At 67.0% G+C, this 43,745-nt stretch carries 39 protein-coding genes (1 of these 39 only partly in view); 14 read left to right on the forward strand and 25 right to left on the reverse strand.

All coding sequences use genetic code 11. From position 1 onward, the window contains the following. The 11 genes from J2X70_RS17875 to J2X70_RS17925 form a co-directional block, all read right to left on the reverse strand. On the reverse strand, positions 1–799 hold the 5' portion of the coding sequence (locus J2X70_RS17875) for a GNAT family N-acetyltransferase (RefSeq protein ID WP_032976022.1). It extends 266 nt beyond the left edge of the window; only the first 799 of its 1,065 coding nucleotides appear in the window; the start codon lies at positions 797–799; its stop codon lies off the left edge, out of view. A gap of 32 nt (positions 800–831) precedes the next feature. Next, entirely contained in the window at positions 832–2,232 is a 1,401-nt protein-coding gene (locus J2X70_RS17880) for an aminotransferase class III-fold pyridoxal phosphate-dependent enzyme (protein WP_032976023.1), read from the reverse strand. A 48-nt stretch (positions 2,233–2,280) separates the two neighbouring features. Then, a complete protein-coding gene (locus tag J2X70_RS17885) occupies positions 2,281–2,967 on the reverse strand; it encodes an MtnX-like HAD-IB family phosphatase (RefSeq protein ID WP_025873783.1) in 687 nt (228 codons plus the stop codon). A 162-nt stretch (positions 2,968–3,129) separates the two neighbouring features. Further along, entirely contained in the window at positions 3,130–4,332 is a 1,203-nt protein-coding gene (locus J2X70_RS17890) for a DegT/DnrJ/EryC1/StrS family aminotransferase (RefSeq protein ID WP_309911489.1), read from the reverse strand. Then, positions 4,329–4,727 (reverse strand): DMT family transporter, encoded by a 399-nt coding sequence (locus J2X70_RS17895; RefSeq protein ID WP_025873781.1) that lies wholly within the window; start codon positions 4,725–4,727, stop codon positions 4,329–4,331. Before J2X70_RS17895 ends, J2X70_RS17890 begins: the two co-directional genes overlap by 4 nt. Further along, on the reverse strand, positions 4,724–5,083 hold the full coding sequence (locus J2X70_RS17900; protein ID WP_025873780.1) for an EamA family transporter: 360 nt from the start codon (positions 5,081–5,083) through the stop codon (positions 4,724–4,726). Before J2X70_RS17900 ends, J2X70_RS17895 begins: the two co-directional genes overlap by 4 nt. 1 nt (position 5,084) lies before the next feature. Next, a complete protein-coding gene (locus J2X70_RS17905) occupies positions 5,085–5,921 on the reverse strand; it encodes an alpha/beta fold hydrolase (protein WP_309911492.1) in 837 nt (278 codons plus the stop codon). Positions 5,922–6,000: 79 nt separating this feature from the next. Then, positions 6,001–7,380: a sensor histidine kinase gene (locus J2X70_RS17910; RefSeq protein WP_025873778.1), complete on the reverse strand. Its 1,380-nt coding sequence runs from the start codon at positions 7,378–7,380 to the stop codon at positions 6,001–6,003. Beyond that, positions 7,377–8,048 carry a response regulator gene (locus J2X70_RS17915; RefSeq protein WP_025873777.1) on the reverse strand — a complete coding sequence of 224 codons (672 nt, stop codon included), beginning with the start codon at positions 8,046–8,048 and terminating at the stop codon, positions 7,377–7,379. Before J2X70_RS17915 ends, J2X70_RS17910 begins: the two co-directional genes overlap by 4 nt. A 131-nt stretch (positions 8,049–8,179) precedes the next feature. Next, positions 8,180–9,304, reverse strand: coding sequence for a metallophosphoesterase (locus tag J2X70_RS17920; RefSeq protein ID WP_309911495.1), 1,125 nt, complete (start codon positions 9,302–9,304; stop codon positions 8,180–8,182). Between the two features lie 74 nt (positions 9,305–9,378). After that, complete coding sequence (locus J2X70_RS17925; protein WP_025873775.1) at positions 9,379–9,828, reverse strand: helix-turn-helix domain-containing protein; 450 nt, start codon at positions 9,826–9,828, stop codon at positions 9,379–9,381. 79 nt (positions 9,829–9,907) lie between these two features. Here J2X70_RS17925 and J2X70_RS17930 point away from each other — a divergent pair, with 79 nt between their 5' ends. After that, on the forward strand, positions 9,908–11,089 hold the full coding sequence (locus tag J2X70_RS17930) for an MFS transporter (RefSeq protein ID WP_309911497.1): 1,182 nt from the start codon (positions 9,908–9,910) through the stop codon (positions 11,087–11,089). A gap of 40 nt (positions 11,090–11,129) precedes the next feature. Here the strand turns inward: J2X70_RS17930 and J2X70_RS17935 are convergent, their stop codons facing one another. Beyond that, the gene (locus J2X70_RS17935) at positions 11,130–12,545 is read right to left on the reverse strand and encodes a GGDEF domain-containing protein (protein ID WP_025873773.1); all 1,416 of its coding nucleotides are present in this window, start codon (positions 12,543–12,545) and stop codon (positions 11,130–11,132) included. A 287-nt stretch (positions 12,546–12,832) separates the two neighbouring features. Here J2X70_RS17935 and J2X70_RS17940 point away from each other — a divergent pair, with 287 nt between their 5' ends. Together J2X70_RS17940 and J2X70_RS17945 are read left to right on the forward strand one after the other, a co-directional pair. Beyond that, positions 12,833–15,079 (forward strand): TonB-dependent siderophore receptor, encoded by a 2,247-nt coding sequence (locus J2X70_RS17940; RefSeq protein WP_309911499.1) that lies wholly within the window; start codon positions 12,833–12,835, stop codon positions 15,077–15,079. 141 nt (positions 15,080–15,220) lie between these two features. Continuing rightward, the gene (locus J2X70_RS17945) at positions 15,221–16,195 is read left to right on the forward strand and encodes a cation diffusion facilitator family transporter (RefSeq protein ID WP_025873771.1); all 975 of its coding nucleotides are present in this window, start codon (positions 15,221–15,223) and stop codon (positions 16,193–16,195) included. Between the two features lie 27 nt (positions 16,196–16,222). Here J2X70_RS17945 and nfi read toward each other — a convergent pair whose 3' ends face one another. Then, positions 16,223–16,903 carry a deoxyribonuclease V gene (gene nfi, locus J2X70_RS17950; RefSeq protein ID WP_025873770.1) on the reverse strand — a complete coding sequence of 227 codons (681 nt, stop codon included), beginning with the start codon at positions 16,901–16,903 and terminating at the stop codon, positions 16,223–16,225. Positions 16,904–16,997: 94 nt separating this feature from the next. Here nfi and gpmA point away from each other — a divergent pair, with 94 nt between their 5' ends. Both gpmA and J2X70_RS17960 read left to right on the forward strand, forming a co-directional pair. Beyond that, entirely contained in the window at positions 16,998–17,747 is a 750-nt protein-coding gene (gene gpmA / locus J2X70_RS17955) for a 2,3-diphosphoglycerate-dependent phosphoglycerate mutase (protein ID WP_301866670.1), read from the forward strand. 157 nt (positions 17,748–17,904) lie between these two features. After that, positions 17,905–19,995 (forward strand): M13 family metallopeptidase, encoded by a 2,091-nt coding sequence (locus J2X70_RS17960; RefSeq protein WP_025873768.1) that lies wholly within the window; start codon positions 17,905–17,907, stop codon positions 19,993–19,995. A gap of 81 nt (positions 19,996–20,076) precedes the next feature. Here the strand turns inward: J2X70_RS17960 and J2X70_RS17965 are convergent, their stop codons facing one another. The 7 genes from J2X70_RS17965 to rlmJ form a co-directional block, all read right to left on the reverse strand. After that, complete coding sequence (locus J2X70_RS17965) at positions 20,077–20,637, reverse strand: hypothetical protein (RefSeq protein ID WP_025873767.1); 561 nt, start codon at positions 20,635–20,637, stop codon at positions 20,077–20,079. A gap of 99 nt (positions 20,638–20,736) precedes the next feature. Continuing rightward, positions 20,737–21,342, reverse strand: a complete 606-nt coding sequence (locus tag J2X70_RS17970) for an HD domain-containing phosphohydrolase (protein WP_025873766.1) — start codon at positions 21,340–21,342, stop codon at positions 20,737–20,739. Between the two features lie 182 nt (positions 21,343–21,524). Next, the gene (locus tag J2X70_RS17975) at positions 21,525–21,707 is read right to left on the reverse strand and encodes a hypothetical protein (protein WP_309911505.1); all 183 of its coding nucleotides are present in this window, start codon (positions 21,705–21,707) and stop codon (positions 21,525–21,527) included. Between the two features lie 14 nt (positions 21,708–21,721). Beyond that, on the reverse strand, positions 21,722–22,045 hold the full coding sequence (locus tag J2X70_RS17980) for a hypothetical protein (RefSeq protein WP_309911506.1): 324 nt from the start codon (positions 22,043–22,045) through the stop codon (positions 21,722–21,724). 82 nt (positions 22,046–22,127) lie between these two features. Then, on the reverse strand, positions 22,128–25,592 hold the full coding sequence (gene mfd, locus J2X70_RS17985) for a transcription-repair coupling factor (protein ID WP_248149793.1): 3,465 nt from the start codon (positions 25,590–25,592) through the stop codon (positions 22,128–22,130). Between the two features lie 126 nt (positions 25,593–25,718). Then, entirely contained in the window at positions 25,719–26,264 is a 546-nt protein-coding gene (locus tag J2X70_RS17990) for a GNAT family N-acetyltransferase (protein WP_025879325.1), read from the reverse strand. Between the two features lie 95 nt (positions 26,265–26,359). Beyond that, positions 26,360–27,217 carry a 23S rRNA (adenine(2030)-N(6))-methyltransferase RlmJ gene (gene rlmJ, locus J2X70_RS17995; protein WP_309911510.1) on the reverse strand — a complete coding sequence of 286 codons (858 nt, stop codon included), beginning with the start codon at positions 27,215–27,217 and terminating at the stop codon, positions 26,360–26,362. Between the two features lie 35 nt (positions 27,218–27,252). On the opposite strand from rlmJ, the gene creB reads away from it, so the two are divergent. From creB to J2X70_RS18030, 7 genes are all read left to right on the forward strand, one after another. Then, positions 27,253–27,978, forward strand: a complete 726-nt coding sequence (gene creB, locus J2X70_RS18000; RefSeq protein ID WP_154879723.1) for a two-component system response regulator CreB — start codon at positions 27,253–27,255, stop codon at positions 27,976–27,978. A gap of 3 nt (positions 27,979–27,981) precedes the next feature. Continuing rightward, entirely contained in the window at positions 27,982–29,442 is a 1,461-nt protein-coding gene (creC, locus tag J2X70_RS18005) for a two-component system sensor histidine kinase CreC (protein WP_025879328.1), read from the forward strand. An 81-nt stretch (positions 29,443–29,523) separates the two neighbouring features. Then, a complete protein-coding gene (gene creD, locus J2X70_RS18010; RefSeq protein ID WP_025879329.1) occupies positions 29,524–30,837 on the forward strand; it encodes a cell envelope integrity protein CreD in 1,314 nt (437 codons plus the stop codon). 10 nt (positions 30,838–30,847) lie between these two features. After that, entirely contained in the window at positions 30,848–31,258 is a 411-nt protein-coding gene (locus J2X70_RS18015; protein WP_080149363.1) for a hypothetical protein, read from the forward strand. Between the two features lie 257 nt (positions 31,259–31,515). Beyond that, a complete protein-coding gene (locus tag J2X70_RS18020; RefSeq protein WP_051562478.1) occupies positions 31,516–33,072 on the forward strand; it encodes a M20/M25/M40 family metallo-hydrolase in 1,557 nt (518 codons plus the stop codon). 154 nt (positions 33,073–33,226) lie between these two features. Further along, entirely contained in the window at positions 33,227–34,630 is a 1,404-nt protein-coding gene (gene gltX, locus J2X70_RS18025) for a glutamate--tRNA ligase (protein WP_033830686.1), read from the forward strand. A 34-nt stretch (positions 34,631–34,664) separates the two neighbouring features. Next, positions 34,665–35,150, forward strand: coding sequence for a Fur family transcriptional regulator (locus tag J2X70_RS18030; RefSeq protein ID WP_025879333.1), 486 nt, complete (start codon positions 34,665–34,667; stop codon positions 35,148–35,150). Positions 35,151–35,282: 132 nt separating this feature from the next. Here the strand turns inward: J2X70_RS18030 and J2X70_RS18035 are convergent, their stop codons facing one another. The 4 genes from J2X70_RS18035 to J2X70_RS18050 form a co-directional block, all read right to left on the reverse strand. Continuing rightward, on the reverse strand, positions 35,283–36,446 hold the full coding sequence (locus J2X70_RS18035) for an HlyD family secretion protein (RefSeq protein WP_032976052.1): 1,164 nt from the start codon (positions 36,444–36,446) through the stop codon (positions 35,283–35,285). Between the two features lie 10 nt (positions 36,447–36,456). After that, on the reverse strand, positions 36,457–38,130 hold the full coding sequence (locus J2X70_RS18040; protein WP_025879335.1) for an MFS transporter: 1,674 nt from the start codon (positions 38,128–38,130) through the stop codon (positions 36,457–36,459). Then, positions 38,130–38,696: a TetR/AcrR family transcriptional regulator gene (locus J2X70_RS18045; protein ID WP_025879336.1), complete on the reverse strand. Its 567-nt coding sequence runs from the start codon at positions 38,694–38,696 to the stop codon at positions 38,130–38,132. Before J2X70_RS18045 ends, J2X70_RS18040 begins: the two co-directional genes overlap by 1 nt. A 303-nt stretch (positions 38,697–38,999) precedes the next feature. Next, positions 39,000–41,198 (reverse strand): TonB-dependent receptor, encoded by a 2,199-nt coding sequence (locus J2X70_RS18050; protein WP_025879337.1) that lies wholly within the window; start codon positions 41,196–41,198, stop codon positions 39,000–39,002. A 132-nt stretch (positions 41,199–41,330) separates the two neighbouring features. Here J2X70_RS18050 and J2X70_RS18055 point away from each other — a divergent pair, with 132 nt between their 5' ends. Together J2X70_RS18055 and J2X70_RS18060 are read left to right on the forward strand one after the other, a co-directional pair. After that, positions 41,331–41,744 carry a MerC domain-containing protein gene (locus J2X70_RS18055; protein WP_025879338.1) on the forward strand — a complete coding sequence of 138 codons (414 nt, stop codon included), beginning with the start codon at positions 41,331–41,333 and terminating at the stop codon, positions 41,742–41,744. A 110-nt stretch (positions 41,745–41,854) separates the two neighbouring features. Beyond that, a complete protein-coding gene (locus J2X70_RS18060) occupies positions 41,855–42,037 on the forward strand; it encodes a 30S ribosomal protein THX (protein ID WP_025879339.1) in 183 nt (60 codons plus the stop codon). Between the two features lie 83 nt (positions 42,038–42,120). Here the strand turns inward: J2X70_RS18060 and J2X70_RS18065 are convergent, their stop codons facing one another. Continuing rightward, positions 42,121–43,386, reverse strand: a complete 1,266-nt coding sequence (locus J2X70_RS18065) for an ectonucleotide pyrophosphatase/phosphodiesterase (RefSeq protein ID WP_154879730.1) — start codon at positions 43,384–43,386, stop codon at positions 42,121–42,123. Positions 43,387–43,745: the final 359 nt, after the last annotated feature.

Raw genomic sequence — 43,745 nt, forward strand, 5'->3', positions numbered from 1 at the left:
GCTTGCCGGCATGCACGTAGCACAGGTTCCAGCCGATCAGCTCGCCGTTGTGGCGGTAAAGGAACAAGCGCCCCTGTCCCTGCGTGTCTGCCAGCAGGTGCTGGAAGAAGGGTAGCTCGAGCCGGTCGAAATGCACGGCGCTCTGTGCATACACCTGCAGGTACAGCGCATGCAGTTCGGCCTGCAGCCGCGGTTCGGCAAGGGCAGGGTCACCGGTGGCGATGCAGTCGATCTGCAGGTTGCTGCGTGAGCGCAGCTTGCGCCGGATGTTCTTGCGACGCGCTGCGGACAGGCGAGCCAGATAGGCGTCGATGCAATCGAAATCGATCGCCACCCATGCCAGCGGCATGCCCTCCAGCGGGATGAAACCGCGTGCTTCCAGCGCCTGCAGGAAGGCGTGGCTGTGTGCGTTGGCGGCATCGTCCAGCAAGGGCGAATCGATCGCCAGATCCTTGACCACCAGCAGCCGGCTGTCACCGACGCCATGGCGCAGCACGTCGTCGGCCAGTGCAGCCGCCGACACATGCGCCGGCAGCGGTGTGTACTCGGTGCTGGTGGCACCGATGAACCGCGTCTGCCAGGTCAGCCACGGCCGCCACAGGCGCGACAGCGGCAGCCCCAGCAGGCGCGAGCGCAGTGCATCGTCCAGGGTTGTGGTCAGATCCAATGGCGCACGGAAACTGGGCAGGCCGCTGGGCAGGCGGCTGGCATCGAACCCCAGGGGAGGGTGGGCCAGGAAGCCCTCCAGCAGCGCGGCCGGTTCCAGCGCGGTGCTGGATACACGCGGGATCATGTCCATGCGGGGCACGGGAACCGGCAGCGCATTCCCGCTCAGCCCTTGGCCTTGGTCAGCAGCTGGTCCAGCAGGGTAATCGCCAGGTCGATCTCTTCGTAGCTGATGTTCAACGAGGGCGCGAAGGTGATCACGTTCTTGTACCAGCCACCCACATCGAGCACGAGGCCCATGCGCTTGCCGTCGTGCAGCAGGTCGCCGGCCAGGCCGATGTCGACCATGCGGTCCAGCAGTTCACGGTTCGGGGTGAAGCCATCGGCGGCGCAGATTTCCGCACGCAGTGCCAGGCCGAGGCCATCGACATCGCCGATTTCCGGATGGCGCTTCTGCAGGCCGCGCAGGCCGTCGAGGAAGTAGGCCCCCTTCTCCGGCACGGTGCGCTCGTAGTCCATCTCCTTGCCCAGCTTCAGCACTTCCAGGCCCAGGCGCGTGCCCAGCGGATTGGAGTTGAAGGTGGAGTGGGTGGAGCCCGGCGGGAACACGGTCGGGTTGATCAGCTCTTCGCGCGCCCACAGGCCCGACAACGGGTTGAGGCCATTGGTCAGCGCCTTGCCGAACACCAGCACGTCCGGGGTGACATCGAAGTGTTCGATGGCCCACAGCTTGCCGGTGCGCCAGAAGCCCATCTGGATCTCGTCGACGACCATCAGGATGCCGTACTTGTCCAGCACGCGCTTGAGGCCCTTGAAGAAGTTGCGCGGCGGAATGACGTAGCCGCCGGTGCCCTGGATCGGCTCGACGTAGAACGCGGCGTACTCGGCCTGGCCGACCTTGGGGTCCCACACGCCGTTGTACTCGCTTTCGAACAGGCGCTCGAACTGGTGCACGCAGTGGTCGGAGTACTCGTCCGGGGTCATGCCCTTCGGGCGACGGAACGGATACGGGAACGGGATGAACATCGCGCGTTCGCCGAAATGGCCGTAGCGGCGGCGGTAGCGGTAGCTGGAGGTGATCGACGAGGCGCCGAGGGTGCGGCCGTGGTAGCCGCCTTCGAAGGCGAACATCAGGCTCTTGCCGTTGCGCGCGTTGCGGACGATCTTCAGCGAATCCTCCACCGCCTGCGCACCACCGACGTTGAAGTGCACGCGGCCATCGAGGCCGAACTTCTCGTGCATGTCCACCGCGATGGTCTTGGCCAGCTGCACGCGCGTGGGGTGCAGATACTGGCTGGCGACCTGCGGCAGGGTGTCGATCTGGTCCTTCAGCGCATTGTTCAGGCGCTGGTTGGCGTAACCGAAGTTGCAGGCCGAGTACCACATCTGCAGATCGAGATAGGGGGTTCCGGCGGCATCGAACATGTAGCTGCCTTCGCAGCGCTGGAAGATCTTCGGCGGATCAACGTAGTGCACGGTGTCGCCGAAGGAGCTGTAGCGGGCTTCGTCTGCCAGCAGCTGTGCATCGGTGATGGCGGCATCGGCGTTCTTGTCAAAAATATTCATCGGTTCGGTTCCGGAGAGGGCATTCAAAGGAAGCAACGGGCGGAGCGATCAGGCGGTGGCGAGCAGCCGCGGAAGCGAGGGCTGAAGCAGGCTGCCGTCGAGAAGGCGCGGCAGCAGCGCAGTAGCGTCGTGGAAGGTGTCGATGGCGGCGTGGGGAATGCCGGCGTCGGTGCAATGGGCAATCAGGCGACGCTTGGCGAACACGAAATCGGCGTGTTCGGACACGCAGAAATCCGAGGCGCCGTCACCGATCATCAGCACGCGGGGAGCTTCGTCAGCACGCGCCTGCGCCGCGCAGGTGCACTTGCAGGTGCCGCTGCGGCAGCCTTCGGCCTGGTACGGAGATTCAAGCTGCCAATGGCCGTCAGACCAGCGCAGGTGGTTGGCCACCACAGGCAGCGGCGGCAGGCCGTGGTTGGCGAGGATGCGATGGATTGCATAGTCCAGGCCGTCGCTGACGATGCGCAGTGGCAGGCCCAACGCCTGCGCGCGTTTGACGAAAGCGGCGAAGCCCGGATCGATCCGTACCTGGTCCAGGTGTGCATCGAGGGTGGCCGGATCAAGCTTCAGCAGGCGGACCTGGCCCTGCATGCATTCACGCGAACCGATCTCGCCCGAGCGCCACTGGTCTTCCAGCTGCTGCCAACCGGGCTGGCCGAAGTTCTCCAGCAGTGAATCGATGACGTCCTCGAGGCTGATGGTGCCATCGAAGTCACACAGGATGCTCCATTGCATGGGCAGCTCCGTCGATGAAGAGAGGCCTTGGCACGATGCCGGCGACGGGGCCAATGTAGGCAGGCCGTCTTTCTCGTTCCTTTCCACCTGAAAGCCCGAACGGAGGCACTCGGGAAGCGTTCAGCCAGTGAGCGCGAAGCAGGCTTTGCTCGCCTTCAGCCTCTACTGGCCAGCCAGTACCTTGACGATCTCGCAGCTGTCTTCGTGGGTCAGCCAGGGGCTGTTGCCCACGGTCAGGGAGCGGGCGGCGAAGTCGCGGGCATTGGGTACGTCCGCGTCTGCGACGACGCCTCGCAGATAGGCATAGCCCGGCAGGGCGTGGATGAACATGCGGCTGACACCCAGGCCGCGCTGCCACAGCGATGAAAGCGCTTTGTCACGCGCACGTTCGCTGGGCAGCAGCAGCATCAGCATCGGCCAGGTGCCAAGAGTGCCAGGCATCCCGTCCACCACTTCAACGGCAGGCAGCGATTCCAGCTGCACGCGCAGCTGCAGCGCGCGCAGGCGGGCGGCCTGCAGGAAGGCGGGCAGGCGCTGTGCAGCGTGTGCCCCGACGTTCTGCCGCCAGCGGCTGACGCGATGCTGCGGAATATCCAGTGGAAACACATCACCCACCGCAGCTTCCAGGTCGCCACGGCGCAGGGCACGCCGCAGCGGATTTCCATACACCAACGACAGCAGGGAAGGGCGGTAGCAGGCCGCCAGGCCCAGCAGCTGCAGGCTGCGCGTCAGCTCCCAGCGCGGGTTGAAGGGCGTGTGTCCTGCGGCCTGCTCGATCAATGCCGCACGCAGTTCTTCATCACGTGTCAGCAGCAGGCCGCCCTCATGCAGGCTCAGGCCCTTGCCGGCGGCCAGGCTGAAGAAGCCGATGTCGCCGCGCAGGCCGACGCTGTTGCCGGCCACGCGTGCACCCAGTGCCTGTGCAGCGTCCTCGATCACCCACGCACCGACGCGGTGCGCAATGGCACATGCGCGATCAACATCGGCGATGCGCCCGCCCAGATGCGTGGGCACGATCGCCAGCGTGCGTGCATCGGCTGCGGCGTGCAGCGCCACCGGGTCGAAATCGAAATGGTCGCGGCGGGCATCGCACAGGTGTATGCGCAGGCCGAGGCTGTGCACGGCAATCGGTACCAGCGGACAGGTATAGGCCGGCAGGATCACCGTATCGCGCTGCGGCGCGCGCCTGCGCAGGGTGCGCAGGGCAATCAGCAGGGCATGGGTGCCCGAGCAGGTCAGCTGCAGCGGCGGCGTGCCCAGCTGCTCGGCGAGAATCGTGCACAGGTCGCCGCCGCCGGGCAGGAAATCGCTGGCCTGCAGGGGCAGGCCAGCGGTGGGAGGCAACTCGCGCGACAGCAGGCTCACGGGGCTGCTTCGGTAACAGCATGCGGATCATCCGCCTCGGCGCGGCCCAGGCAGATGATGCCGGCCACGATCAGCACCGCACCGATCAGGTGATGCAGCGTCAACGGTTCGTGCAGCAGCCACGCCGACAGCAGCAGCACGCTGATCACTTCCAGGTGCGAGGCCGCGAACGCAGGGCCGATCGGCGCGTGCCGCAGCAGGCTCATCCAGGTGAAGAACGCGCCGACGTAACCGAGCATCGCGCCGTATACCCAAGGCTGTGACAGCACGCGCAGCAGCCATGCGCTGTTGGCCTCGACCGGCAGCGCGGCGTCGCCGGCATACTTGAAGCACAGCTGGGCCAGGGTGTCGAAGGCCATCAGCAGCGGGAAGCCGACCAGGTACAGCCGCCTCATGTTCCGGCTCCGACCACGGCAACGCCGGCGCTGACCAGCAGCATGCCGGTCACCCGCAACGGCGTCAGCCGCTCGCGGAACAGGATGCGGCCGGCCACCATCAGCGCGACGATGTTGATCGAGCCGAGCAGCACGCCCTGTGACAACGGCACCAGCGACAGGAAAGCGATCCAGGCGACGAATTCGAGCACATAGCAGGCGATGCCCAGCCACAGCCAGGGACGGCCGAACATGTGTTTCCAGCGCTGCAGGCCTTCGCCATCCTGCGGGTCGCTGGCGGCAGCCTTGAAGGCCAACTGGCCGCCGGTATCGAGCACCACGTTGACCAGCCACAGCAGGGTCGCAAGCGATCCCATCTCAGGCGACCGCCTGCAGCACGCCCGCACGTTCGCCGATGTCGCTGAAGAAGCGCGCGCTGCGGCGGATCACCTCGCGCCGTTCGCGATCGATGGTGATCATGTGGTAGCTGTCTTCCAGCACCACCAGTTCGGTCGGTCCGCTGACGCGCGAGATCACCAGTTCGGCATTGCCCATGCTGGCCACGTCGTCCTCGCGGGCATGCATCACCAGGCATGGTGCCGTGACCTGGTGCAGGTGACGGCGTGTCCAGGTGCTCAGTGCACGCATTTCGGCCAATGCATGCCACGGGTTGCCTGGCAGGCCGGCAGCGGCACTGTCACCAGAGAGCATGGCGGCGCTGACCTGCGCACGCAGGCGCTCGTCGCGCAGGCCGTACGGCGGCTCTTCCATGAACATGCGGTCGCGGCCGATGCCCAGGCGCTTGAACCACGGCAGCAGGAACGAGAAGCGTGCGACCGCCGGAATGTTCCAGCCGTCGTAGCGGAAGGTGGCGCCGTACACCCCCACGCCGGAGACCCAGTCCGGCCGCCGCGCGGCCAGCGCCAGCGCCAGTACCGCCCCCATCGACAGGCCGCCGACGAACAGCTGGTCGACCTTGACACGCAGGTCCGCCGCCGCATCTTCCACGCCCTGGTACCACTGTTCCCAGCGGGTCTGCAGCAGGTCTTCGACGCTGCCGCAGTGACCCGGCAACTGCACGCCATGCACACTGAAGCCCGCGTTGTTCAGCCCTTTGCCCAGCATGCGCATTTCGGCGGGCGTGCCGGTCAGGCCATGGATCAGCAGGACACCCTGCGGGCCACCGGGAAGAAAGAACTCATGGGATGCAGGCACCAGTCGGCTCCAGCGCGGCAGTCGGGAAGGTCAGCATCGCAAGCGCGATTTTCGGCAACCTTTCAACGGTTCGTCTGGATCAAGGGCCCTTCAGCAACGGTATGGTGATGGACACCTTCAGGCCACCGCCGGGGCGGTTGAGGTAGCCCAGGCGTCCGCCCAGGTGCTCGACGGCCTCGTGGGCGATGGCCAGGCCCAGGCCGGTGCCGCTGGCTGCAGTGCCGGGCGCACGGAAGAAGCGCTCCCCCAGCCGCGACATCACGTCCTCGGGCACGCCCGGGCCATTGTCTTCGACGTACAGCTCGACATCGTTGTCGTCCAGGGCCTGCACGCCGACGGTGACGGTCGCATCCGCGCCGGCGTAGCGCAGGGCGTTGTCGATAAGATTGTCCAGCGCCTCGTGCAGCAGTGCGCCGTTGCCCAGTATCCGCACCGGCTGCTGCGGACCCAGGTAGCCCAGGTCGATGCCATCGCGGATCGCTTCGGGCACGCGCATGCCCACCCATTGCGGCACCAGCTCGGACACATCCAGCGCCTCCACCGTCTCCGGCACGGTCTGTGCCCGGCTCAACGCCAGCAGCTGGGTGCTGACGCGAGCGGTGCGCTGGTTGAGCCGGCGGATGTTCTGCAGCGCTTCGCGCACGGTCTCTGGATCGCCGTGCGCCAGTGCCTGGTCCACGTGCAGTGCCATGCCCGCCAACGGCGAGCGCAACTGGTGGGCGGCGTCGGCAATGAAGCGGTTCTGCAGCGTGATCATTTCCGCCTGCCGCGCGAACAGGCCATCGATGGTGCTGATCAGGGGCTGGATTTCCTCGGGCACGTCGGCATCGGAAATCGGTGCCAGCTCGCCGCGGCGCTGGGCCAGGCGCGAGGTCAGCGGGGTCAGGATACGCAGGCCGTGGGTGACGCCGAACCAGACCAGCGCGGCCATTCCCAGCGCCAGCATGGCCATCAGCGGAATGACGATCATCAGGATTTCGCGCGCACGCTGGCGACGGTCGGCCATGCTTTCGGCCACGGTCACCGCCAGCTGGTCCTGCGGATCGTTCATCGCCTGGGTGCAGACCGTCGACATGCGCACCTGCTGGCCGTTCAACTCGCCTTCGTACAGCGCCGGGTGCGTGCCGCTGCAGTCCTGCGAGGGCGCATAGGCGCTGAAATCTGCGTTGCCGGCGATGGTGCCCAAGCGGCTGCTGTCGACGTTGAAGTAGCGATGACCGTCGGGGTCGTACTCGATCAGAAAACGTGCCTGCGGAGACAGGTCGCTGCTGACCGGCATCGTGCTGAGCATCTGTGCGAACGACACGGTGTCATCGGTCAGGTTGCGGTCGTGGATGCGGTTGGAGTAGTCCAGCGCCACGTAGTAGGCCAGCAGCGTGTTGAAGGTCAGCAGGCCCAGCATCGGCAACGCCAGGAAGGCGAGCAGGCGCCGGCGCAGGCTGGGCGGTCCGCTGATCACGCGCTGGCGTCTTCCAGCATGTAACCCAGCCCGCGCACCGTGCGGATGCCCATGCCACCCGGCTGCAGCTTGCGGCGCAGACGGTGCAGGGCGATGTCCAGGCCGTTGTCGGTCAGGTCCTGGCCCCAGTCGCACAAGGCCTCCACCAGCTGCGCACGCGAGACGATGCGCTCGGCACGCACCGCCAGGGCGGACAGCAGGCCGAATTCGCGCGCGGTCAGCTCCAGCGTCTGCTCGTCTATCCACACCCGGTGCCCGGTCAGGTCCAGGCGCAGCCGGCCGATGCGCAGGTCGGGGTTGCCGTTGCTGGTGACCCGGCGCAACTGCGCGCGCACGCGTGCTTCGAATTCGTCCAGGGCGAAGGGCTTGACCAGGTAGTCGTCGGCTCCCAGGTCGAGCACCCGCACGCGCTCGGCCAGGCCATCGCGTGCGGTGACCACCAGCACGGCCAGGCCATCGCCGCGCTGGCGCAACCGCTGCAGCACGTCGCGGCCATCCAGCTGGGGCAGGCCCAGATCCAGCACCAGCAGCGCGTACTGGGTGGAGTTCAGGGCTGCATCGGCATGCGCGCCGTTGTCCACGTGGTCGACCACGTGGCCCTGCCGGCGCATCGAGGCGCACAGGCCAGAGGCGATGTCCGGGTCGTCTTCTGCGATGAGTACGCGCATGCGCGGGGCTCCTGGGGGCGGATGGGCCGCCCGCTGGACAGGGCGGGCCTCTCGGCTGCCGAGGGTAGCGGCAAACGGGGTGGAGGTGGCAGGCGTGGGGGGGCCAGGCGCACCCGGCGCTGGCCCTTCGTTCAGTCCTGCAGGCCAGGCTGGCCCTCGGCCAGCGGCACCCGCGATCCGTCCAGCAGGCCGCGACTGAGCTTGCCGTCCTCGATGAACAGCAGTTCGCCGTTCTCGCCATTCTTGATGCTGCTGTCGATGGCAATCACGCGGCCGTCGTGGAAGCTGCTGACGTGTGGCATCGAGGTGTGGCCGACCACGATGCGCTTGAGCTGGAGACGGTCGAGCACCGCCTGTACGCCCTGGCTGTCCAGGCGCCCGTCGAAGTAGCCGCGGTACCAGATCGGGCTGGTCTTGCCGTCGTACAACGGTGCGGTGGCGGGGTCTGCCTTCACCTCGGCCTTGGGAATGCCCAGCGAGGCCTGGTAGGCGGCATTGGTGTGGGCCGGGTGCAATGCCATCTGCACCGCTTCGGGCGAGATGCCGCCATGCAGGAACAGGGTATCGCCGATCTGCAGCAGCACCGGCCGCGTGCGCAGCCACTGGCCGATCACCGAGTCGGCACCATACAGCTGCGGATAGCTGCGACCGAGCAGCTGCGCGCTGCGCAGGTATTTCGGATTGACGTAACGCAGGTCGTCGTACAGCACCATGGTCTCGTGGTTGCCGAGCACGAAATGCACCGCGCCACCGGCGGCCGCCGCCTGCTGCTGCAGGCCATACAGCAGCCAGAACGCTTCGGTCACCTGCGGGCCGCGATCGAACACGTCGCCGGCGATCACCAGCGTATCCGTGCCCAGTGCCCAGCGGTCCTGCGTGTCGATCACCCGGTTGGCGCGCAGCAGGCGGACCAGCAGCGCGTACTGGCCGTGGATGTCGGACACGGCGACGATGCGCGGCACGGCCGGCAGTACCGATGCCGACGGCGCGCTCGGCGGCAGCACATGCACCGCATGCGGGTAGCCGCAGCGCGCGGCAACCTCCGTGCCATCGGTGCCGGCCTGCACGCTGTGGGTTTCCGCCTGGTCCTGGCAGATCCACTGCGCTTTCAGCTGCGCGCCTTCACGGAACAGGTAAGGGCCGTCGCTGTCCACGTGCTCTGCAGGTGCTGCCACGTCGCGGGCAGAGGTCAGTGGTGCGGCCAGCAGCAGGACCAGTGGCAGCAGGATCGACAGGATTCGGGCGTGGTTCGGCATCGGCGGCATCCAGCGGCAGGAGACGAGCGATGCTAACCGCCCACGGACGCCACCGGTGTGCGCGAACGGGCGGATCAGGCCCGGCCGCCTTCCCCCTTGAGCTTGCGCACGCGGGTATCGGCGGCGCGCACGGGCTGGCCGTCACGGCCATGGGGTTGCATGTAGGGTAGTGGCCGGCGGCTGCTGGATTCGATCAGTTGCGAGTGCGCTTCGCCAGCAGCGAAGCAATGCCGTTCTCCCCATTGGCGCAGGGCCACCAGCAGCGGGAACAGGTCCTGGCCGGCTGCGGACAGCACATAGTCGTGGTAGGCGCTGCCATCGGCGGCGGGCTGCTGCACCAGCAGCCCCGCCTCGACCAGGCGCCGCAGGCGGTCGCTGAGGATGTTGCGCGCCGCGCCCAGGCTGCGCTGGAAATCGCCAAAGCGACTGACGCCATCGAAGGCATCGCGGATGACCAGCAATGCCCAGCGGTCGCCGAGCAGATCGGCGCTGCGGGCCACGGGGCAGGGGCTGTTGGCGTGCATGGCGGACTCCCTCGATTGTGGTTGCAGTTTAAAACCAGTGGCGCTACCGTGCACCTGGTTTCAAAATGCAACCACACTGATGATGCCTTCGCTTCCCCGCCCCGTGTTGGGCCTGCTCGCCATTGCTGCCGGTGCCAGCGTGGCCAATGTCTATTTCGCGCAGCCGCTGCTGGAGCGCCTGGCCCACGATTTCGCCCTGGATGCCGCCGTGGCCGGTGCAGTGCTGGCTGCCACCCAGGCCGGCAGCGTGCTGGCCCTGCTCGGGCTGCTGCCGTTGGCCGACCGTGGCGACCGCCGTCGACTGCTGCGGGTGCAACTGCTGGCGCTGGTGGTGGCGCTGCTATGGCTGGCCGCCGCCCGCAGTACCGCGTGGTTGCTGTCGGGCATGCTGCTGGCGGGTCTGCTGGGTACCGCGCTCACCCAGGGACTGATCGCCTACGCCGCCAACCTCGCTGCACCGGAGCAACGCGGGCGGGTGGTCGGCATGGTCCAGGGCGGCGTGTTCATCGGCCTCCTATCGGCGCGCGTGGTCTCAGGTGCGGTAGCCGCCGTAGCGGGATGGCGCGCGGTGTACCTGCTGTCGGCATTGCTGATGGCGGCGCTGGCACTGCTGCTGTGGCGGCGTCTGCCGCACGTGCCGGTGCCCGCAATGCCGCCGTCGTGGCGCAACCTGCTGCGTTCGATGGCCGATATGCTGCGGCAGGATCGCGCGCTGCGCGAACGCGGGCCGCTGGCATTGTTCCTGTTTGCCGGTCTCAACGTGTTCTGGGCCGCGGTGCCACTGCCGTTGTCGGCGCCGCCGTTGAACTGGTCGACCGCCGCCATCGGCGCGCTGGGCCTGGCCGGCATCATCGGCGCACTACTGGCAGCGCGGGTCGGGCACTGGATGGATCGTGGCCTTGCCCACCGGGTGAGCCTGGGGGCGCTGCTGCTGATGCTGGTCGCCTGGGTGCCGTTGCTGGGCCTGCCGTACTCGCTGGCCCTGTTGCTGCTGGGCGTAGTGGTGCTGGATCTGGGCGGGCAGGCGTTGCATGTGTCCAACCAGGCCCTGCTGCTGCGTGCACCGGCCGAACAGCACGGACGCCTGGTGGCGCTGTACATGCTGTTCTATGCCGTGGGCAGCGGTGTGGGGGCTGCAGCAGGCACCTGGACGCAGGCGCGCTATGGGTGGCCGGCGGTGTGCGCGCTGGGCGCGGGCATCGCGCTGCTCGCACTGACGTGGTGGGCGACGTGGCGCATACCGCGCAAGGCCGCTGCGTAGCGTCGAGACCGCCCGGCGCCACGTCACGCGCGCTGCAGGCTCAACGTTGCAGCGCGCGTCGTCCCGGAGCTTCCGGCAGTGCGTCGTCGGCCACCACCACCCGGTTGCGGCCCTGTCGCTTGGCGGCATACATCGCCGCGTCGGCGCGCGCCATCAGCCGCTCGTAATCGGGATGACCATCGTGTCCGGCCACGCCGATGCTCGCGGTCAGCGCCAGCGTCTGTCCATTGGGCAGGGTGATCGGCGACTGTGCGATCTGCCGGCGCAGGCTTTCGGCGATCACCTCCGCCTGCGACTCGCTTGCCGCCACCAGCACCACCACGAACTCCTCGCCGCCGTAGCGGAACAGGTAGTCGCTGCCTCGGGTCTGCTGGCCGAGCAGGGCTGCGACGTGCTGCAGCGCGCGGTCGCCGGCGTCATGACCGTGGCCATCGTTGATGGCCTTGAAATGGTCCAGGTCCAGCAGCAACAACGAGAACGGCGTGTGGTTGCGCGTGGACAACTCGATCTCACGGCGCAGCACGGTCGGCAGGAAGCGCCGGTTGAGCAGGTTGGTCAACGCATCGCTGCCCGCATCCAGTTCACCGATGCGTTCGAACAGCAGGGTCATCAGGTTGCGGATGGTGGCCAGGTCTTCGCGGATCATCGGCAGGGCGGTCAGCCGCCGTGCCGGATCTTCATCGGTGGCGCGCTGCAGGCGGCTGTCGATGCGTGCCATCAGCTGGCCCACCTGCTGCGTCTCGCTGCTTTCGCCGAAGCTGGGAATGCCCTTGTGGGTGAACCACAGGCCGAATTCCGAGCTCGCCAGGCTGGCGTTGTCGGCACCGGTCGCATGGCCGGCGAGGGTGTACAGCAGGCTGTTTTCCCAATCCAGCAGCAGGGCGCGCTGGCGCTCGCGCTCGGTGCTGACGTTCTGCACCAGCGAGAACAGCCGGTACGCCGCATCGGTGCGCGAAGAGCGCTCACGGGCGTGCGTATAGGCCAGCGTCATGCCTTCCATGGCGATGTCCATGATCGCGCTGAGGCAATCGATGGCGGCGAAGGCGGTGTCGTTGTCAGCGGCATCGGCGCGCAGGCGGATGAACAGCTCGTGCTTGAGTACGCGCGCACCGCGGGCCACCAGGTCCACCGGAATACCGACCCGTGCGTGCACATCGCCGATCACCCGTTGTGCGGCGACGGTAGCGGCAATGCCATCCGCATCGGTGGTCAGCAGCTGGGCCAGCCAACGCTGCATCGCCGGTTGCAGGCGCTGCTTGACCTGTTCGTGGGACAGGAAGCGGCGCGCACGCGTGTCCTGCAGCAGCACTTCGTAGAAGCGCTGCGCCAGCGTCGGCGGTGCATCGGCGGCCACGGCATGCAGCAGCGCGGCGGCGGCGGGGCCGGCCAGCAGCAGACACTGCTGCCAGGCCTGAGCCAGCGGTTGGCTGGCTTCGTCCAGTTGGGGTGTATCCACGTCGATCTCTAACGGCGCACAACAGACCACGGTATCGGCCGCAGCTGTCGACGGTTGATGGCAGGGAAGCCGGCCAGTTTAAGCGCCATGCAGGCCGAAAAACGCGGATGAAGCACATGCCGGCCGATGCCGCAATGCGTTGACGCATTTGAGAATCACTCGCATTTATGAAAAAATGACGGCAGGAACCGACCTGCAGGCATCCCGCAGTGATCGTTCCGCCTCCCCCGTCGCCGCCTCGTGCCCTATGCCAGAGGCTTCCGTTGCCCTGCCAGAAGGTTCAGAACATGCCTGCAAACACTCTTTCACCGCGCCCGCTGGCGCTTGCCGTCGCTGCACTGCTGGCCACCGCTGCCGTCACCGCCCATGCGGAAACCGATGCCACCGATATCGACACCGTGCATGTCACTGCCTCGCAGATCGCGCGGCAGGCGCTGGGCACCTCCACCATCACCGCCGAGGACATCGCCAAGCGGCCTCCGGTCAACGACATCGCCGAACTGCTGCGGACGATGCCCGGCGTCAATCTGACCGGCAACAGTGCATCGGGCCAGTACGGCAACAACCGGCAGATCGATCTGCGCGGCATGGGGCCGGAAAACACCCTGATCCTGATCGACGGCAAGCGCGTGGGTGCACGCGACGCGGTGCGCATGGGCCGCAGTGGCGAGCGCAACACGCGCGGCGATACCAACTGGGTGCCGGCGGAAATGATCGAACGCATCGAAGTGCTGCGCGGCCCAGCAGCGGCACGCTATGGCTCGGGTGCCTCCGGTGGCGTGGTCAACATCATCACCAAGCGCCCGACCGGCGACCTGACCGGTGCGGTTGACCTGTACGGCCAGGTGCCCGAACACAGTGCCGAGGGCGGCAGCGAACGCCTCGGCCTGCAGCTGAGCGGGCCGATGACCGACACGCTGTCGTTCCGGTTGTACGGCAACCTCAACAAGACCGATGCCGATTCGCTGGATCTCAACCGCGACTTCGCCACCGGTGCCAATGCGGTACCGCCGGCGGGCCGCGAAGGCGTCAAGAACCGCGACGTCAACGCGCTGCTGCGTTGGGACGTGACCGCCAACCAGGTGGTCGAGTTCGAGGCCGGCACCAGCCGCCAGGGCAACATCTATGCCGGCGATCGTGCGGTCAGTACCACTGGTACCTCCACCGGTGTCGACCTGGCCGCGCTGGCCGAGCAGCAGGCCGAGACCAACCGCATGTATCTCACCACCGGCGCGATCACCCATCGCGGACGCTGGGGCGATGTCAGCTCGCGGCTGACGGCAGCGGTGGAAGGGGTCAACAATTCGCGCATCAACGAAGGCCTGGCCGGCGGCCCGGAAGGCAGCTTCAATGGCGCCGACTGGTCGACCTCGCGCCTGCGCAACTACCAGCTTGACGGCGAGGTCAGCTTCCCGACCACTCTCGGCGGTGCCGAGAACGTGTGGACGCTGGGCTTCGAGTACCTCGACAGCCGACTGACCGATCCCTATTCGATGAGCCAGTCCAGCAGCAGCGGTGGCGGCATTCCGGGTCTTTCGGCCGATCGTGCGCGCGGCAAGTCCGATGCACAGACCACCGCCGTCTACGTGGAAGACAACATCTATCTCGGTGAACGCTGGATCGTGACCCCGGGCCTGCGTTTCGACCATCACAGCCAGTTCGGCAACAACACCAGTCCGAGCCTCAACGCGCAGTTCCGGCTCAACAGTGACTGGGTGGTCAAGGGCGGCATCGCACGCGCCTTCAAGGCGCCGAACCTGTACCAGTCCAACCCGGACTATCTGTATTACACCCGTGGCAACGGCTGCCCGAACGCGTTGCCGAGCCTGGGCGCCGGCTGCTACATGCAGGGCAATGCGGATCTCAAGGCAGAGACCAGCCTGAACAAGGAACTGGGCGTGGAGTGGGCACCGCAGAGCGGCTGGCAGGCCTCGTTGACCTATTTCCACAATGACTACAAGGACAAGATCCAGGCCGGTTACACCCAGATCGGCCTGACGGCCGACCGCAAGGGCCGCATCTTCCGCTGGGAGAACGCACCCAAGGCCATCGTGCAGGGGCTCGAGGGCAACCTGGTGATCCCGCTGCTGGGCGAGCAGGGTGACCGTCTGAAGTGGAGCAACAACTTCACCTACATGGTGGAGAACGAAAACAAGAGCACCGGCCAGCCGCTGTCGGTGATTCCCAAGTACACCGTCAACACCATGCTGGACTGGCAGGCCACCGAGCAGCTGTCGCTGCTGCTGACCGGCACCTTCTACGGCAAGCAGGAACCGGCCACGGCCAACATCAACAACGATCCGCGCTGCACCGCCAACTGCGATGCGTCCACCGTGCTGCAGACCCGCAGCGCGTACAACGTCTGGGGCGTGAGCGCGCGCTACAAGGTGACCGACACGGTCAGCGTGGGCTTCGGCGTCAACAACCTGGCCGACAAGCGCCTGTTCCGCGAGGCCAACAGCAGTGACGCCGGTGCGGCGACCTACAACGAGCCCGGCCGCGCGTACTGGGCCAGCCTGCGTTTCGGCTTCTGATCATCAGGCGGTGGTGCCGGCCGTTGGCCGGCACCCTCCCGCTTCGCGTCAGCCGTGCATGCCTGCAATGTTATAAACACCGTGATAGTTTCCCGACACCCGCCGGCGTAGCCTGACTCCCATCGCTAAGGAGCTGTTGCCATGGGTCACGACCACGATCACCTGCCATCCGAGATCCGCCACGAGAAACCTTTGTGGTGGGCGCTCGGCCTGACCTCCACCTTCCTTGTCGTGGAGGTGGTCGGTGCATTCTGGACCAACAGTCTGGCACTGCTGTCCGATGCCGCGCATATGGCTACCGACACCCTGGCGCTGATGATCGCGCTGGTGGCCGTGCGGCTGAGCCGGCGCCCGCCGGATGCGCGCCGCACCTACGGTTATGCACGTCTTGAAGCACTGGGCGCGATGATCAACGGCGCAATGCTGTTCGTGGTTGCCGGCTACATCCTGTGGGAAGCCATCGGTCGCTTCCGCCAACCGCAGGAGATCGCCTCCACCGGCATGCTGGTGATTGCCGCGGTCGGCCTGGTGATCAACATGATCTCCATGCGCCTGCTGCAGGCCGGCAGCGGCGAGAGCCTCAACGTGAAGGGCGCCTACCTGGAAGTGTGGGCCGACATGCTCGGCTCGGTGGCGGTGATCGCCGGCGCGCTGTTGATCCAATGGACCGGCTGGAAGCCGATCGACCCGATCCTGGCCGTTCTGATCGGTTTGTGGGTGCTGCCGCGCACGTATGTGCTGATGCGCGAGGCCATCAACGTGCTGCTGGAAGGCGTGCCCAAGGGCATGGACGTGGCCAGGGTCCGCGACCGCCTGTCCGACCACGACGCAGTGCTGGACGTGCATGACCTGCACGTATGGGCGCTGGCGTCCAGCACGCCGGCACTGACCGCGCACATCGTGATGCGCGAAGGCGACGACGCCGACCGCCTGCGGCGCGAACTCGGTGATCGCCTGCACGATGATTTCGGTATCGAACACGTGACCCTGCAGATCGAAGCCGACCACTGCGGCGAAGCCTGTGGCCAGCCATCGGCGGGCAAGGACGACGATCACGCCGGGCACGATCATGCAGCTGCCGATGCGCAGGGCCATCGCGGTCACGTGCATCGCTGAAGCGGGTGTGGCGGCCGGTGCCCGGCGCTACCTCTGTTCGTCGCGCCGCGAGGCCAGCCGGTCCGCCAGCCGGGTCGGCTCGGGCAGGCGATAGCCGCGCAGCGTGCGCTGCACCCAGGCCAGCGCGGTATCGGCACTGACCCGATGCCCGCCGGCGACGAACAGCGGCTTGCAGCGCAGCTTGCTGCGCAGTACCCAGCCGAGCTGCTCGCCGCCGTCCAGCAACGGCGTGTGCGCGCCGGCCTCAGGGTCGGGCTCGATGAAGCGGCCCACCAGCTTCGATTTGGCCACGCCGATGCTCGGCAGGTCGGTCACCACGCCAAGGTGTGCGGCAATGCCCAGCCGGCGCGGATGGCTGATGCCATGGCCATCGACGAACACCAGGTCCGGTGCGCGCGGCAGCAACGCCAACGCAGCCAGCAGCGCCGGCAGTTCGCGGAAGCTGAGCAGGCCCGGGATATAGGGCATCACGGTGGGGATGCGGGCGATTTCCTGCGCCACCGGCTGCAGGGTGTCCGCGTCGAGCAACACGGCCGCAGCGCGGGTGATCGCGCCGTCTTCCTCGAAGCCGACATCCAGCCCGGCCAGCCAGCGCACGGTAGCGGGCAGCCGGTCCTGCCGCTGCACGCGGGTCGCCAGCTGCTTCTGCTGTTCGCGGGCGGCGCTGACGCTGCCTTCCCAGCGCCCGGGGTCGATCAGTGTATTCATCGGTCACAGGATGACATCCACACCGCCACGGCGCGGTGAGCGGGCGCCGGGGCTACAATGGCCGCCTGCCTTTCCTCGCGTTGGAGACCCTGCAGTGACCCGTAAACTCGTACTGTTGCGCCATGGCCAGAGCCAGTGGAACCTGGACAACCGCTTCACCGGCTGGGTCGATGTCGACCTGACCGAGCAGGGGCGCCGGGAAGCGGCTGCCGCCGGCCGCCTGATGCGCGAGGAATGCCTGCAGTTCGACGTCGCCCACACCTCCGTGCTCAAGCGCGCCATCCATACCCTGCAGGGTGCGTTGGCCGAGCTGGAGCAGGACTGGCTGCCGGTGAACAAGTCCTGGCGCCTCAACGAGCGCCACTACGGTGGCCTGCAGGGCCTGGACAAGGCCGAGACCGCCGCCAAGCATGGCGAAGACCAGGTCAAGGTGTGGCGCCGTTCGTACGACATCCCGCCGCCGGCGATGGATCTGGAAGATCCGGGCCACCCGATCCACGACCGCCGCTATGCCGGGCTGGATCGCAACGCGCTGCCGGGCACCGAATCGCTGGCCACGACGCTCGACCGCGTGCTGCCGTACTGGCACGACGCCATCGCGCCGCAGTTGAAGGATGGCAAGACCGTGCTGGTCACCGCCCACGGCAACTCGCTGCGCGCGCTGTACAAGTACCTCAACAACGTCTCGCGCGAGGAAATCCTCGAGCTGAACATCCCCACCGGCATTCCGCTGCTGTTCGAGTTGAACGACGACCTCAGCGTGAAGTCGTTCCGTTACCTGGGTGATCCGGAAGCGGCACGCAAGGCCGCCGAAGCCGTGGCCAACCAGGGCAAGGCGCGGTAGATACCCACCGTTGGTGGGTATTCCCCTGCTGGGTGTGTGCGGACCAACGGTCCGCACCTACCCGGTTGCGACCACGGGCGTTCCCCCTGTGACCTTTGGCCGGTCCCCACCATCGCCGCAGCGGCTACGCTGGACGATTCGCCGTTGGAGACACGCCATGAATGTCCGCAATCTGGTCCCGCTGGGCCTGACCATCGCCATCGCCGCTTCGCTCGCCGCCTGTGGCAAGAACGAGACCGCGCCCGCTGCCGACGCCGCCAAGCCGGCGTTCGACCAGTCGCAGATCAAGACCGCGCTGATCAGCCTCAACAGCGCCGATCTGGATCCGTCCATCGCCGCGTGTACCGACCTCAACGGCTTCGTCAACAGCAAGTGGCTCAAAGCCAACCCGGTGCCGGGCGACCAGACCACCTGGGGCAGCTTCGAGATCCTGCGTGAGCGCTCGCTGGAAGTGCAGCACGCGCTGGTGCAGCAGGCCGCCGCCAGCCAGGCCAAGGCCGGCTCGGTGGAAGCCAAGATCGGTGACATCTGGAAGACCGGCAACGACGAAGCGAAGATCGAGGCCGCCGGCCTGGCGCCGCTGCAGCCGACGCTGGACAAGATCACTGCGCTGAACGATACCGCCGCCATCACCCAGTACCTGCGCGACAGCCAGGCGCAGGGCCAGGGCGTGCTGTTCTCGCTGTTCGCCAATGCCGATTACAAGGATTCGGCCAACGTCATTGCCTACGTCGGCCAAGGCGGCCTGGGCCTGCCGGAGAAGGGCTATTACTTCGACGACGCGCAGGCCAAGATCCGCGACGCCTACGTGGCCTACATCGCGCAGGTGCTGACGCTGTCCGGCGTGGACGCGGCGCAGGCTGCCGAACAGGCCAAGGCGGTGATGGCGTTCGAGACCCGCTTGGCCAAGGCCTCGATGTCGCGCATCGAAATGCGTGACCCGGCCAAGCGCTACAACCCGCTCAGCGCCGCCGACGCGGACAAGCTGACCCCGAACTTCAGCTGGACCGCGCTGTTTGACACCCTGAAGGTGCCGGCCGCGCAGAAGTTCTCGCTGGCCCAGCCGGGCTTCTTCAGCGAAATGGACAAGATGCTGGCCGACGTGCCGGCCGCCACCTGGCAGTCCTACCTGCGCTTCCACACCATCGACGACGCCTCGCCGTACCTGAGCAGCCAGTTCGAGAAGGCCAACTTCGAGTTCTACGGCAAGACCCTGCGCGGCCAGCAGGAAATGCAGCCGCGCTGGAAGCGCGTGCTGGAGTCGGTGAACGGCGGCATGGGCGAAGCCCTCGGCCAGCTGTACGTGGACGCGGTGTTCCCGGCCGAATCGAAGGAGGCCATGCAGCACCTGGTGCAGAACCTGTCGGTGGCGCTGAAGGCGCGCCTGGAGCAGCTGCCGTGGATGGGCGAGGAAACCAGGAAGAAGGCACTGGAAAAGTGGGCCAGCTTCACCCCGAAGATCGGTTACCCGGACAAGTGGCGTGAGTGGACGGGCCTGCAGACCAACGGTGACAGCTACCTGGGCAACATGCAGGCAGCGCGTGCGTTCAACTACCGCTACATGCTGGACAAGGTCGGCAAACCGGTGGACAAGACCGAGTGGGGCATGACCCCGCAGACCGTCAATGCCTACTACAACGCCACCAAGAACGAGATCGTGTTCCCGGCGGCGATCCTGCAGGCACCGTTCTTCGATGCCAAGGCCGATCCGGCGCTGAACTACGGTGGCATCGGTGCGGTCATCGGCCACGAGATGATGCACGGCTACGACGACTCGGGCAGCCAGTTCGCCGCCAACGGCAACTTCGACAACTGGTGGACCGACAGCGACCGCAAGGCCTTCACCGAACGCACCGACCAGCTGGTCGCGCAGTTCGACGGCTATGAATCGGTGCCGGGCGTGTTCGTGAAGGGCAAGCTGACCCTGGGCGAGAACATCGGTGATCTGGGTGGCCTGACCGTGGCCTACGATGCCCTGCAGATGGCGCTGAAGGAGAACCCGAAGGCGAACGTCGAGGTGGACGGTCACAGCCAGGACCAGCGCTTCTTCATGAACTGGGCCACCGTGTGGCGTCGCAACTTCACCGACGGTGAGCTGCGCGTGCGCCTGAACACCGATCCGCATGCACCGGCGAACTTCCGTGCCAACGGCGCGCCGTCGAACATGCCGTCCTATGCCGCCGCGTTCCAGTGCAAGGCCGGCGATGCGATGGTGCGTGCGGACGACAAGCGCGTGGTGATCTGGTAAGCGGTCGCCGGTAACGCGTGAAGCAGAAGGCCCGGCGAATGCCGGGCCTTCTCGTTGCAGTCGGCTAGAACAGGCGGCAGATCAGCCCGGGCATTTCAGGTACTGAGACAATGTGGCCTGCCATGCGCTGGCCGGGTCGAAGCCTGGCACCAGGCCACCGCCCTTGCCGGTGAAATTGGACATGCCATGGGCCAGCATGTAGGTCGGGGTGTACGAGGGCGGCCCCATGCGCTTGCTGAAGGTGCAGATGCCAGCGACGTAGGCTGGCGCCTTGTCGGGGCTCAGCTGCGCCTTCAATGCGCTGTCGAAGCGACCGAGATTCTCCTCGCCCATGGCCGAACCGGCCATCGCCTTCAGCGCGTTGTAGGCACCGTGTCCCGTCTCGTCTGCGACGCGCTGGCGATCGAAATGGGCAAACACGCCGGCGATGTTGTAGAGATCGATGGCGTCCTGCATGCGTCCATCCTGCACGCAGCGGGGTAGGGCATTCATCAGGGTGGCAGGTGAGGTACCAGCGGTGACCTGGTTGCGCGACAGGCATGCGGCGGCTGGCGCGGTGCCATCCTGCTGGGCCTGCGCGAATGGCGCCAGGGCCAACAGCAACAGGCCCAGCGGTGCGGCGATACGGGTGTTTCCTTTCATGGGTGATGCTCCTCGTAAGCAGGGCCGTCTGCGGCCGACCCTCAGCTTGCGGGGATCGCCGCGGCTGCGCAAGCGAGGCGCCGTCCAGCCGGTGAAGGCTCAGGCCAGCGCCGGCTCGTTCCTGAGCATGCCGTGGAAACGCTGCAGCACGTAGGGATCGATCAGGCCACCGGCCTGCTCATCGAGGATCCGCAGCACCGTCTCGTGCTCCATTGCCGCGCGGTAAGGGCGCACGCTGGTCATTGCATCGTAGGCATCGGCAATGGTGACGATGCGGGCGCCGAGCGGAATGGCCTCGCCGTGCAGGCCATCGGGATAGCCGCTGCCATCGAACGCTTCATGATGGGCACGGATCAGTCGCGCGACCGGCGCGGCATCACTGCGGCCGGTGGCCAGGAAAATGTGCTCGCCGCGCACCGGGTGCTCGCGCATGATCGCGCGCTCTTCGTCGCTGTGCCGGCGCGGGCTCAGCAGTACCTCGTCGGGGATGCCGATCTTGCCGATGTCGTGGAAGCGTGCGGCCAGGCCGACCTGCGCACAGGCGTCCTCATCCAGGTCGCAGTGCAGGGCAAGGTGCTGCGCAAGAAGGCCCACGCGGTCACAGTGGTGGCGGGTATAGGCATCACGCATCTGCAGCGACATCGACAGGGCGTCGATCAGGCAGGCCTGCGCGTGCAGGAGGTCGGGAGGTCTGGGCTGGGGCATCGGAACTGGCGGCGCGGCGAAGCTGCGCAGAAAACGGAAAGGCCCGCGAGAGCGGGCCGGGGCGGCGCATAGGGTACCCGCATCGGTGTCACGCGGGGGGCATCGACGGTCCCGCGTGGGGCTGTGCGTTCAGTCGCATGCAGCATTTGGCCCCGGCGGCATCGCAACCGGGGCTGCGCGGATCAGCCGGTGGTCTGCAGGTGGATGCGATGGGCTTTGGCGAAGGCGTCCTGCGCGTCGCTCAGGGTCTGCATGTCTTCGTCCATTCTGGTCACGGCCTCATCCAGCGTCTGCAGCAGCGGGGTGACCTGTTCTTCGCTGTAGCCATCGGGCAGGGCGGCCAGCTGTTCCATCACGGCGAACATGTGTTCGGTGCTCTTCAGGGAATCGAGCAGGTTCTGGTGCAGTGCAGTGCGTCGGCGTCCTTGCCATGGGTGAACTGCTGGACGAAGACCAGCCGGTCGGCGATTTCCTTGTGCGCGTTCTTCAGGCCGAAGCGATGCTGCTGCATGCTCTTGCCGTCCTGCAGCGAGGCATGGAAGGACTCGCCGTTCGGGCCGTTGGTCCATTGCTCGACCATGCTGACCGTGCCGTTCCAGCTGGCGACATTCTCATGCAGGTAATCGCGGTTGCTCATGCCGCTGTGGCAGGCCGCAAGCAGGCCCAGGCTGGTGGCGAGCAGAAGGGGGGCGAAACGATTCACGGCAACACTCCTTGTCGCGGGCGCAGGAAACGGAAAGGGTGCCGGTCTGCCGCCCGCGGCGGACCGGCACCCTGCAGATCGATCAGCGCAGGGCCAGGGTCAACAGCAGTGCCCGCGCGGCATTGAAGCGGTCTTCGGGCAGCGGCAGCGGATGCTTGACGCGCAGCTTGTCCGGACCGTCCATGGCATAGAGGTTTGGTTGTTTCTGGATCAGCTGGATCACCGCCATCGGATCGATGTTCGGCTTGGATTCGAACACGATGCGGCCACCGTTCTCGCCCAGGTCCAGCTTGCGGATGCCCAGAGAGCTGGCCTGCAGCTTCAGCTCGGCAATGGCGAACAGGTTCTTGGCCGCATCCGGCAGCAGGCCGAAGCGGTCGATCATCTCCACCTGCAGTTCGCGCAGCGCATCGCTGTCGCGCGCGCTGGAAATGCGCTTGTACAGCGTCAGGCGGGTGTGCACGTCCGGCAGGTAGTCGTCCGGAATCAGCGCCGGCACGTGCAGCTCGACCTCGGCGCCCCGCGCTTCTTCGCCGGCATCGACGTCGGGCAGATGGCCCTGCTTGATGCTGCGCACTGCGCGTTCAAGCAGCTCGGTGTACAGGCTGAAGCCCACTTCGGCCATCTGCCCGCTCTGGTCCTCGCCCAGCAGTTCGCCGGCGCCGCGGATTTCCAGATCGTGGGTGGCCAGGGTGAAGCCGGCACCCAGTTCGTCCATCGAGGCGATCGCTTCCAGGCGCTTTTCCGCATCCGGCGTGATCGAGCGACGGTCGGGCACGACCAGGTAGGCATAGGCGCGGTGGTGCGATCGACCGACGCGGCCACGCAGCTGGTGCAGCTGGGCCAGGCCGAAGCGGTCGGCACGGTTGATGATGATGGTGTTGGCGTTGGGGATGTCGATGCCCGATTCGATGATCGTGGTCGACAGCAGCACGTTGAAGCGCTGCTTCTGGAAGTCCAGCATCACCTTTTCCAGCTCGCGCTCGGGCATCTGCCCATGGGCGATGCCGATGCGCGCTTCGGGCACCAGCTCGGACAGCTCGCGCTGCATGCGGCCGATGCTCTCCACGTCGTTGTGCAGGAAATACAGCTGGCCACCGCGTGCCAGCTCGCGCTGGAAGGCTTCGCGCAGCAGCGCGTTGTCCCACTGGGTGATGAAGGTCTGCACCGCCAGCCGGTTCGGCGGCGGGGTGGCGATGATCGACAGGTCGCGCAGGCCGGCCATGGCCATGTTCAGCGTACGCGGAATCGGCGTGGCGGTCAGGGTCAGCAGGTGCACGTTGGCGCGCAGTGCCTTCAGCGCCTCCTTCTGGCGCACGCCGAAGCGCTGCTCCTCGTCGACGACGACCATGCCCAGGTCCTTGAACTTCACGTCCGGCTGCAGCAGGCGATGGGTACCGACGATGACGTCGATGGTGCCGGCGGCGACCTTTTCCAGCTCGGCCTTGATCTCCTTGGTGCTCTTGAAGCGCGACAGCACCTCGACCTTCATCGGATAGTCGGCGAAGCGGTCGCGGAAATTGCGGTAATGCTGTTCGGCCAGCAGCGTGGTCGGCACCAGCACCGCCACCTGCTTGCCAGCGCTGGCGGCAGCAAATGCGGCACGCACGGCAACTTCGGTCTTGCCGAAGCCCACGTCGCCGCAGACCACGCGGTCCATCGGCTGGCTGCTGGCCAGGTCACGCAGGGTGGCGTCGATGGCAGCCAGCTGGTCGGGGGTTTCCTCGAACGGGAAACCGGCGGCGAACGGCTCGTACATCGCGCGGTCCACCTGCAGTGCCAGTCCGGCACGCGCCTGGCGGCGGGCCTGGATCTCCAGCAGTTCGGCGGCCACATCGCGCACCTTCTCGGCGGCCTTGCGCTTGGCCTTGCTCCACTGCTCGCCACCCAGCGAATGCAGTGGCGCGGTTTCGGCGGACGCGCCGGAATAGCGGCTGATCAGGTGCAGCTGTGCGACCGGCACGTACAGGCGGTCGCCCTTGGCGTACTCGATTTCGAGGAACTCGCCGGGCATGCCGCCGACGTCCATCGCGATCAGTCCGCGGTAGCGGCCGACGCCATGGTCCTCGTGCACGATCGGCGCGCCTTCGGTCAGTTCGCCCAGATCGCGGATGATCGCTTCCGGCTCTCGTCCGGCGCGGCGCGTGCGACGGGTGCTGCCGGCGCGCTCGGGGAACAGCTGGCGTTCGGTCAGCACCGCGATGTGCGGCGCATCCAGGGCGAAGCCGTCTTCCAGCGGCGCCACGGCAATGGCGAAGCGTTCGTCGCTGGCCAGGAAGGACAGCAGATCGGCCACCACCGGTGGCTTCAGCTCGGCGGCCTGCAGCACTTCCAGCAGGGCCTCGCGACGGCCGGGCGAATCGGCGGCGATCAGCACCCGGCCAGGGTAATGGCCGAGGAAGGATTTCAGCGCGTCACCGGCCGGTGCCTCGCGCGCGGCCACCGGCAGCGGCGGCAACGGCTGGTCGCCCAGCGCATGCGCCTCGGCGATGCGGGCGTGATCGGCGGCCCAAACCTCGATGCGCGGTGCGTCGTTCAAACGCTCGCGCAGCAGGTCCGGCGACAGGTACAGCGCCGACGGTGGCAGCAGCGGCCGTTCAACGTCATGGCGGCGTTGCTCGTAGCGCTCGCCGGTCTGCGTCCAGAACGTCTCTGCCGCTTCAGCGGCGCCCACGCAGACGACCGGCAGGCTGCCGGCAGGCAGGTAGTCGAACAGGGTGGCGGTGCGCTCGAAGAACAGCGGCAGGTAGTACTCGATGCCGGCCGGGGCCAAGCCCGATTTCAGGTCCTGGTACAGCGAGCTGCGTCGGGTATCGACGTCGAAGCGCTCGCGCAGGGTCGCCAGCACCCGGGCGATGCTGGCGTCGTCCATCGGTACTTCGCGGCCGGGCAGCATGTGCACCGCCTCGACCTTGTCCAGCGAGCGCTGGCTTTCCGGATCGAACGCACGGATCGAATCGATGTCCTCGTCCAGCAGTTCCACCCGCAGCGGCTCGTCGGCGCCCATCGGGTAGACGTCAAGCAGGCCGCCACGCACGGCGAAATCACCCGGGTCCATCACCTGCGGCACGTTGCGGTAGCCGGCGCTTTCGAGGCGACGCTTCTCCGCTTCCAGGTCCAGGCGCTGGCCGACTTCAAGATTGAAGCTGCCGCCGATGACATAGCTGCGGGGAGCCAGCTGCTGCAGCAGGGTCTGCACCGGCACCACCACCAGGCCGCGCTTCAGCGTGGGCAGGCGGTGCAGCGCCGACAGGCGCTGCGAAATGATGTCCGGGTGCGGGCTGAAGCGATCGTAGGGCAGCGTCTCCCAGTCCGGGAACGCCACCACCGGCAGGCTCGGGTCGCCTCCCAGCAGGGTATGCAGATCCGCTTCGATCTGGTTGGCACCGTGGTTGTCACGGGCCACCACCAGCAGCGGTGCGTCATGCGTGCGCGCTGCCTGGGCCAGATACCAGGCCAGGGCAGTGGGCGAGGCGGGGGCGCGCCACCAGGCGCGAAGCTGGCCGGCACGTGGCAGCGGCGGGGCGGGGTATTGAGTACGCGACATGAACCGCGGATTTTAGCAGAAGCCCCCGCCTGGCCCATGATCGTTACGTGACCGGGGTAGCGCCGGGCCGTGCCCGGCGAGCGCAGCGGCCGGATCAACATCGCCGGGCAGGGCCCGGCGCTGCCGTCAGTTGTCCAGTTCCAGCACCATCCGCACCAGGCCTTCGGCCCCGTTCGGATGGGGGACCGGCTTGAAGCCCAGCGAGGCGGCCAGCTGCTTCATCGGCTCGTTCTCGGCGGCGACATCGCCATACAGGCGGTCCAGGTACTTGCCGCGGCCCCATTTCACCAGCTTGCGCATCAGCTGGCGGCCGAGGCCCTGGCCGATCAGGAAGCGGCTGATCAGGATCGCGTACTCGGCTTCCCGGGTACCGGGGATGATCGAGGCACGGGCCACCGCGCCGACCACGGCCTCACCGGCCGGCAGCGACTCGGCGGCGACCAGGGTGATCTCGGTCTTCGGGTTGGGATGGGTCAGGCGCTGGGTGGTTTCCGGTGACAGCTCGGTCACCGATTGCAGGAAACGGTCGCGGATTTCTTCCGGCCCGAACAGGCTGAAGGCGGCCTGCAGCGGCGCGCCATCTTCGGGGCGGATGGGGCGGATCAGCAGCTCGTGGCCGCTGGGAGCCTTGAAGATCTCATGCCAGGGCGGCATGCGGTTGCGAGTGGCCATACCGGGTGATTCCTTGGTGGTCCATCGATTGTGTCATCACCGGGGCTGCATTCCGTGAACGAAAGGCTCACGGTCGTACAGCCTCGTGAAGGCCCCTATTCGGCCGTCTTCAGCCAGTCCAGGCGGGTGCTGGCACCGGGCTCGCCCAGATGCTGGCGCAGGGCCGGCAGGGCCGGGCCGACCACGCGGTCGAACTGCCAGGGGGCATTGAGCACCAGCATGCCGCTGCCGTTGAGGCGCAGCGGGGAGTCGTCCGGGCGGACCAGGAACTCGATGGTCATCGCCGACTTCACCGGCAGTGCGGTGGCCTTGCGCAGGAAATGCAGGATGGTGCGGCGCTGCTTGATCGGGAACCAGACCGCACAGGTGGCCTGCGGCCAGCGCGCCAGGGTCTCGGCCAGCGCGGCAAGGATCGCCTGGTACTCGGCGTCCTGGGCTTCGTAGGGCGGGTCGATCAGGACCAGGCCGCGGCCGATCTTGGCACCGTTGGACTTGGGCGGCAGCAGCGAGCGCAGCAGCGCATAGCCGTCACCGGGGTGCACGCCGACGCGGCTGTCATGGGCGAACAGGGTCTTCAGCGAAGCGACCTCATCCTCCTGCAGCTCGCACACCGCCATGCGGTCCTGCGGGCGCATGGCCTGCGCGCTGAGCAGCGGCGAGCCGGGGTAGGCGATCATCGCGCCGACCGGATTGTCGGCCTGCACCGCCTTGAGGTAGCGCTCGACCACCTCGGGCAGCTTGGGCTGGGCCATCAGCCGCATGACCCCGGATTCGACTTCCAGGGTCTTGCGGCTTTCTTCGCTGGCCAGCAGGTAACGGCCGGCACCGCCGTGGGTGTCGAGCACGAAGAACGGGCTGTCCTTGCGCTTGAAGCTGTCGATCAGGGCCAGCTGCACGATGTGCTTGAGGACATCGGCGTGGTTGCCGGCGTGGAAGGCGTGGCGATAGTTCATGGGCGGCAGTGTACGGGGCAAGGGCCGCAGCGGCTATGCTGCGCGCCATGACAGCCCCTGTTACCCATGTCCTGGTGGTCGAAGACGAAGCGGCCATCGCCGAAACCGTGCTCTATGCGCTGCGCAGCGAAGGCTACGCTGCCAGCCATTGCCTGCTGGGCGGGCAGGCGCTGCAGCAGCTGCAGGCCGGCGATATCGACCTGGTGGTGCTGGATGTCGGCCTGCCGGACCTCAGTGGTTTCGAGGTCTGCCGCCGGCTGCGGGCCCTGCCGGGGCCGGTGGCGCAGGTGCCGGTGATCTTCCTGACAGCCCGCAACGACGAACTCGACCGCGTACTGGGCCTGGAGCTGGGGGCGGACGACTACATGGCCAAGCCGTTCTCGCCGCGCGAGCTGGTGGCGCGGGTGCGTGCCCGGCTGCGGCGTGCCACGCCCGCTGCGGTGGCGCCATCCGTCGAGAGCGGCTGGCAGGAACACGGTGCCTTCGCCATCGATCGCGATGGCCGCCGCATCCGCTTCCAGGGCCATGCGCTGGACCTGACCCGCTACGAATATGCGTTGCTGGAGGCGCTGCTGCAGCGCCCCGGCGCGATCCTCAGCCGTGCCCAGTTGATGGACCGTGGCTGGGACAGCGCCGCCGACAGCGCCGACCGCACCGTCGACACCCACGTCAAGACACTGCGCGCCAAGCTGCGTGCGGCCGGCGCCAGCGGTGAACCGATCCGCACCCATCGCGGCCTCGGCTACGCCCTGGAGGTCTGACGCGTGCGTCTGGTCCTGAAACTGTTCCTGGGCTTCTTCCTGATCGTTGGCATCGCCGCGTTCTTCGTGATGCGTGTGTTCGTCAACGAAGTGAAGCCGGGCGTGCGCCAGGCGATGGAATCGACCCTGGTGGATGCGGCCAACGTGCTGGCGGAAATGGCCGCCGCCGACGTCAAGGCCGGCACCATCCGCAACGGCACCTTCACCCGCAACCTGGCCAAGGCCCGGCAGCGCGACCTGAAGGCGATGGTCTGGCGCTTCCCCAAGCGTGCGCTGGACTACCGGGTGACGATCACCGACGCCAAGGGCATCGTGATCTACGATTCGCTGGGCCGCGACGTGGGCCGCGACAATTCGCGCTGGAACGATGTCTACCGCACCCTGCGCGGCGAATACGGTGCGCGCTCCAGCCCGGAAACGCCGGGCGATGACAGCAACACGGTGATGCACGTGGCCGCGCCGGTGTACGACCCGGCCGATGGCAGCACGCTGATCGGCGTGCTCAGCCTGGCCCAGCCCAACCGCAGCATCGATCCGTTCATCGCCGCCAGCCAGCGCGCCATCATCGAGCGCGGTGCGTGGCTGATCGGTCTGTCGGCGCTGGTGGGCGTGCTGGTGACGATGTGGCTGACCAACGGCCTGGGCCAGCTCAGCCGCTATGCGCGCGCGGTCAGCGCCGGTGAACCGGTGCCGCCGCCCAAGCGGCGCAGCGACGAGATCGGCGATCTTGGCCAGGCGCTGGAGACCATGCGGCGCAAGCTGGAAGGCAAGGCGTACGTCGAGCAGTACGTGCAATCGCTGACCCACGAGATGAAAAGCCCGCTGGCGGCGATCCGCGGTGCCGCCGAACTGCTGCAGGAGCCGATGGCCGACGCCGACCGTGCGCATTTCGCACGCAGCATCGTCGACCAGCAGGAACGGCTGACCGAAACCATCGACAAGCTGCTGGCGCTGGCCGAGGTCGAGCAGCACGGCTGGTTGCAGACCCGTGATCCGATCGCCTTGCCGGTGCTGCTGCAGGAAGCCGCAGCGGCGGCGCAGGTGCGCGCGCAGGCCGCAGGTGTCCAGCTGCATATCGAGCAGGTCCCCGACCTGCGCGTGCAGGGCGATGGCTATCTGCTGCGGCAAGCGCTGCACAACCTGATCGACAATGCCATTGCGTTCTCGCCACCCGGGGCACAGGTGCAACTGGATGCCCAGCTGGACGGGCAGGGCGTACGCCTGCAGGTTGCCGACCGTGGCGCGGGCATTCCCGATTACGCACGCGAGCGCGTGTTCGAACGCTTCTATTCGCTGGCCCGACCCGGCACCGGCCGCCGCAGTTCCGGCCTCGGCCTGCCCTTCGTGCAGGAAGTGGTGCGCCTGCATGACGGCCGCGCCAGCCTGCAGCCGCGCGAAGGCGGCGGCACCGTGGCCAGCCTGTGGCTGCCGCTGGCGATACCGGGCCAGCGTCTGCGGCGCTGACTTCACACCCACTTCAAATTCGCCACAAACCCTGCTCACCGCAGCCGTCCATCCTGCAGTCCTCTCCAACGAGGACGGACGATGAAATCCCTGAAGATGCTGCTGCGGTTCGCCATTGTCGGCGGCCTGATCCTGCTGCTGCTGATCCCGCTGTTCCTGATCCGCAGCGTCATCACCGAGCGCAGCGCCTATCGCGAAGAGGCCTACTCGCGGGTGGCCGAAAGCCGTGCCGGTACCCAGCGCGTGGTCGGGCCGGTGCGCGTGGTGCCGTGGTCCAAGCGCGAGCAGGTGGAAGTGGTCGATGCGCAGGGCAACAAGAAGACCGAGCTGCAGACCACCCAGGGCTACTGGTTGCAGCCGCCGGCCACCCTGCAGATCAGTGGCGAGCTGCTGCCCAGCCAGCGCTCGGTCGGCCTGTTCAAGGTGCCGGTGTACAGCTGGAATGGCCAGCTCAAGGCGACCTTCAGCGAGGACGACTACCCGGAGCACGATGGCATGACCTATGGCGAGGCCTACATCGCGCTGGGCGTGTCCGATGCACGTGGCCTGGTTGGTACGCCGAACCTGCGGGTTGATGGACAGCAGGTCAAGCTGCTGCCGGGCGTGGCCGGCGCATCCGCACTGGGCCGTGGGCTGCATGCACCGATCGCCGGCATCGCCCGCACCGGAGGCACCCTGGCGGCCAGCAGCGTGGAACTGGAGCTGCAGCTCGATGGCAGCCGCTCGCTGTCGGTGGTGCCGGTGGGCGATGACAACCAGATCGCGCTGCGGTCAAGCTGGCCGCACCCGTCGTTTGCCGGTGCGTTCCTGCCGAACGAGCGGCGTGTGGATGCGCAGGGCTTCGATGCACGCTGGGCCGTGTCCTCGCTGGCATCGGACGCACAGCAGCGACTGCGCGAGGGCGATGACCTGGATGCGCAGGCGGTGCAGGTTTCGCTGGTCGACCCGGTCGATACCTATACCCAGGCCGACCGCGCGTCCAAGTACGGCGTGCTGTTCGTGGTGCTGACCTTCGTTGGTTTCATCCTGTTCGAACTGATCAAGTCGCTGCGCATCCATCCGCTGCAGTACCTGATGGTCGGCTTGGCGCTGGCGATCTTCTTCCTGCTGCTGATCAGCCTGTCCGAGCACATCGCCTTCTGGCAGGCCTACCTGGTTTCCGCGCTGGCCTGCATCAGCCTGCAGGCGGTGTACCTGGCCAATGTGCTGGGTCACTGGAAGCGGGGCCTGGGCTTCGCCGCGATGCTGACGGTGCTGTACGGCGCGCTGTATGGGCTGCTGGTCTCGGAAAACAATGCACTGCTGATGGGTTCGCTGCTGCTGTTCGTGATCCTCGCGCTGGCGATGTGGGTGACCCGTCGGGTTGACTGGTACGCCCTGGCCGAACAGAAGTAAGGAGCACGCCATGGGCTGGCGCCAAGGATTGCAGCAACGGGCACGACAGGGCATTCCCGCGCTGTTGGAGGTGGATGCACTGCTGCAGGCCCATGGGGTACTGGCGGCCTTGCCGGGGGCAAGGATCGCGCCCGGCCTGGTCCGCTTCCAGCTGGCCGCCGTCACCTGCGAAGGATTGCAGCGGCGCGGGCTGGACTGGTTGCGGGAGGCGCGGCACGGACGCGGCGCGCTCGCCGGCAAGGTGCCCCGTTACCGGCCATGGAAGGCCGGGGCGGGGGCATTGTCGGAGATCGGCATCGACGGGCTGCCGGCAGACTGGCCGGAACATGCGGCGGTGTTTGGCTGCAGCAGCATCGACCAGCGGCACTGGCTGCTGCTGTTGCCCGAACGCGCGCAGCTGTGGCTGGGGTGGAAGGGGTGACAGCGGAAGGCCCATCCACGCGTGGCGTGGTTCTACGGGGCCTCTGCTGGGTGCGGACCTTGGTCCGCACCGCTCTTCGGTGGGAAGGCGCCATCCACGCATGGCGTGGATCTACCAGATGCCCATGACCGATGGGACGGGGGCCGGGCGCCGCGGCTGGCTAGACTCGAGCGGATGATGATCGAGCCGAAGGGCAGGGGTGCGGCGTGTTGACGTGGAGCGGGCTGAAGTGGGGCGTGCTGGCAGTAGCGCTGGCGATGGGTGGCAATGCGGTGGCGCAGCAGCGCGAGCCGGTGGACCTGGACATGGTCGGCAAGATCCGCCAGCAGGCGTTCCACAAGTCGCAGGTGATGGATACCTTCAGCTACCTCACCGAACGCATCGGGCCGCGCCTGACCAATTCGCCGGCGATGGGGCGTGCCAACGCCTGGACCCGCGGCAAGTTCAGCGAATGGAAGCTGGACAATGTCCATGACGAAGCCTTCGACGAATTCGGCCGTGGCTGGGAATTCACCTCGGCCAGCGTGGAGATGCTGGGCGATCGCGTGCAGCCACTGCATGCGCTGCCCAAGGCGTGGACGCCGGGCACCAATGGCCCGGTCGAGGGCGACCTGCTGCAGGTGGACATCAAGAAGCCCGAGGACATCGAGAAATATCGCGGCAAGCTGCGTGGAAAGATCCTGCTGCTGGGCGAGGCACGCGAATACAAGCGCGGCACCGACGCCGATTCGCACCGGCACGACGCCACCTCGCTGGAAGGCCTGCAGGAATTCACCCTGCCCAAGGACAAGGACGTGGCCGCCGACCGCGCCAAGCGGGTCAAGGAATACCAGGAGAAGCAGGCGCTGGCGGCGAAGGTCAACGCATTCTTCGTTGAAGAAGGCGCGCTGGCCTCGATCAGCATCAGCAGCTGGGACAACGGCATCATCCGCGTGGCCGGTGGCGGCTCGCGCAAGGCCGGTGAAGCGGTCGGCATTCCCGAACTGGCGATGATCGCCGAGCACTTCAATCCGCTGGTACGCGCGCTGGAAGCCAAGCAGAGCGTGCGCCTGCGCGTGGATGTGGCCGCACGCTTCACCGACGAGGCCGACCAGCCCGGCTACAACACCCTGGCCGAGATCCGTGGCAGCAGCAGGCCGGACGAGGTGGTAATGATCGGCGCGCACCTGGATTCCTGGCACAGCGGCACCGGCGCGGCCGACAACGCGGCCGGCGTGGCGGTGATGATGGAGGCCATGCGCATCCTCAAGGCCAGCGGCGCCAAGCCCAAGCGCACCATCCGGGTTGCGCTGTGGAGTGGCGAGGAACAGGGGCTGATCGGTTCGCAGGCGTACGTGGCCAAGCACTTCGGTCGATTCCCCGAGCCTACCGACCCGGCGCAGAAGGCGCTGCCGGCCTCGCTGCGCGAACCGACCGGTGCCCTGCAGAAGACCCGCGACTACGGCAAGTTCCAGGTCTATTTCAACATGGACAACGGCTCGGGCCGCTTCCGTGGCATCTACGCACAGGAAAACCTGGCGGCGATGCCGATCTTCGAAGCCTGGCTCGCCCCGTTCCATGACGTGGGTGCAACCACCGTGGCAACCCGCAACACCGGCAGCACCGACCACATCAGCTTCGACCGCATCGGCCTGCCGGGCTTCCAGTTCATCCAGGACAAGCTGGACTATTTCAGCAACGTCCACCACAGCCACCTGGACACCTGGGACCACGCCGAACCGGAAGACCTGAAGCAGGCCGCCGCCATCGTCGCCTCCTTCGCCTACCACGCCGCCATGCGCGAGCAGCCGTTCCCGCGCAAGCCCGAGCCCTGAAAAAGGCACGGAGGGGATCAAGTCGTGTTTCCCCTCCGCTGCACCGGCGTTCTCCCGGGAGCGCGGCAATAGTGACTTGCCCCCCTCCGTCCCCTTTTTCCGCAGGGGGCGGAGGGCTGGTAAAATCGGGGGATACCCGTTCCTCGAGCCCTCCATGACCTGCCGCACCCGCTTCGCCCCCAGTCCCACCGGCTACCTGCATATCGGTGGCGCCCGCACCGCGCTGTACTGCTGGCTGGAGGCCCGCCATCGTGGCGGCGAGTTCGTGCTGCGCATCGAGGACACCGACCGTGAACGCAGCACCCAGGGCGCGATCGATGCGATCCTGGAGGCGATGGAGTGGCTGGGCCTGGACTACGACGAAGGCCCGTTCTACCAGACCGAGCGCGTCGCCCGGTACAAGGAAGTGGCCGAGCAGCTGATCGCCGACGGCAAGGCGTACTACGCCTACGAGACCCGGGAAGAGCTGGACGCCATGCGCGAGGCCGCGATGGCCAGGCAGGAAAAGCCGCGCTACAACGGCGCTGCCCGCGAGCAGGGCCTGCCGTACAGGGACGACCCGAACCGCGTCATCCGCTTCAAGAACCCGCTTGAAGGCACGGTGGTGTTCGATGATCTGATCAAGGGCCGCATCGAGATCGCCAACAGCGAGCTGGATGACATGGTCATCTTCCGTCCGGACGGCTACCCCACCTACAACTTCGCGGTGGTGGTGGACGACTGGGACATGAAGATCTCTGAAGTCATCCGTGGCGACGACCACATCAACAACACCCCGCGCCAGATCAACCTGTACGAAGGCATCGGCGCACCGGTGCCGAAGTTCGGCCACATGCCGATGATCCTGGACGAGCAGGGCGCCAAGCTGTCCAAGCGCACCGGCGCGGCCGACGTGATGCAGTACAAGGACGCCGGCTACCTGCCTGATGCACTGCTGAGCTACCTGGCCCGGCTGGGCTGGTCGCACGGTGACCAGGAACTGTTCAGCCGCCAGGAACTGATCGACCTGTTCGATGTGAAGGACTGCAATTCCAAGGCCTCGCGCCTGGACATGGCCAAGCTGGGCTGGGTCAACCAGCACTTCCTGAAGACCGAGGAGCCGGCCGCGATCGTGCCGCACCTGGTCTACCAGCTGCAGAAGCTGGGCCTGGATGTGGCCGCTGGCCCGGCGCCGGTGGACGTGGTGATCGCCCTCCGCGAGCGCGTGCAGACCCTGAAGGAAATGGCCGAGAAGGCCGTGGTCTGGTACCAGCCGCTGAACGAATACGATGAAGCGGCCGTGGCCAAGCACTTCAAGGCCGGTGCGGAACTGCCGCTGGGCAAGGCCCGCGAGCTGCTGGCAGCCCTGCCGGAGTGGACCGCCGAGGCCGTTGGCGTGGCCCTGCACGATGCAGCCGCCGCGCTGGAAATGGGCATGGGCAAGGTCGCCCAGCCGCTGCGCGTGGCCATCACCGGCACCCAGGTCAGCCCTGACATTTCCCATACCGTGTACCTGGCCGGCCGCGAGCAGGCCTTGAAACGCATCGATGTGGCCATCACCAAGGTAGCAACGGCCTGAGCCCTGCGGCCCACGCCCGAACTGGAGAACGCGCATGTCCGCCAAAACCGCCTGTACGGCCCCGCACCACCATGTCCACGACGCTTCTGATTTCGTGGCGGTGGTCGAGCGTGTCTCGCGCGAGCGCGGGCTGCGCCTGACCCCCATCCGCGCCAACGTGCTCAAGCTGATCGCCGAGGCCGGCAAGCCGGTCAAGGCCTACGAGCTGCTGGAGTGGGTGCGCAACGGCAAGGGTGTGGGCGCTGACGCCCCGCCCACCGTGTACCGCGCGCTCGACTTCCTCATGGCCAATGGCTTCGTGCACAAGCTGGAATCGGTCAATGCCTTCGTGGCCTGCCACCACCCCAGCAGTGCGGCCCATTCGGTGCCGTTCCTGATCTGCAACAGCTGCCACAGCGCGGTGGAACTGGAAGACCGTGAGATCGTGACCCAGCTCGAAAAGCGGGCCAAGGAGCTCGGCTTCCAACCGCAGGCTCAGACATTGGAAGTACACGGACTCTGCGCCCGCTGCGCAGGTTGATGCGAGGGTAGGGCCCGCCGCTGGCCGGCTTCCTCGGGATTGGGGTCAGATCCCTTTGCCAGTGGCAAAGGGATCTGATCCCATGTCACAACAACGCAGCCGAGCATGGCTCGACTCCACCGGGCCGGCGCCCTAGTCCATCGGCTTGGTCGCGGTATCCACCCGCACGATCACCGACATGCCCGGCCGCAACCGCGCCGCCAGTTCCTGGTCCCCGTTGATCGAGATACGCACCGGCAGCCGCTGCACCACCTTGGTGAAATTGCCGCTGGCATTGTCCGGGCGCAGCACGCTGAACTCCGATCCGGTGGCCGGCGCGATCTGCTCCACGCGTCCGCGCAGCACCTGGCCCTGGAACGCATCCACCGAGAACGAGGCGGGCTGCCCGATCTTCATCTGCCAGGTCTGGCCTTCCTTGTAGTTGGCCACCACCCACAATGCGTCGGGCACCAGGAACAGCAGCTGCGAACCGGCGGCTACGTACTGTCCCACGCGCACGCTGGCTTCGCTGATCTGCCCATCGCGCGGCGCATGGATCACCGTATTGGCCAGGTCGATGCGGGCCAGCTCAAGCTGTGCCTGCGCGCTTTCCACCTGCGCTTCCAGGCTCTTGCGCGAGACCTGGGTCGAGACCAGGGTTTCTTCGGCGATGCGGATCTGCGCCTGCGACTGCTGCACGCTGGCCTGCGCCGAGGCCTGGCTGGTGCGGAACTTGTCGCGGTCGTTGATCGACACCAGCTGCTGCGCCGCCAGTTCCTCGTAGCGCTTGGCCTCGTTGCGGGAGCGCTGCAGCTCGGCCTGGCCGGCCGACAGCGTGGCCCGCGCCGCAGCAATCTGCGCGCGGTTCTGCGCCTGCGACTGGTCCGAATTGGCCAGGGCCGCGCGCGCGCTGTCCAACGTGGCCTGCGCCTGCGCCACCCGCTGCGCGTAGATGCGGTCGTCGATGCGCAGCAGCGGCTCGCCCTGCTTCACGTGCTGGAAGTCCTTCACCAGCACGTCGGTCACATAGCCGTTCACCTGCGGCGCCATCACCGTGATCTGACCGCGCACGTAGGCGTTGTCGGTCACCATCACGGTGCTGGTGAACGGCCACAGGTGCCAGGCGCGCAGGATCAGCGCGATGCCCAGCAGGGCCACCACCACCATCACCACCACGCTGCGCGAACTCGGCTTGAGGTACTTCGGCGCGGCGGCGGGCGCGGCAGGCGTCGCCGCCGGTGCCGCATCGGTGGGCGGCGGCGGGGTGACGTTCTCGGCAGCGTCGGTGTCGTCTGGACGGGGCGGGACGGGAGGCATGACGGTGGACTCAGCGCGGTGCCGCGGTCGCAGCCGCAGCGGGGGAGGAAGGATGGCGCTTGCGCCATTGTTTGCGTACGGCGGTACGCAGCGACAGCAGCAGCAACCAGCACAGGAAACCGATTGCCAGCCAGCCGCTCAGGGTGAACACATCGTTGAACCCGCGCACGTTGGCTTCGCGGCGGGTGGTCTGCGCCAGCTGCGCGCTGCCCTGGGCACTGCGCAGCACCGGGTCGGTGATCTGCGCTGCGTACAACTGCTGCTGGATGCGCAGGCGCTGTGCCACCACCGGGTCGGCTGGATCGAGCTGGCTGGTCAGCGCGCTGGAATACAGCTGCTCGCGATGCAGCTGGAACGTTCCCAGCACGGCCGAGCCGGCCAGTCCGCCCAGCGTCTGCGTGATCGACAATGTCACCAGGAAGGTGATCATGTGGTCCACGCCCTGTTTCAACGCGGCGGAAATGCCGAGCATGATCAGCGGGCCCATGAACATGCCGGCGCCCACCGACGCCAGGAACTGGCTGATGTAGAAGTCGTGCGGGCGATCCAGGCTGGTGCGGTGCTGGTCGAAGAACGCGGCGGCACCCAGCAGCAGGATCGCCATCAGCAGCTGCGCAATCAGGCGCTTCGGGCCGAAGGTCAGTGACGCACCGGCGATGCCGGTGACCACGCCGGCCAGGATCACCACGAACAGCGGCCGCATCTGGTCCGGTCCCATGCCCAGCGTGCGCATCAGGTTGACCACGCCGTAGGACTGTTCAGTGGTCAGGAAGCGGATCAGGAAGGCGCCGACGATGAAGTGCATCACCGGCAGGGTCGACAGCCAACGGATCTGCAGCAGCGGGTTGCGCCGGTAGTGTTCGATGATCAGTGCGGTGGTGGTCAGCACGATGGAGGCGATCAGCGCCCAGCCCAGCCACGGCGTGTTCAACCACCAGCGCGTGTAGCCCTGGGCCAGCACCACCACCAGCAGGGCGACGGCAGGCGCGAGCAGGGCGAAGGTGAGGAAATCCAGCGGTTCGAAGGCCTTGACCTGGATGCCCGGCGGCAGCTTCAGCACGACCACGGCGGCAAACGCGCACAGCGCCAGCCCTGCTTCGAACGAATACAGCTGGTGCCATTGGCCGGTATCGACCAGGCCGGGCGAGACGATCCAGGCAATCGGCACCGCCAGCTGCGACAGGCCGACGCCGATCACCAGCAGGTTGCCGGTGAATCGCCGCGGCAGCGCCTGCAGCATGTACAGCGTCCCCAGCGTCGAACAGGCCGCGCCGGCGAAACCGCTGGCGGCGCGGGTCAGCATGGTGGTCTCGAAACTGCCGACGAACAGGTGCAGCACCGCCAGCGCCGCGTACAGCCCCAGGCCGATCTCGGCGAACAGGCGGATGCCGTATTGCTGGCGGAACTTGAAGGCCAGCAGGTTGGCGGTCACGTTGACCATGGCGTAGGCAGCCACCAGCCAGCTGCCCTGGGTGGGGGTGAGCGCCAGTTGCCCCTGCAGGAAGGGCAGGTTGGCCGTTACCAGCGCATTGCCGAGGCCACCGGTGATGGCCACCAGCAGCGACACCAGTGCATAGGCTGCACGCCGATAAGGCGGGTGCCAGGGCATCGACGCCGAACCAGGCATGGTCGGCTTCTCGTGCTCCTCCCAATCCGGAACCGGCTTGAGGTACGGCTGCACCATCAGCGTTCCCCGCTGGCTGCTCCCTGGAGTCCCCCGCGCAGCAGCTGCAGGGCACGCCCGGCCAGCTGGGCGCGCTCATCGCGGGTCTTGCCGCGCAGGGCCGCGCCCAGCATGCCCGAGATCAGTGAAATATCCGTCTTCTCCAGGTCGGGCCGGCACAGGCCAGCAGCCTTGGCGCGGGCGATGGGGGCTTCCAGCAGGTCGCGCACGGTCTCGCGTGCGGTGCGCATGGCCGGCACGTCCGAATCGACCGCGCGCCAGTAATCGGCCAGTGCCGGCGAATCGACGATGCGCTGGGCCATGCCTTCAAACACCTCGAACAGGGCGTCGTCGCGGTCGCCAAGCTGCTCGACCTGGCGGCGGATGCGGTCGACCGTGCGCTGCAGCAGCGCCTGGATCAGCGCGGTGCGGTCAGGGAAATTCCGATACAGGGTGGCGCGGCCGACTTCGGCACGCTCGACCACCAGGTCCAGCGGCGCGGTGACGCCGTGTTGGCCGAACACATGGTCGGCAGCATCGAGGATGAGGGCTCGGCGGGCAGCGGCATCGGCACGTTGGGTGGTCATGGCTTCATTTTCGGACACAAATGTCCGGATGGCGAGAGACGAATGGCGACGGGATTGTCCGCTTGTTGTCGTACGCACATCTTTGTGACGGATGCGTGAGGGTCGATCGAGGTCATCAAAAAAGACGGGGGGCCAACCTGGCCCCCCGGGAGAGAACGACAGCATGCCGCCGTCAAAGTCAGTAGATCCACACCACGCGCGGATGCACTTCAGTAGATCCACGCCACGCGCGGATGCACTTCAGTAGATCCACACCACGCGCGGATGCACTTCAGTAGATCCACGCCATGCGTGGATGCCTCATCAGAAGAACGCACGGATCCCGAAGGCGACACCACGACCCGGCAGCGGCGAGTAATCCTTCAGCAGCGAGGTATGCGGACGCACTTCGCGGTTGGTCAGGTTGCTGCCATCCAGGAACAACTCGTAGCTGTTGCTGTCGCTGCGGTCCCAGCGGTAGGCCAGGTGCGCATCGACCAGGGTGTAGCCGTTGCTCGGCTCCTCGTTCTGCGCAACGTCCTTCTGCCGGCTGTAACGCACCGCGCCCACCGAGGCACGCCAGCCATCCTTCGCCCAGCGCAGGTCGGCGCCGACACGGGCCGGGGCGATGCGCGGCAGGTAACCGGTGTTGGCCAGTTCCACGCTGTAGTTGTGGTTGTGGTCGCCGTGCGGCACGGCGATGTCCAGGGTACGGCTGCCGTTGCCGTCCAGCTTGGCCTGCACGTAGTCGCCGAACACGCGCAGGTCCCAATCGCCGGCGCCGCCTTCGAACAGGTGCACCAGCGCTTCGGCTTCGGCGCCCTTGAACACCGCGTCCTGCTGGGTCCAGGTGCGCACCGGCAGGCTCTCGGTGATGCCGGTGTCGGCCAGGTAGATGAAGTCCTTGAACCTGGTCTGGTAGATCGCGGCAGAGAAGTCCAGGCGCTCGCTGTGGGTGTGGATGCCCAGTTCAATGCGTTGGCCGCGCTCGGTCTTCAGGTTGGCATCACCGATTTCCAGCGAACGGGTGGCGATGTGCGCACCGGCGGCGTACAGCTCCTCATTGGTCGGTGCACGCTCGGAGCTGTCCACGCCGATGCGCAGGTCGACCGCATCGTTGAGCTTCCAGATACCGGCGGCCGACAGGTTGGTGGCGTCGAACTTGCGGCGGCGGTAGTCGCCGGTCGGGTCCAGCTTGACCTGGTCGTGGCGACCGCCCAGTTCCAGCTTGAACGGGCCGAACTGCTTTTCCTGCAGAACGAACAGGCCGATGTTCTTGGTTCCGGTATCGGGCACGAACGCTTCTTCGCCCTTTGCGCCGAAATCGCTGTTGCCGAACTGCAGGCCGAAGGCGCCGTCCCAGCCGCCGATCTGCTGCTGCACCGCTTCCAGGCGGCCTTCGATGCCGCGGTTGGTGAAGCGGGTGGACGGCGTGCCGGCTTCCAGCTCCACGTGTTCGTAATCGGTGTAGGCCACGCGCGCGTTGACGTTCTTCAGGAACGATACCGGGTTGTAGATGCCGGCCTTGGTCTCGAAACGGTTCTGCACCATGTCGATGCGCACGTCGTGCTCTTCACCTTCCTCCTCCTCGCCATGGTCGTGGTCGTGACCGTGGTCGTGGCCATCGCCGTCGGCATGCACGTGGGCGCCGTTGGGGATGCCGTAGTTGGTGCGGTAGGTGCTGGCCGAGGCGCCGAAGTAGCCGCCTTCGCCCAGCCAGGTGGCGCCGACGCCACCGGCGCGGGTGCGGATGGAACTGTTGTCCAGGCGGCCGCGACGCGGCTCTTCGCCTTCCTCGCCCGCGTGGTCGTGGTCATCGTGGTGGTCTTCCAGGCCGTCGATCACCGCGTAGCCGGGAATGCGGAAATCATCGCCATTGCGCACCAGACCATCCACGTGCAGCACGACATTGCCGCTCACGCCGTCCAGGCGGAACATGCCGCTGCGTTCGTCGTTGACCGAATTGCCACGCAGCTCGGCACGGCCGCTGAGCGGACGATCCGGCAGTTCGCGCGCAATGCGCCCATCAACCACGTTCACCGCACCGCCGATCGCGCCGCTGCCGAACAGCAGGGTAGCCGGGCCTTTCAGTACTTCGATCTGGTCGGCCAGGAACGGCTCGATGCTGGTGGCATGGTCGGCGCTGACGGTGGAGGCGTCCATGTTGCCCATGCCGTTGGACAGCACGGCCACGCGCGGACCTTCCTGGCCACGGATGATCGGGCGGCCGACGCCGGGGCCGAAGAAGGTGCTCTGCACGCCGGGCAGCTTGGCGACGGTGTCACCGAGGGTGCCGGCCTTCTGCTCATCGAGGCGCTCACCGGCCAGCACTTCAACCGGGCGCGCCAGCGATTCGGCATCACCCTGCAGTGGCGATGCCGTGACCTGCACTGAGGACAGCTCGGTCAGGTGGCGGTCACGATGCGAATCATCGTCGGAGGCCGCAAAGGCGACGGAGGGCAGCAGCGCAGCAAGCGCCAGGGCCAGGGAATGCGGCTTGAGGCGAGGGTGACGGGAGGGCATGGGCGTCCTTTGTTACATTGTATCAATCGGGTGGCGCACGAATCCCGTCGGCGGGACAGGGGGAGGGGAACCGTGCGGGTCGGGAAACGATGTTATATTATTCCATAACGATTCGCCGCCCTGCTGGAAGTCATGCCCTTGCCCTCACGCCTGCGCCACCTGCTCGATCGCTTCGGCGCCACCGGTTCGATGCTGTGCGCGGTGCACTGCGCGGTCATTCCGCTGCTGCTGGCCGCTGCCCCCTCGCTTGGCCTGTCCTTCTGGCTCAGCGATGGCGTGGAGAAGGCGCTGGTGGTGTTCGTGACCCTGCTGGGCTTGTTCAGCCTGGTCTGGGGCTATCGGCGGCACGGTGCGCTGCGTGCGCTGGCGTTCCTGATTCCCGGCCTGGTCGCGTTGTGGGCCGGCGTGCTGTACGACCCGCTGCACCACAACGCGGTGCCGCACGCGGTGGTGATGACCCTGGGCGGCCTGCTGGTCGGCATCGCGCACCTGGTCAACCTGCGCTTGAACCACGGCCACGTGCATGACGCCAGCTGCGCGCACTAGGCGCTCCGTGGTAGGCTTTCCGATCGTGCGCGGGGGCGCCCAGCAAGGCGGCCCCGCCGAACCCGTGTCAGTACGGGGTAACCAGATTTCACATTTGAGGAGTTGAAGACATGGGTAAGGGTGACCGCAAGACCGCCAAGGGCAAGCGCTACAACGCCAGCTACGGCAACGCCCGTTCGCACACCGCGAGCAAGGTCGCCGTAGGCGCCGCCGCCCCGGTTGCCAAGAAGACCGTGGCCAAGGCTCCGGCGAAGAAGGCTGTGGCCAAGAAGGCAGTGGCCAAGGCCGGCTGATCCGCCGACCGACCGCTCCAAAGAAAAACGCGGCGCTCGGCGCCGCGTTTTTTTTTGGCCATGGCCAAGGCATGGCGCCGCGATCAGCGCAGGGTTTTCTGCAGCGTCTGCGCGTTGCCATCGTTGGCCGCTTCCGGCACCTGCAGCAGGTGTGCCAGCAGCGGGTAGACGTCGACATTGTCGAAACCGTCGATCACCAGGCCTTGCCGGAATGAAGGGCCACGGGCGACGAACACCGCGCGCATCGACGGCAACGCGTTGTCGTAGCCATGCGAGCCGCGATCGGCATGCTCGCGCTTGGCGATCTTCTCGCGCGTCAGCGCGTCCCAGCCTTCATCCATCTGGCAGACGATGGCCGGCACGCGCGGATGGGTGCCGTAATGCCAGCGGGCCGGCAGATTCTCCTTCTTCCAGCATTCGTAGTGTGCGTGGCGACCGAGCAGGGCACGCTCGGCCTCTGCTTCGCGTCCCACCACCGGCGCGAAGCCGACCGACTGGCCTGCGCTGACGTTGCGCGCGATGGCAGGGTCAACCATCGATTCGAGGGCGATCACCTGGCCCTCCGGCACCGACGCCATGCCGTGATCGGAGACCACGATCACGTTGGTGCTGTCGGACAAGCCGTGCTGCTGCAAGCCATCGAGCACCTGGCCGATGATCCGGTCGGCATGCACGATGGCCTCGGTGTACTGCCTGGATTCGGGGCCAAAGTTGTGGCCGGCCTTGTCCACGTGCTCCATGTACAGCGTGGTCAGGCGCGGCGCATCGGCATCGGTCTGCGACAGCCAGTCCAGCACTGTCTGCGCACGCTGTTCCAGCGGTTCCTTGGCGTCGTAAATGCGCCATTGGCTGGGCCGTGTGCCCTGGATCTCGGCTTCGCTGCCCGGCCATGAGGTGGTGGCGGTGCGCACACCGACCTTCTCGGCACCGACCCAGATCGGTTCGCCGCCCCACCATCCGCTGGTGGTCACCGCAGCGCGGTCGTGCAGCGCGAAGCGACCGAGCGCGGCATCGTCCATGCTGTTGTTGATGATGCCGTGGTGGTCCGGACGCAGGCCGGTGACCAGTGTGTAGTGGTTGGGGAAGGTGAGCGAGGGATAGGAGGGCGTCATCCAGCGCGCACGCACGCCCCCATCGATGATCCGCTGAAGGTTCGGGGTTAGGCCGCGATCCAACGCATCGGCGCGCAGGCCGTCGATGGAGATCAACAGCAGCTTCGGCGGGCTGGCGGGCGGCGTATTCGCCTCCGCGGCAGGTGCAGCGATGGTTGTCGAAGGCGAAGGCGTGGTGGTGCATGCGGCCAGGGGCAGCAGCAGCGCCAGCGTGCAGGTCAGGCGTACGGAAGTCATCCCGCCATGATAATCCGCAGCAATGACGTACCCAAGACACGCCATCGCGCCTGTGGCGTGCTGGCGTGTCCGCGCATTTCACCTTATCCCCGCGCCTTTGGCGCGCCCCCTTGAACAACAAGGGGGCTCTTCTCCAGACAGATTACGGATGCTTCCATCCACGCATGGCGTGGATCTACCGGAACGAATCAAACCGTCACCGGGAACCTGTCGAAGGCGGGGCGGTGTCGGATTGCGGGGTGTCCGCGGCATGGATGCCGCGGCCAAGCCTTATCTGATTGGAATCTGGCACCGTAGGTGTCGAGAGCCGGCGTGGGCCGCCGTGTAAGCCTGGATCTCGACGATCGCCATGTAGCTTG

This window comes from Stenotrophomonas sp. 1337, assembly GCF_031455455.1.
Classification (GTDB): Bacteria; Pseudomonadota; Gammaproteobacteria; order Xanthomonadales; family Xanthomonadaceae; genus Stenotrophomonas; species Stenotrophomonas indicatrix.

Bases quoted from the DNA above. Each gene is read 5' to 3' on its own strand.
- J2X70_RS18030 (WP_025879333.1), top strand. From the start codon at position 34,665: ATGTCCGCCAAAACCGCCTGTACGGCCCCGCACCACCATGTCCACGAC.
- J2X70_RS18045 (WP_025879336.1), bottom strand. From the start codon at position 38,696: ATGACCACCCAACGTGCCGATGCCGCTGCCCGCCGAGCCCTCATCCTC.
- J2X70_RS17960 (WP_025873768.1), top strand. From the start codon at position 17,905: ATGAATGTCCGCAATCTGGTCCCGCTGGGCCTGACCATCGCCATCGCC.
- creD (WP_025879329.1), top strand. From the start codon at position 29,524: ATGAAATCCCTGAAGATGCTGCTGCGGTTCGCCATTGTCGGCGGCCTG.
- nfi (WP_025873770.1), bottom strand. From the start codon at position 16,903: ATGAATACACTGATCGACCCCGGGCGCTGGGAAGGCAGCGTCAGCGCC.
- creB (WP_154879723.1), top strand. From the start codon at position 27,253: ATGCTGCGCGCCATGACAGCCCCTGTTACCCATGTCCTGGTGGTCGAA.
- J2X70_RS17975 (WP_309911505.1), bottom strand. From the start codon at position 21,707: ATGTTCGCCGTGATGGAACAGCTGGCCGCCCTGCCCGATGGCTACAGC.
- J2X70_RS18065 (WP_154879730.1), bottom strand. From the start codon at position 43,386: ATGACTTCCGTACGCCTGACCTGCACGCTGGCGCTGCTGCTGCCCCTG.
- J2X70_RS17945 (WP_025873771.1), top strand. From the start codon at position 15,221: ATGGGTCACGACCACGATCACCTGCCATCCGAGATCCGCCACGAGAAA.
- J2X70_RS17940 (WP_309911499.1), top strand. From the start codon at position 12,833: ATGCCTGCAAACACTCTTTCACCGCGCCCGCTGGCGCTTGCCGTCGCT.
- J2X70_RS17930 (WP_309911497.1), top strand. From the start codon at position 9,908: ATGATGCCTTCGCTTCCCCGCCCCGTGTTGGGCCTGCTCGCCATTGCT.
- J2X70_RS18055 (WP_025879338.1), top strand. From the start codon at position 41,331: ATGCCCTTGCCCTCACGCCTGCGCCACCTGCTCGATCGCTTCGGCGCC.
- J2X70_RS17885 (WP_025873783.1), bottom strand. From the start codon at position 2,967: ATGCAATGGAGCATCCTGTGTGACTTCGATGGCACCATCAGCCTCGAG.
- J2X70_RS17880 (WP_032976023.1), bottom strand. From the start codon at position 2,232: ATGAATATTTTTGACAAGAACGCCGATGCCGCCATCACCGATGCACAG.
- J2X70_RS18050 (WP_025879337.1), bottom strand. From the start codon at position 41,198: ATGCCCTCCCGTCACCCTCGCCTCAAGCCGCATTCCCTGGCCCTGGCG.
- J2X70_RS17915 (WP_025873777.1), bottom strand. From the start codon at position 8,048: ATGCGCGTACTCATCGCAGAAGACGACCCGGACATCGCCTCTGGCCTG.
- gltX (WP_033830686.1), top strand. From the start codon at position 33,227: ATGACCTGCCGCACCCGCTTCGCCCCCAGTCCCACCGGCTACCTGCAT.
- mfd (WP_248149793.1), bottom strand. From the start codon at position 25,592: ATGTCGCGTACTCAATACCCCGCCCCGCCGCTGCCACGTGCCGGCCAG.
- J2X70_RS18040 (WP_025879335.1), bottom strand. From the start codon at position 38,130: ATGGTGCAGCCGTACCTCAAGCCGGTTCCGGATTGGGAGGAGCACGAG.
- J2X70_RS17900 (WP_025873780.1), bottom strand. From the start codon at position 5,083: ATGGGATCGCTTGCGACCCTGCTGTGGCTGGTCAACGTGGTGCTCGAT.
- J2X70_RS18020 (WP_051562478.1), top strand. From the start codon at position 31,516: ATGGGTGGCAATGCGGTGGCGCAGCAGCGCGAGCCGGTGGACCTGGAC.
- J2X70_RS17965 (WP_025873767.1), bottom strand. From the start codon at position 20,637: ATGAAAGGAAACACCCGTATCGCCGCACCGCTGGGCCTGTTGCTGTTG.
- J2X70_RS17895 (WP_025873781.1), bottom strand. From the start codon at position 4,727: ATGAGGCGGCTGTACCTGGTCGGCTTCCCGCTGCTGATGGCCTTCGAC.
- J2X70_RS17925 (WP_025873775.1), bottom strand. From the start codon at position 9,828: ATGCACGCCAACAGCCCCTGCCCCGTGGCCCGCAGCGCCGATCTGCTC.
- rlmJ (WP_309911510.1), bottom strand. From the start codon at position 27,217: ATGAACTATCGCCACGCCTTCCACGCCGGCAACCACGCCGATGTCCTC.
- J2X70_RS17990 (WP_025879325.1), bottom strand. From the start codon at position 26,264: ATGGCCACTCGCAACCGCATGCCGCCCTGGCATGAGATCTTCAAGGCT.
- J2X70_RS18035 (WP_032976052.1), bottom strand. From the start codon at position 36,446: ATGCCTCCCGTCCCGCCCCGTCCAGACGACACCGACGCTGCCGAGAAC.
- J2X70_RS17970 (WP_025873766.1), bottom strand. From the start codon at position 21,342: ATGCCCCAGCCCAGACCTCCCGACCTCCTGCACGCGCAGGCCTGCCTG.
- J2X70_RS18060 (WP_025879339.1), top strand. From the start codon at position 41,855: ATGGGTAAGGGTGACCGCAAGACCGCCAAGGGCAAGCGCTACAACGCC.
- J2X70_RS18015 (WP_080149363.1), top strand. From the start codon at position 30,848: ATGGGCTGGCGCCAAGGATTGCAGCAACGGGCACGACAGGGCATTCCC.
- J2X70_RS17920 (WP_309911495.1), bottom strand. From the start codon at position 9,304: ATGCCGAACCACGCCCGAATCCTGTCGATCCTGCTGCCACTGGTCCTG.